Origin of the sequence: Microbacterium testaceum (assembly GCF_029761935.1) — a bacterium.
Lineage (GTDB): Bacteria > Actinomycetota > Actinomycetes > Actinomycetales > Microbacteriaceae > Microbacterium > Microbacterium testaceum_A.
In genome coordinates this window covers 456,098-511,560 of record NZ_CP121699.1, presented here as the reverse complement: position 1 = coordinate 511,560, position 55,463 = coordinate 456,098, and the positions used below count along the sequence as shown (strand labels likewise).

At 69.5% G+C, this 55,463-nt stretch carries 58 protein-coding genes, 3 tRNA genes and 1 other RNA gene (2 of these 62 running past the window's edge); 30 read left to right on the top strand and 32 right to left on the bottom strand.

Annotation, left to right across the window (positions count from 1 at the left end; genetic code table 11):
• The 4 genes from rnpB to QBE02_RS02470 form a co-directional block, all read right to left on the bottom strand.
• Positions 1-156: RNase P RNA component class A (gene rnpB / locus QBE02_RS02485), an RNA gene on the bottom strand (it extends 212 nt beyond the left edge of the window).
• A gap of 42 nt (positions 157-198) precedes the next feature.
• Positions 199-600 carry a hypothetical protein gene (locus QBE02_RS02480; protein WP_279367000.1) on the bottom strand — a complete coding sequence of 134 codons (402 nt, stop codon included), beginning with the start codon at positions 598-600 and terminating at the stop codon, positions 199-201.
• Positions 601-1,016: 416 nt separating this feature from the next.
• A complete protein-coding gene (locus QBE02_RS02475) occupies positions 1,017-2,717 on the bottom strand; it encodes a bifunctional 3'-5' exonuclease/DNA polymerase (protein ID WP_279366999.1) in 1,701 nt (566 codons plus the stop codon).
• Between the two features lie 12 nt (positions 2,718-2,729).
• Entirely contained in the window at positions 2,730-3,458 is a 729-nt protein-coding gene (locus tag QBE02_RS02470; protein ID WP_279366998.1) for a zinc ribbon domain-containing protein, read from the bottom strand.
• A gap of 232 nt (positions 3,459-3,690) precedes the next feature.
• On the opposite strand from QBE02_RS02470, the gene QBE02_RS02465 reads away from it, so the two are divergent.
• A tRNA-Val gene (locus QBE02_RS02465) sits at positions 3,691-3,763 on the top strand.
• Positions 3,764-3,809: 46 nt separating this feature from the next.
• A complete protein-coding gene (locus QBE02_RS02460; RefSeq protein WP_279366997.1) occupies positions 3,810-4,472 on the top strand; it encodes a CatA-like O-acetyltransferase in 663 nt (220 codons plus the stop codon).
• Here the strand turns inward: QBE02_RS02460 and QBE02_RS02455 are convergent.
• On the bottom strand, positions 4,469-5,164 hold the full coding sequence (locus QBE02_RS02455) for a DUF1345 domain-containing protein (protein WP_056231440.1): 696 nt from the start codon (positions 5,162-5,164) through the stop codon (positions 4,469-4,471). The two genes, QBE02_RS02460 and QBE02_RS02455, sit on opposite strands and share 4 nt — an antisense overlap.
• Before the next feature lie 251 nt (positions 5,165-5,415).
• Between QBE02_RS02455 and aceE the strand changes: the two genes are divergently transcribed.
• From aceE to QBE02_RS02425, 6 genes are all read left to right on the top strand, one after another.
• Complete coding sequence (aceE, locus tag QBE02_RS02450) at positions 5,416-8,142, top strand: pyruvate dehydrogenase (acetyl-transferring), homodimeric type (protein ID WP_074694976.1); 2,727 nt, start codon at positions 5,416-5,418, stop codon at positions 8,140-8,142.
• 40 nt (positions 8,143-8,182) lie between these two features.
• Entirely contained in the window at positions 8,183-9,439 is a 1,257-nt protein-coding gene (locus QBE02_RS02445; protein WP_279367849.1) for a PucR family transcriptional regulator, read from the top strand.
• A gap of 82 nt (positions 9,440-9,521) precedes the next feature.
• Positions 9,522-10,442: an ACP S-malonyltransferase gene (locus QBE02_RS02440; protein WP_279366996.1), complete on the top strand. Its 921-nt coding sequence runs from the start codon at positions 9,522-9,524 to the stop codon at positions 10,440-10,442.
• On the top strand, positions 10,439-11,443 hold the full coding sequence (locus QBE02_RS02435; RefSeq protein ID WP_279366995.1) for a beta-ketoacyl-ACP synthase III: 1,005 nt from the start codon (positions 10,439-10,441) through the stop codon (positions 11,441-11,443). Before QBE02_RS02440 ends, QBE02_RS02435 begins: the two co-directional genes overlap by 4 nt.
• Positions 11,444-11,510: 67 nt before the next feature.
• Positions 11,511-11,759, top strand: coding sequence for an acyl carrier protein (locus tag QBE02_RS02430; protein WP_022880558.1), 249 nt, complete (start codon positions 11,511-11,513; stop codon positions 11,757-11,759).
• A gap of 68 nt (positions 11,760-11,827) precedes the next feature.
• Complete coding sequence (locus QBE02_RS02425) at positions 11,828-13,066, top strand: beta-ketoacyl-[acyl-carrier-protein] synthase family protein (protein ID WP_279366994.1); 1,239 nt, start codon at positions 11,828-11,830, stop codon at positions 13,064-13,066.
• A gap of 155 nt (positions 13,067-13,221) precedes the next feature.
• Here QBE02_RS02425 and QBE02_RS02420 read toward each other — a convergent pair whose 3' ends face one another.
• The 3 genes from QBE02_RS02420 to QBE02_RS02410 form a co-directional block, all read right to left on the bottom strand.
• Complete coding sequence (locus QBE02_RS02420; RefSeq protein WP_056231415.1) at positions 13,222-13,725, bottom strand: DUF3145 domain-containing protein; 504 nt, start codon at positions 13,723-13,725, stop codon at positions 13,222-13,224.
• Positions 13,726-13,884: 159 nt separating this feature from the next.
• Positions 13,885-14,691 (bottom strand): hypothetical protein, encoded by an 807-nt coding sequence (locus QBE02_RS02415; RefSeq protein ID WP_279366993.1) that lies wholly within the window; start codon positions 14,689-14,691, stop codon positions 13,885-13,887.
• Between the two features lie 140 nt (positions 14,692-14,831).
• Complete coding sequence (locus tag QBE02_RS02410; RefSeq protein WP_279366992.1) at positions 14,832-15,383, bottom strand: hypothetical protein; 552 nt, start codon at positions 15,381-15,383, stop codon at positions 14,832-14,834.
• Positions 15,384-15,528: 145 nt separating this feature from the next.
• Between QBE02_RS02410 and QBE02_RS02405 the strand changes: the two genes are divergently transcribed.
• Both QBE02_RS02405 and QBE02_RS02400 read left to right on the top strand, forming a co-directional pair.
• Positions 15,529-16,203 carry a response regulator transcription factor gene (locus QBE02_RS02405; RefSeq protein WP_144785124.1) on the top strand — a complete coding sequence of 225 codons (675 nt, stop codon included), beginning with the start codon at positions 15,529-15,531 and terminating at the stop codon, positions 16,201-16,203.
• Positions 16,200-17,639: a sensor histidine kinase gene (locus QBE02_RS02400; RefSeq protein ID WP_279366991.1), complete on the top strand. Its 1,440-nt coding sequence runs from the start codon at positions 16,200-16,202 to the stop codon at positions 17,637-17,639. Before QBE02_RS02405 ends, QBE02_RS02400 begins: the two co-directional genes overlap by 4 nt.
• 9 nt (positions 17,640-17,648) lie before the next feature.
• Here the strand turns inward: QBE02_RS02400 and QBE02_RS02395 are convergent, their stop codons facing one another.
• Together QBE02_RS02395 and QBE02_RS02390 are read right to left on the bottom strand one after the other, a co-directional pair.
• On the bottom strand, positions 17,649-17,990 hold the full coding sequence (locus QBE02_RS02395) for an ATP-dependent DNA ligase (RefSeq protein WP_186316630.1): 342 nt from the start codon (positions 17,988-17,990) through the stop codon (positions 17,649-17,651).
• 135 nt (positions 17,991-18,125) lie between these two features.
• Complete coding sequence (locus QBE02_RS02390; RefSeq protein WP_279366990.1) at positions 18,126-18,740, bottom strand: TetR/AcrR family transcriptional regulator; 615 nt, start codon at positions 18,738-18,740, stop codon at positions 18,126-18,128.
• A 110-nt stretch (positions 18,741-18,850) separates the two neighbouring features.
• Between QBE02_RS02390 and QBE02_RS02385 the strand changes: the two genes are divergently transcribed.
• The 6 genes from QBE02_RS02385 to QBE02_RS02360 all read left to right on the top strand — a co-directional run bounded on the left by QBE02_RS02385 (position 18,851) and on the right by QBE02_RS02360 (position 24,238).
• A complete protein-coding gene (locus tag QBE02_RS02385; RefSeq protein WP_279366989.1) occupies positions 18,851-19,447 on the top strand; it encodes a DUF6230 family protein in 597 nt (198 codons plus the stop codon).
• Positions 19,448-19,458: 11 nt separating this feature from the next.
• A complete protein-coding gene (locus QBE02_RS02380; RefSeq protein WP_279366988.1) occupies positions 19,459-19,887 on the top strand; it encodes a DUF6114 domain-containing protein in 429 nt (142 codons plus the stop codon).
• Complete coding sequence (locus QBE02_RS02375) at positions 19,884-20,630, top strand: hypothetical protein (RefSeq protein WP_279366987.1); 747 nt, start codon at positions 19,884-19,886, stop codon at positions 20,628-20,630. The genes QBE02_RS02380 and QBE02_RS02375 overlap by 4 nt, the downstream gene beginning before the upstream one ends.
• Positions 20,631-20,800: 170 nt before the next feature.
• Positions 20,801-22,204 (top strand): hemolysin family protein, encoded by a 1,404-nt coding sequence (locus tag QBE02_RS02370; protein WP_279366986.1) that lies wholly within the window; start codon positions 20,801-20,803, stop codon positions 22,202-22,204.
• Positions 22,201-23,235 (top strand): CNNM domain-containing protein, encoded by a 1,035-nt coding sequence (locus tag QBE02_RS02365; protein ID WP_279366985.1) that lies wholly within the window; start codon positions 22,201-22,203, stop codon positions 23,233-23,235. Before QBE02_RS02370 ends, QBE02_RS02365 begins: the two co-directional genes overlap by 4 nt.
• A gap of 184 nt (positions 23,236-23,419) precedes the next feature.
• Entirely contained in the window at positions 23,420-24,238 is an 819-nt protein-coding gene (locus QBE02_RS02360) for an SDR family oxidoreductase (protein ID WP_279366984.1), read from the top strand.
• Between the two features lie 134 nt (positions 24,239-24,372).
• On the opposite strand, the gene QBE02_RS02355 is transcribed toward QBE02_RS02360, so the two are convergent.
• Positions 24,373-25,269: a zinc-ribbon domain-containing protein gene (locus QBE02_RS02355; RefSeq protein WP_431844588.1), complete on the bottom strand. Its 897-nt coding sequence runs from the start codon at positions 25,267-25,269 to the stop codon at positions 24,373-24,375.
• A gap of 50 nt (positions 25,270-25,319) precedes the next feature.
• Here QBE02_RS02355 and QBE02_RS02350 point away from each other — a divergent pair, with 50 nt between their 5' ends.
• A complete protein-coding gene (locus tag QBE02_RS02350) occupies positions 25,320-25,685 on the top strand; it encodes a hypothetical protein (protein ID WP_279366982.1) in 366 nt (121 codons plus the stop codon).
• A 250-nt stretch (positions 25,686-25,935) separates the two neighbouring features.
• On the opposite strand, the gene QBE02_RS02345 is transcribed toward QBE02_RS02350, so the two are convergent.
• From QBE02_RS02345 to QBE02_RS02335, 3 genes are read right to left on the bottom strand one after another with little or no spacing between them, the layout of a single operon-like run.
• On the bottom strand, positions 25,936-26,919 hold the full coding sequence (locus QBE02_RS02345; RefSeq protein ID WP_279366981.1) for a 3-oxoacyl-ACP synthase III family protein: 984 nt from the start codon (positions 26,917-26,919) through the stop codon (positions 25,936-25,938).
• A gap of 17 nt (positions 26,920-26,936) precedes the next feature.
• Complete coding sequence (locus tag QBE02_RS02340) at positions 26,937-27,698, bottom strand: MBL fold metallo-hydrolase (protein ID WP_279366980.1); 762 nt, start codon at positions 27,696-27,698, stop codon at positions 26,937-26,939.
• Positions 27,691-28,701, bottom strand: a complete 1,011-nt coding sequence (locus tag QBE02_RS02335) for an NAD-dependent epimerase/dehydratase family protein (protein ID WP_279366979.1) — start codon at positions 28,699-28,701, stop codon at positions 27,691-27,693. Before QBE02_RS02335 ends, QBE02_RS02340 begins: the two co-directional genes overlap by 8 nt.
• Before the next feature lie 40 nt (positions 28,702-28,741).
• On the opposite strand from QBE02_RS02335, the gene QBE02_RS02330 reads away from it, so the two are divergent.
• On the top strand, positions 28,742-29,938 hold the full coding sequence (locus QBE02_RS02330; RefSeq protein WP_279366978.1) for a glycosyltransferase: 1,197 nt from the start codon (positions 28,742-28,744) through the stop codon (positions 29,936-29,938).
• A gap of 126 nt (positions 29,939-30,064) precedes the next feature.
• Here QBE02_RS02330 and QBE02_RS02325 read toward each other — a convergent pair.
• Positions 30,065-30,138 (bottom strand) — tRNA-Ile (locus QBE02_RS02325).
• Positions 30,139-30,318: 180 nt separating this feature from the next.
• Between QBE02_RS02325 and QBE02_RS02320 the strand changes: the two genes are divergently transcribed.
• The 9 genes from QBE02_RS02320 to QBE02_RS02285 all read left to right on the top strand — a co-directional run bounded on the left by QBE02_RS02320 (position 30,319) and on the right by QBE02_RS02285 (position 35,416).
• On the top strand, positions 30,319-30,564 hold the full coding sequence (locus tag QBE02_RS02320; RefSeq protein WP_156371755.1) for a hypothetical protein: 246 nt from the start codon (positions 30,319-30,321) through the stop codon (positions 30,562-30,564).
• Entirely contained in the window at positions 30,561-32,147 is a 1,587-nt protein-coding gene (locus QBE02_RS02315; RefSeq protein ID WP_279366977.1) for a hypothetical protein, read from the top strand. Before QBE02_RS02320 ends, QBE02_RS02315 begins: the two co-directional genes overlap by 4 nt.
• Positions 32,086-32,517 (top strand): YbaB/EbfC family nucleoid-associated protein, encoded by a 432-nt coding sequence (locus tag QBE02_RS16220; RefSeq protein ID WP_431844580.1) that lies wholly within the window; start codon positions 32,086-32,088, stop codon positions 32,515-32,517. Before QBE02_RS02315 ends, QBE02_RS16220 begins: the two co-directional genes overlap by 62 nt.
• Before the next feature lie 53 nt (positions 32,518-32,570).
• Complete coding sequence (locus QBE02_RS02310) at positions 32,571-32,816, top strand: hypothetical protein (protein WP_279366976.1); 246 nt, start codon at positions 32,571-32,573, stop codon at positions 32,814-32,816.
• The gene (locus QBE02_RS02305) at positions 32,813-33,265 is read left to right on the top strand and encodes a hypothetical protein (protein ID WP_279366975.1); all 453 of its coding nucleotides are present in this window, start codon (positions 32,813-32,815) and stop codon (positions 33,263-33,265) included. Before QBE02_RS02310 ends, QBE02_RS02305 begins: the two co-directional genes overlap by 4 nt.
• A gap of 298 nt (positions 33,266-33,563) precedes the next feature.
• On the top strand, positions 33,564-33,821 hold the full coding sequence (locus tag QBE02_RS02300; RefSeq protein ID WP_279366974.1) for a hypothetical protein: 258 nt from the start codon (positions 33,564-33,566) through the stop codon (positions 33,819-33,821).
• On the top strand, positions 33,818-34,267 hold the full coding sequence (locus QBE02_RS02295) for a hypothetical protein (protein ID WP_279366973.1): 450 nt from the start codon (positions 33,818-33,820) through the stop codon (positions 34,265-34,267). Before QBE02_RS02300 ends, QBE02_RS02295 begins: the two co-directional genes overlap by 4 nt.
• Positions 34,268-34,474: 207 nt before the next feature.
• Positions 34,475-34,720 carry a hypothetical protein gene (locus QBE02_RS02290; protein WP_279366972.1) on the top strand — a complete coding sequence of 82 codons (246 nt, stop codon included), beginning with the start codon at positions 34,475-34,477 and terminating at the stop codon, positions 34,718-34,720.
• A gap of 243 nt (positions 34,721-34,963) precedes the next feature.
• Positions 34,964-35,416, top strand: coding sequence for a hypothetical protein (locus QBE02_RS02285; RefSeq protein ID WP_279366971.1), 453 nt, complete (start codon positions 34,964-34,966; stop codon positions 35,414-35,416).
• 160 nt (positions 35,417-35,576) lie between these two features.
• On the opposite strand, the gene QBE02_RS02280 is transcribed toward QBE02_RS02285, so the two are convergent.
• Positions 35,577-36,539 (bottom strand): DMT family transporter, encoded by a 963-nt coding sequence (locus QBE02_RS02280; protein ID WP_174799693.1) that lies wholly within the window; start codon positions 36,537-36,539, stop codon positions 35,577-35,579.
• 41 nt (positions 36,540-36,580) lie between these two features.
• Between QBE02_RS02280 and def the strand changes: the two genes are divergently transcribed.
• Positions 36,581-37,147: a peptide deformylase gene (gene def, locus QBE02_RS02275; protein ID WP_279366970.1), complete on the top strand. Its 567-nt coding sequence runs from the start codon at positions 36,581-36,583 to the stop codon at positions 37,145-37,147.
• 24 nt (positions 37,148-37,171) lie between these two features.
• Here the strand turns inward: def and QBE02_RS02270 are convergent, their stop codons facing one another.
• The 6 genes from QBE02_RS02270 to QBE02_RS02245 all read right to left on the bottom strand — a co-directional run bounded on the left by QBE02_RS02270 (position 37,172) and on the right by QBE02_RS02245 (position 43,572).
• Entirely contained in the window at positions 37,172-38,476 is a 1,305-nt protein-coding gene (locus QBE02_RS02270) for a glutathionylspermidine synthase family protein (protein ID WP_279366969.1), read from the bottom strand.
• Entirely contained in the window at positions 38,476-38,850 is a 375-nt protein-coding gene (locus tag QBE02_RS02265) for a tRNA-dihydrouridine synthase (protein ID WP_279366968.1), read from the bottom strand. Before QBE02_RS02265 ends, QBE02_RS02270 begins: the two co-directional genes overlap by 1 nt.
• Before the next feature lie 71 nt (positions 38,851-38,921).
• The gene (locus QBE02_RS02260; protein WP_279366967.1) at positions 38,922-39,590 is read right to left on the bottom strand and encodes a DUF4166 domain-containing protein; all 669 of its coding nucleotides are present in this window, start codon (positions 39,588-39,590) and stop codon (positions 38,922-38,924) included.
• Complete coding sequence (locus QBE02_RS02255; RefSeq protein ID WP_279366966.1) at positions 39,587-40,204, bottom strand: SRPBCC family protein; 618 nt, start codon at positions 40,202-40,204, stop codon at positions 39,587-39,589. The genes QBE02_RS02260 and QBE02_RS02255 overlap by 4 nt, the downstream gene beginning before the upstream one ends.
• Positions 40,205-40,259: 55 nt before the next feature.
• Positions 40,260-41,192, bottom strand: a complete 933-nt coding sequence (gene glsA, locus QBE02_RS02250) for a glutaminase A (RefSeq protein ID WP_279366965.1) — start codon at positions 41,190-41,192, stop codon at positions 40,260-40,262.
• Between the two features lie 43 nt (positions 41,193-41,235).
• Positions 41,236-43,572 carry an acyltransferase family protein gene (locus QBE02_RS02245; protein WP_279366964.1) on the bottom strand — a complete coding sequence of 779 codons (2,337 nt, stop codon included), beginning with the start codon at positions 43,570-43,572 and terminating at the stop codon, positions 41,236-41,238.
• A gap of 263 nt (positions 43,573-43,835) precedes the next feature.
• Between QBE02_RS02245 and QBE02_RS02240 the strand changes: the two genes are divergently transcribed.
• Positions 43,836-45,476 carry a serine/threonine-protein kinase gene (locus QBE02_RS02240; RefSeq protein ID WP_279366963.1) on the top strand — a complete coding sequence of 547 codons (1,641 nt, stop codon included), beginning with the start codon at positions 43,836-43,838 and terminating at the stop codon, positions 45,474-45,476.
• 166 nt (positions 45,477-45,642) lie between these two features.
• Here the strand turns inward: QBE02_RS02240 and QBE02_RS02235 are convergent.
• From QBE02_RS02235 to QBE02_RS02195, 9 genes are all read right to left on the bottom strand, one after another.
• Positions 45,643-45,718 (bottom strand) — tRNA-Asn (locus tag QBE02_RS02235).
• A 62-nt stretch (positions 45,719-45,780) separates the two neighbouring features.
• Positions 45,781-46,554, bottom strand: a complete 774-nt coding sequence (locus QBE02_RS02230; protein ID WP_279366962.1) for an ATP-binding cassette domain-containing protein — start codon at positions 46,552-46,554, stop codon at positions 45,781-45,783.
• A gap of 56 nt (positions 46,555-46,610) precedes the next feature.
• Positions 46,611-48,449, bottom strand: a complete 1,839-nt coding sequence (gene dnaG, locus QBE02_RS02225) for a DNA primase (protein WP_279366961.1) — start codon at positions 48,447-48,449, stop codon at positions 46,611-46,613.
• Positions 48,449-49,783 carry a deoxyguanosinetriphosphate triphosphohydrolase gene (locus QBE02_RS02220; RefSeq protein WP_251507060.1) on the bottom strand — a complete coding sequence of 445 codons (1,335 nt, stop codon included), beginning with the start codon at positions 49,781-49,783 and terminating at the stop codon, positions 48,449-48,451. The genes dnaG and QBE02_RS02220 overlap by 1 nt, the downstream gene beginning before the upstream one ends.
• On the bottom strand, positions 49,773-50,927 hold the full coding sequence (gene dusB, locus QBE02_RS02215; RefSeq protein WP_279366960.1) for a tRNA dihydrouridine synthase DusB: 1,155 nt from the start codon (positions 50,925-50,927) through the stop codon (positions 49,773-49,775). The genes QBE02_RS02220 and dusB overlap by 11 nt, the downstream gene beginning before the upstream one ends.
• Positions 50,928-51,018: 91 nt before the next feature.
• Entirely contained in the window at positions 51,019-51,702 is a 684-nt protein-coding gene (locus tag QBE02_RS02210) for a DsbA family oxidoreductase (RefSeq protein ID WP_279366959.1), read from the bottom strand.
• A 49-nt stretch (positions 51,703-51,751) separates the two neighbouring features.
• A complete protein-coding gene (locus QBE02_RS02205) occupies positions 51,752-52,555 on the bottom strand; it encodes an isoprenyl transferase (protein ID WP_279366958.1) in 804 nt (267 codons plus the stop codon).
• Positions 52,552-53,280: a DNA repair protein RecO gene (recO, locus tag QBE02_RS02200; protein ID WP_279366957.1), complete on the bottom strand. Its 729-nt coding sequence runs from the start codon at positions 53,278-53,280 to the stop codon at positions 52,552-52,554. Before recO ends, QBE02_RS02205 begins: the two co-directional genes overlap by 4 nt.
• A gap of 62 nt (positions 53,281-53,342) precedes the next feature.
• Entirely contained in the window at positions 53,343-53,918 is a 576-nt protein-coding gene (locus QBE02_RS02195; protein ID WP_279366956.1) for a hypothetical protein, read from the bottom strand.
• Positions 53,919-54,163: 245 nt separating this feature from the next.
• Here QBE02_RS02195 and QBE02_RS02190 point away from each other — a divergent pair, with 245 nt between their 5' ends.
• Positions 54,164-54,862 carry a trimeric intracellular cation channel family protein gene (locus QBE02_RS02190; RefSeq protein ID WP_279366955.1) on the top strand — a complete coding sequence of 233 codons (699 nt, stop codon included), beginning with the start codon at positions 54,164-54,166 and terminating at the stop codon, positions 54,860-54,862.
• Between the two features lie 92 nt (positions 54,863-54,954).
• On the opposite strand, the gene QBE02_RS02185 is transcribed toward QBE02_RS02190, so the two are convergent.
• Positions 54,955-55,463 carry the 3' portion of an MOSC domain-containing protein gene (locus tag QBE02_RS02185; RefSeq protein WP_279366954.1) on the bottom strand. The gene runs 274 nt beyond the window's last position, so only the last 509 of its 783 coding nucleotides appear in the window; its start codon lies beyond the right edge, outside the window — the gene reads right to left on this strand; its stop codon occupies positions 54,955-54,957.

Genomic DNA, 55,463 nt, shown 5'->3' with positions numbered 1-55,463 from the left:
ACCCTTACCCCGCACCCCGAGGGGGCGAGGCGGTCTGCTCTCTGTGGCACTGTCTCGCGGATTGCTCCGGGTGGGCGTTACCCACCGTCCTGCCCTGTGGAGCCCGGACGTTCCTCGGCACGGGCGAACCCGTGACGCGACCGTCCAGCCGACCCATTCGCGCTCGCTAGTCTACGGGGCCGTGCCGCGCCGACACCGTCACCGGGCGACGAGCAGGACGCCACCGATGATCGCCGCGGGCACTCCGACGACGAGCCCGAGCAGAATGGCGATGTCGCACCAGACCGAACGCCGCCGCAGACGTCTCCCCGCGGCGGCGACCTGCGTGCGGGGGAATACAGCGCGGGGGTCGGTGTACGGCACGACCTGCGTGCGGACTTCGGCACCCATGAGGGTCGCGAAGCGCAGCAGAGCGGGCACTTCCGTGGCATCCCGGCCCCGCCGGAATCGGGTGGATGCCACGAGCAGGAGGTCATCGACGACTTCGACGTCCCAGTTCCGTCCGTGTTCGAGGAGGCAGACGAGGACGTCGGGGGTGAGGAGTTGGAGAGCGTCGCGCGCGTAGCCGAGAGGAGCGTAGACCGCGAAGTGGCGATCCATCTCGCCTTCGAGGGACACCCGTTGCGCGCCCGGTAGCTCGGCTCGAAGGCGTCCGTTGCGCACCGAGTCGATCATGATGTGCGGCATCGGGCGGGGCAGCCGGAGAGCGAGGAAGCGAAAAGCGTGGCGCGGCCCGCCCGCGGCATCCCGTCCCCCCTCGAACGTGGCGACGCCCAGGCGAAGCGGGGCATCGTCGAAAGGTGGCCGATACAGCTCGAAGGCGCTCCCGTACGAGGTATCGGCACCGGGGGCCCGCTCGGCAAAGAAGACTCCGCCCATCTCGAGAGGTGCGCCGAATCGCGCCTACGACAACCCCACAGAACGCGCGAAGCGGTGCAGAGCGAGTTCGCGCCGCACTCCGGCCGGATAGGCGACCAGCGGCAGCTCGATCACGCCTCGAGCGTACCGAGCGCTCGTCAGCCCTTGTCTGCGGTCGTGCCGACGCGGAGGTCGAGGGGGAAGTCAATGGGGAACGCTCCGAAGAGCAAGCGCCCGGCGAACGCCGCGGCCTCCCGCACCGCGTCGGCCACGGCATCCGCGTGCGCAAGAGGGGTGTGCACCACGATTTCGTCGTGCAGGAAGAAGGCGAGGTGCGGCGCCCGGTGGAACACCGGTCCCGACGCCGGCGCCGCGTGGGCGGCATCCACCTCGGGGAACCTCGCGAGACGTGAGCGGAGGTCGGCCAGCCATGCCAGCGCCCACTCGGCTGCCGTGCCCTGGACCACGAAATTGCGTGTGAAGCGTCCGCGGTCGCGCGCGGATCGGCGCGCGCGTGTTTCGTCGATCCCGGATGCCGCAGCGTCGCTCGCCCGAGATTGCAGCGCGCGCCAGGACTCCCCCGCCGTGGGTGAGGTGCGGCCGAGCCAGGTGTGCACGACGCCGCCCTCTTCGCCGGTGCGCGCGGCGTCGTCGACGAGCTGCATCGCGCGCGGGAAGGTCCGGCGCAGCCGCGGCAGGAGGCGGCCGCTCTCGCCGGTGGTGGCGCCGTACATCGCGCCGAGCATCGCGAGCTTCGCCTCGGCGCGGCTCGCCACGGCTCCACGTTCGACGATGCCTGCGTACAGGTCGCGTCCGGCGGCCGCCTCGGCCAGGGCGGTATCGCGCGCCATCGCGGCGAGCACGCGCGGTTCGAGCTGGGCCACGTCGGCGGTGACGAGCGTCCAGCCGGGATCGGCACGCACCGCGGTCCGCAGGGCGCGTGGGATCTGCAGGGCTCCCCCGCCCGACGAGGCCCACCGCCCGGTGACGACGCCGGCCGGCACGTAGACGGGACGGAACCGACCGTCGCGCACCCACTCGGCCAGCCACGCCCAGCCGTTCGCGGTGTAGAGGCGCATCTGCTTCTTATAGGCGATCAGCGGGGCGACGGCGGGGTGGTCGTGCTCGGACAGCTCCCAGCGGCTCGTCGATTGCACGAGCAGGCCGGCGCGGTGCAGGGAGCGCAGCAGTCGCGGCTGCGAGTCGAGCGAGACTTTCGGGTCGCCGAGCGCGTCGCGGACGACGGCAGCGGTCTGCTCGATGCGCTCCGGGAGCCCGCCGCCGCGCCGCGGCCCGAGCTCGGTCTCCAGCAGGCGCTCGTGCGCCTCGACACTCCACGGCACGCCCGCCGCGTGCAGTTCGACGGCGATGAGCGCACCGGCCGACTCGGCGGCGGCCAGCAGCCGCAGGGCGCCGGGTGTCGCTGCGGCGGCGATGGCGCCATGCTGGCGCCGGTATTCGGCGACCGCTTCGTCGGCGGATTCGGGCACTCCCGATGCCGACTCCCCGAGGTCGAAGAGGGCGTCGCCCGTGTGGGGTGCGGTGGAGGCGGCATTCCACGCGGTCGCGCGACGGAGCCCGGCACCGTCGGCGACGGCGGCGGCGTCGCGCAGGATCGCGTGCACCAGCCGAAGGTCCCACGCGCGCGCGACGCGTACGCCTGCACTGAGAAGCGGTGGGTAGGCGGTGGTGGTGTCGGGCCAGACCCAGCGCACGTCGCCCGCATGCTCGCGTGCGCGGACGGCCGCGACGAGGTCGTCGACCTCGGTCGAGCGAAGCGGATTCGCGTCGGCGTCGAGCTCGACCAGGACGAGTGAACCGGATGCCGCGCGGGCGACGACGACCGTGTCAGAGGCCACGGCCGTCTCGGGTTATCGGGACTCTTCGGTGCGGACGAGGATCGCGCCGCACTCGGGGCAGAACACGACCTCGTCGGTCTGCGCGCGGCGGACGACAGCGAGATCGCTCGGCGGGAGCACCATGCGGCACGCTTCACACGCCCCGGCACGCAGGAGTCCGGCACCGTTGCCGCGCGAGGCCAGGCGCTCGTAAAGCCCGAGCAGGTCGGCGGGAACCGAAGCGGCCACGGCGTCACGGTCGCGGCGCGCGCCCTCGAGCCGCGTGGTCGCGTCGGTGACGGTGGTCTTGGCCTCGGCGCTGAGCTGAGCGCCCTGCGCGTTGGTGTCGGCGATCACGGCCTCTTGCTCGGCGACGGCGGCATCGGCTGCCTCGAGGCGCTCCATGAGGGCGATCTCCATGTCTTCGAGGTCGCTCTTGCGTCGCGTGAGCGAGGCCAGCTCGCTCTCGAAGCCCTGGGCCTGCTTGGGATTCGACGACGCGGCGAGACGCTCGGTGTCGCGGGCGATGCGGGCGTCGACCACGGCGACGTCGGACTCGAGGCGCTTCAGCTCGGCGTTGATGTCGTCGCGGGCGTTGGCGCGCGTCGAGAGCTCTTGCGTGAGCGTCGCCCGCTGCGTGATGAGCTCGCGCACGCGCTCGGCCTGCGGCGGGTTGCCGGCGACCTTCTCGTCCCGGTGGATACGCGCGTCGAGGTCGGCGAGGTCGAGCAGTTTGCGCTGGTCGGCGGGATCGGCATTCACGTCCCCCACGCTACCCCGGGCCTCGGACATCCGCGGTACGCGAGCGCCTGCTCCCGCGTTGCTGTGCGGTGGGTTGCGGCGAGTCCGCAGCATCCCGAGATGACGCGCCCTGCGCGAGAAGACCCACGGCTCCTCCGAACTGCGGGTCGTCGCGCGCAAGCCGGGTGATCTCGGCACGCGGGTCGCCCTGCCCGACGAGCGTGGCGGCCGCCGGGCTAGAATCGAGCCACCAGGGCCTTTAGCTCAGCTGGTAGAGCGCCACGTTTACACCGTGGATGTCGTCGGTTCGATCCCGGCAGGGCCCACCCCTTCGAACCGCACCGTCCTTTCGTCTCCTGTGATCATGGGCGCATGGACCAGCTCACTCCGATCGATCTCGAGACGTGGCCCCGACGTCAGCACTTCGAGCACTATCTGCGCTCGTCGCCGTGCACCTACGCGATGACCGTCGAGATCGACGTCACCGACTTCGCGGCGGCTCGGCGTGCCGCGGGGTGCCGCACCTCCATCGCGCAGATCTGGGCCATCGCGTCGATCGTGAACCGGCATCCGGAATTTCGAATGCGCGTCGACGAAGCGGGCGCTCCCGCCGTCTGGACCGTCGTGCACCCGGCCTTCACGGTCTTCCACACGGAGCGGGAGACGTTCGCCTGTCTCTGGGTGCCGTACGACTCCGACTTCGCGGCCTTCCACGCGAGCGCCGAACAGACCATCGCCGCTCACGCGAACAGTCTCGACTTCTTCCCGCAGGGTGAGCTGCCCCCCAACACCTTCGACGTATCGAGCGTGCCGTGGACGAGCTTCACGGGCTTCACCCTCAACATCGAGAACGGCGCGTCGCATCTCGCCCCCATCGTCACCATCGGAAAGTACGTCGAGCGCGGCGAGCGCCTGTTCATGCCCCTCGCCCTGCAGCTCCACCACGCGGTCGTAGACGGGTTCCACGCGGCCCGACTGGTCACCGAGCTCGAGGACCTGATGGGCGCCCCGACCTGGCTGACGGCGTCGCGTTAGTTCAAGATGTTCACGCTGCGCGAGATCACCAGCGCGAGAAGGATGAACCCCGACACCGCCTGCACCATCATGAACAGCTTCGCGCGCGTGCTGAGGGGCATGACGTCGGTGGGGCTGAAGGCCATGGCGTTGGATGCCGAGAAGTACAGGTAGTCGACGTACCCGGGCGCCCAGTCCTCGGTGTCGGACGAACGGCGGGCCACCTCGCTCACCGCGTCGCGGTCCGAATCCTGCGGGAATTGGAAGTCCGCGGGCGGAAGCTCGTCGCGTGCGTCGCGACGGCGAGCGATGGGCCCTCCGCGGTCCATCTCCCAGTAGACGACGGCGTAGCCGATGACGTTGATCGCCCATACCTGCGCAGCCCCCAGCAGGGTGCCGGCCCCGCTTCCTTCCCCGCGCAGCAGCTGCTGGATGAGCAGGAAGAACGCGACCTGGTTCGCCACGAGCAGCACGGCGGTGAACGCCAGCGCGAACCCGCGACCGACCGCCGACTCGCGCGACAGTCGGGAGGGGTTGGTCACCACCATGGGGATGGCGCACAGCACGCCGGCGATGACGACGACGTAGCGGAGCACGCCGGACGCCTCATTCGGCAGCACCGCGTACAGCCCCGTACCGACGGCCAGGGCGATCAGGACCGGCCAGCGATGCTCCGGCCGGGTGCGGAAGCCCTCGCGCTCATGGGTGCTCACGGGCTCAGGGTAGACCTGCGTCCTCAGCGCCCTGTCGCGGCGCGGGGGCTGCAGGCGTTCTCGACGGGCATCCACTCGTCTCGACATCGAACCGTCTGCGCGCAGGGCGAGGATCGCCCGCGCCCCCCGCGCATCCGATCCCGTTCCGACTCGCTAGGCTGGACGCTGGTTGATTGTGCGGAGCGAACAAGGGTTGCCGCACTCGTATGGCGATTCTCTGGCATGACCTGCCAGACGACGAAAGGTCTTCCGTGACTGTTCACGACCAGGATCCGTATTCGCAGGGGCCGCAGGACAGCGACCCGGAAGAGACCGGGGAGTGGCAGGAATCCCTGCGCCAGCTGGTCCAGGCGAAGGGTCCGGCTCGCGCTCGCGAGATCATGCTGAGCCTGCTCAAGGGCTCGAAAGAACTGCACCTGAACGTGCCGATGGTTCCGACCACCGACTACATCAACACGATCTCGCAGAAGAACGAGCCCGAGTTCCCCGGTGACGAGGAGCTCGAGCGCCGCTACCGCAAGTGGATCCGCTGGAACGCCGCGGTCACCGTGCACCGCGCCCAGCGTCCCGGCATCGGCGTCGGCGGCCACATCTCCACCTACGCCTCGTCGGCGGCGCTCTACGAAGTGGGCTTCAACCACTTCTTCCGCGGCCTCGACGACCCGTCGGGTGGCGACCAGATCTTCATCCAGGGCCACGCCTCCCCCGGCGCCTACGCCCGTGCCTACCTCGAGGGCCGTCTCACCGAGGCGCAGCTCGACGGGTTCCGTCAGGAGAAGTCGCAGGCGCCCAACGGCATCCCGTCGTACCCGCACCCGCGCCTCATGCCGGAGTTCTGGCAGTTCCCGACCGTGTCGATGGGCCTCGGCCCGATCAACGCGATCTACCAGGCGATGTCGAACAAGTACCTGTCGAACCGCGGCATCAAAGACGTCAGCGACTCGCACGTCTGGGCCTACCTCGGCGACGGCGAGATGGACGAGGTCGAGAGCCGCGGACAGCTGCAGGTCGCGGCGAACGAGGGTCTCGACAACCTGACCTTCATCGTCAACTGCAATCTCCAGCGCCTCGACGGCCCGGTGCGCGGTAACGGCAAGATCATCCAGGAGCTCGAGAGCTTCTTCCGCGGTGCCGGCTGGAACGTCATCAAGGTCGTCTGGGGCCGCGAGTGGGACGACCTGCTCGCCCGCGACACCGAGGGCGCGCTGCTCAACCTCATGAACAGCACCCCCGACGGCGACTACCAGACCTACAAGGCCGAGAACGGCGCCTACGTGCGCGAGAACTTCTTCGGTCGCGACCCCCGTGCCCTCGAGCTCGTCAAGGACTACACCGACGAGCAGGTCTGGGGCCTCAAGCGCGGTGGCCACGACTACCGCAAGGTGTTCGCGGCGTTCAAGGCGGCCAAGGAGCACAAGGGTCAGCCCACCGTCATCCTGGCGAAGACGATCAAGGGCTACGGCCTCGGTCCGCACTTCGAGGGTCGCAACGCGACCCACCAGATGAAGAAGCTGACGCTCGACGACCTCAAGTCGTTCCGCGACGCGATGGACATTCCCGTCACCGACGCGCAGCTCGACGAGAACCCGTACCAGCCGCCGTACTACAACCCCGGTGAGCAGGACGAGACGATCAAGTACATGCTCGAGCGTCGTCGCGCGCTCGGGGGATTCCTGCCCGAGCGCCGCACCACGCACGTCGGTTTCGAGCTGCCCGGTGACGCCGCGTACGCGCTACCCAAGAAGGGATCGGGGACGCAGGAGATCGCCACGACCATGGCGTTCGTGCGTCTGCTGAAGGACCTGCTGCGGGTCAAGGACTTCGGTCACCGCATCGTGCCGATCATCCCCGACGAGGCGCGCACGTTCGGTATGGACGCGTACTTCCCGACGGCGAAGATCTACAACCCCAAGGGCCAGCACTACACCTCCGTCGACCGCGAGCTCCTGCTGGCGTACAAGGAGAGCCCGCAGGGCCAGATCATCCACGTCGGCATCAACGAGGCGGGCGCCCTCGCGGCGTTCACCGCGGCGGGCACGGCGTACTCGACCCACGGCGAGCCGCTGATCCCGGTCTACGTCTTCTACTCGATGTTCGGCTTCCAGCGCACGGGCGACGCTCAGTGGGCTGCCGGCGACCAGATGGCACGCGGCTTCATCATCGGCGCCACGGCCGGTCGCACCACCCTGACCGGTGAGGGCCTGCAGCACGCCGACGGCCACTCGCAGCTGCTCGCCTCGACGAACCCGGCGACGGTGTCGTACGACCCGGCCTACGGCTACGAGATCTCGCACATCGTGCGCTCGGGCATCGAGCGCATGTACGGCGGCAACCACCCCGACCCCAACGTCATGTACTACATGACGGTCTACAACGAGCCGTACGTGCAGCCGGCCGAGCCCGAGGGGGTCGACGTCGACGGCATCGTCCGCGGCATCCACCACATCTCGGCGGGCGAGGGCGATGGCCCCCGGACGCAGCTGCTCGCCTCGGGCGTCGGTGTGCCGTGGGCCTTCGAGGCCCAGCGTCTGCTGAAGGACGACTGGGGCGTGACGGCCGACGTCTGGTCGGTCACCTCATGGAGCGAGCTGCGTCGCGACGGTCTCGCTGCCGACGAGCACAACTTCCTGCACCCCGAGGAAGAGCCCCGCGTGGCCTACCTCACCGACAAGCTGAAGGAAGCCGACGGCCCCGTGGTCGCCGTCAGCGACTGGATGCACGCGGTGCAGGACCAGATCCGCCAGTGGGTCCCCCAGAACTACTGGACCCTCGGCGCCGACGGCTTCGGCTTCTCGGACACGCGTGCCGCGGCCCGTCGTTTCTTCAAGATCGATGGTCCGTCGCTCGCCGTCCGTGCCCTGCAGGCGCTGGCCGCCGAGGGCAAGGTCGACGGCGCGGTCGTGGGTCAGGCCATCGAGAAGTACCGCCTGCACGACGTCAACGCCGGTACCAGCGGCAACGCGGGTGGCGAGGCCTGAGCGCGTGACGAGCACCACCGACGGGTCCGGTTCCGCCTCCATGGGCGGGGCCGGGCCCGACCGGTCTGCGGGGGCGGTCGCGGCCGCCGCGCAGGAGAAGGCCGACACCCTCACCTGGCTGCGGCGCATCTCGGGCGATCTCGCGACGGCGACCATCCAGCGCCTCGAAGAAACGCTTCCCTGGTACGCCGAGATGCCGCCGGCCCGGCGGTCCGCCGTCGGGCTCGTCGCCCAGGCCGGCATCACCTCGTTCCTGCAGTGGTTCGAGGAGCCGGCATCCACTCCGGCGATCGCCGCCGACATCTTCGCCGCGGCCCCTCGTGAGCTGCTGCGCAGCGTCAGCCTGACGCAGACCCTGCAGCTCGTGCGCGTCACCGTCGAGGTGATGGAAGAGCGCGTCGCCGGACGCAGCGAGAAGGTGCGCGAGGCGATGCTGTCGTACTCGCGCGAAGTCGCTTTCGCCGCGGCCGACGTCTACGCACGCGCCGCCGAGGCCCGGGGCCTCTGGGACGCTCGCCTCGAAGCGCTCGTGGTCGACTCGATCCTCACCGGCGAGGCCGACGATGAACTCCCCAGCCGCATCGCCGCGCTCGGCTGGCACGGCCACGGAGAGGTCGCGGTGCTCGTGGGCACCACTCCCCCGCAACTCGACGTCGACCAGGTGCGTCGCACCGCGCGCAAGCTCGGCGTCGACGTACTCATCGGCGTGCAGGGCTCGCGCCTGGTGCTGGTGGTCGGTCGTGCCGACCTGCCGGCGCGCGGTGGAGAGGATTCCGCCGAACTGCCCTTCCCCGAGATCGCCAAGCGTCTCGAGCCCGGTTTCGGGTCGGGCCATCTCGTCCTCGGACCGCCGGTCCCCGCGTTGGTCGACGCCGGGCAGAGCGCTCGTGCCGCCCTCGCCGGCTTCGCCGTCGCCCGCGCGTGGCGTCATGCCCCGCGGCCGGTGGAGGCCGATGATCTTCTGCCCGAGCGCGCGCTCGCTGGCGACGCCGTTGCGAAGCAGACGCTGGTGGATCGCGTCTACCAGCCGCTGCAGGCGCACAGCGCCGATCTGGTGGCGACGCTGTGGAGCTACCTCGACAACGGGCGCTCGCTCGAGGCGACGGCGCGCGAGTTGTACGTGCACCCCAACACGGTCCGCTATCGCCTGAAGCGCGTGTCGGAGGTCATCGGATGGGATGCCACGGGGCCCCGCGAGGCCCTCATCCTGCAGACCGCGCTGATCCTGGGATCGATCGGAACGGATGCCACGCGCCGTCGCGGACCCGTGGGTCGACGGTCGCCCCTGGCGCGCTGATGCACGGCGCGCACAAAGACACGCCGTATATCTGTGTCGATATCTCCATAAGCGCGGGCTCGATCGTTGGCAGGATGGAACGGTGATCATCGCCGTCTTCCCCGGGCAGGGCTCTCAGACCCCCGGGTTCCTCTCGCCGTGGCTCGAACTCGACGGAGCGCGTGAGCGTCTCGAGGCCTTCTCGGAGCAGGCGGGCGTCGACCTCGTCGCCGCCGGCACCGAATGGGATGCCGATCAGATCCGCGACACCGCCGTCGCCCAGCCGCTGATCGTCGCGGCGAGCCTGCTGTCGTGGACTGCGCTGAACGATCGCGCCACGACCTCCGTCGCCGGTGTCGCGGGGCACTCGGTGGGCGAGATCGCTGCGCTGGCGGCATCCGGAGTGCTCACCGATGAGGACGCGCTGCGCCTGGTCGGACTGCGCGGCCGCGCGATGGCCGAGGCCGCCGCCACCGTCGAGACCGGCATGAGCGCCGTCGTCGGGGGCGACGAGACCGCTGTGCTCGAACGCCTCGAGGCACTCGGACTCACCCCCGCCAACTACAACGGCGGCGGACAGATCGTGGCCGCCGGCGAACTCCCCGCCCTGGCCGAGCTCGCCGCCGAGGCCCCGCGCGGCACTCGCGTCATCCCGCTGCAGGTCGCGGGCGCCTTCCACACCCGCTTCATGGAGCCCGCCGTCGAGACGCTGCGCGCCGCGGCCGCCGACGTGCAGGTGCGCGACCCCGCCACGACGCTGTGGACCAACTCCGACGGCTCCGTCGTGACCGAGGGCCGCCGCGCTCTCGACCTCGTGGTGGCCCAGGTCTCGTCGCCCGTGCGCTGGGACCGCTGCATGGCCTCGTTCGCCGAGCAGGGCGTGACCGGCATCATCGAACTCTCGCCCGCCGGTGCCCTCACGGGCCTCGCGAAGCGAGCACTGCGCGGCACCCCCACCGTGGCAGTCAAGTCCCCCGACGACCTCGACGCGGCCGTCTCACTCCTGAAAGAAGACCAGGCATGAGCACCCCCACCCTCCGTCAGCTGCAGGGAGCCGCTCACACGCGCATCTACGCCTACGGTGCCGCGCGCGGTGAGAACTTCGTGCCCAACGACGACCTCGTGGGGCCCATCGACTCCAGCGACGAGTGGATCCGTCAGCGCACCGGGATCGTCACGCGCGTCCGCGCGAATAAGGACACGGATGCCATCGATCTGGCCACCGAGGCCGCGCGCGAAGCCGTCGAGAAGTCGGGCATCGCCCCCGACCAGATCGACGCCGTGATCGTCGCGACGATCAGCAATCCCAAGCAGACCCCCTCGGCCTCGGCCATCGTCGCCGACCGCATCGGGGCGAACCCCGCGGCCGCCTACGACCTGAACGCCGCGTGCGCCGGCTTCGCCTACGGCGTCGGTCAGGCCGACGCCCTCGTGCGGGCGGGCCTGGCGAAGCATGTCGTCGTCGTCGGCGCCGAGAAGCTCAGCGACGTCGTCGACCCCACCGACCGCAGCATCTCGTTCCTGCTCGGCGACGGCGCGGGCGCCGTCGTGGTCGGACCGAGCGAGACCCCCGGCATCGGCCCCACCATCTGGGGCTCGGACGGGTCGAAGGCGGACGCCGTGGGCATGAACGCCACGCTCACCGACTTCCGCGACGGCGTCGCCCCGTGGCCGACCCTGCGCCAGGAGGGCCCCACCGTCTTCCGCTGGGCCGTCTGGGAGATGGTCAAGGTCGCCCGTCAGGCGATCGAGGCCGCGGGCATCGAGCCCGCCGACCTCGCCGCCTTCGTGCCGCACCAGGCGAACATGCGCATCATCGACGAGTTCGCCAAGCAGCTGGGCCTGCCCGAGACCGTCGTCATCGGTCGCGACATCGAGACGACCGGCAACACCTCGGCGGCATCCATCCCCCTCGCCACCCACCGCTTGCTCGAGGAGCACCCCGAGCTGAGCGGCGGCCTCGCGCTGCAGATCGGCTTCGGTGCCGGACTGGTGTTCGGCGCGCAGGTCGTCGTGCTTCCCTGACGCGCCAGCGTCGAACCCTAGACTGATCGGGGCCTGACAGGCCCGCCCCCAAGAAACAGGAGACATCATGGCATTCACCAACGACGAGGTTCTCGCCGGCCTTGCCGAGCTCATCACCGACGAGACGGGTATCTCGGCCGACGAGGTCGCGCTCGAGAAGTCGTTCACCGACGACCTCGACATCGACTCCATCTCGATGATGACGATCGTCGTCAACGCCGAGGAGAAGTTCGGCGTCACCATCCCCGACGACGAGGTCAAGAACCTCAAGACCGTCGGCGACGCCGTGACCTTCATCACGTCGAACCAGTCCTGACACCTCCCGGTGGGGGCTTCGGCCCCCACCGGTCACGACCTGTCGGCCGCACCAAGGATTCTTCGCTCATGAGCACACCCCGCATCGTCGTCACCGGCATCGGAGCCACCTCGCCCATCGGCGGCACGGCACCCGAGAGCTGGTCCGCCCTGCTCGCCGGAACCTCCGGCGCCCGTTCCCTCGAGCACGAGTGGGTCGAGCAGTACAACCTGCCCGTCACCTTCGCGGCCGAGGCGCTCGTGCGTCCCGAGACCGTGCTCGAGCGACCCGTCGCCAAGCGGCTCGACCCCTCGTCGCAGCTCGCCATGGTCGCGGCCAAAGAGGCATGGGAAGACGCCGGGGCTCCCGACATCGACCCCGACCGTCTCGGCGTCGACTTCGCCACCGGCATCGGCGGCGTCTGGACCCTGCTCGACGCGTGGGACACCCTGCGCGAGAAGGGCCCGCGTCGGGTCATGCCGATGACGGTTCCGATGCTCATGCCGAACGCGGCGGCCGGAAACCTCTCCCTCCACTTCAACGCCCGCGCCTTCGCGCGCACCGTGGCATCGGCGTGCGCCTCGAGCACCGAGTCGATCGTCAACGCGGTGCAGCACATCCGCGACGGCCTCGCCGACGTCGTCATCGCGGGTGGAACCGAATCGGCCATTCACCCGATCACGATCGCCTCGTTCGCGTCGATGCAGGCGCTGTCGAAGCGCAACGACTCGCCCGAGACCGCTTCGCGTCCGGCCAGCATCGACCGCGACGGCTTCGTCATGGGCGAGGGCGCCGGTGTGCTGATCCTCGAGACCGAGGAGCATGCCAAGGCCCGCGGCGCCAAGATTTACGCGTCGATCGTGGGCGGTGGCGTCACCGCCGACTCGTATCACATCACCGCGAACGACCCCGAAGGTCTCGGCGCCGCTCGCGCCGTGCACATGGCGCTCGAGATGGCGGGCGCGTCGGTCGACGACGTCACGCACATCAACGCGCACGCCACATCGACTCCGGTCGGCGACCCGAACGAGTACAAGGCGCTGCGCGCCGTCTTCGGCGATCGCGTCGACGAGATCCCCGTCTCGGCCACGAAGGCGTCCACCGGCCACCTTCTGGGCGGCACCGGAGCCCTCGAGGCGATCTTCACGGTTCTCGCTCTGCAGAACCGCGTCGCGCCCCCCACGATCAACCTGACCGAGCAGGACCCCGAGGTTCCGTTCGCGCTCTCGGGCTCGCCCGTCGAGCTCGGCGCGGGAGACCAGCTCGCGATCAGCAACTCCTTCGGCTTCGGCGGGCATAACGCCGTTGTCGCCATCGCCTCGGTCTGAGCGCGTTCCCCGTCACGACGAGAGCCCCCTGGCATCCCCCCGACTGCGATCGGGGATGCCAGGGGGCTCTCGTTTCGTCAAGCAAGGGATACGCGGTCCCGGTGCCGGGTGTGTTCACCGACCTCCGGTAGTGGCGCCTCCCCCACTCGACGGGCTCACCCGACCTTGTGCAGCCACACGATCTGCTGGTCGTCTCCGGCGTGGCGGAAGGGCTCGAGCTCCTCGTCCCAGGCCGAGCCCAGGGCGACGTCGAGTTCGCGCTGCAGCTCGAAGGGGTCGCCGGCCGCGACCTCCATCGCGTAGCGCACGCGATCCTCGGCGATGACGACGTTGCCGGCCGAATCGGTTTGAGCGAAGTGGATGCCGAGACCCGGCGTGTGCATCCAGCGTCCGCCGTCGCTGCGGGGCGTGGGATCCTCGCTCACCTCGAAGCGCAGGTGTTCCCACCCACGGATGGCGCTCGCGAGCGCTGCGCCGGAACCGACGGGGCCCTCCCAGTAGAACTCCGCGCGACGGCTGCCCGTCAACACGGGCTGTTCGGCCCAGTCGAAGTTGACGGCGCGGCCGAGAGCGCGTCCCACCGCCCACTCGAGGTGGGGGCACAACGCGCGGGGCGCGGAGTGGATCAGGATCACTCCGCGCGAAGACGTGATCGCCATGGTTTCTCCTTCGTCAGGTACGTCTTCCCCTACGACCTGTGATGGAGTGCCGGCGATTGTTCGGTTGTCCGGCCATTATCGCCCGTGCATAACGAAATCACAACACTGTGATTTCCTCCGCGCGTCCCGCCGGGCGATCGCGCGATCGCCCGAGGTGTGTCAGCCGAACCACAGCGCCCAGTAGAGCGCGAAGTTGCGGTTGCCGTACGCCGAGCAGGCGTCGCCCGTCCCCCACCGCGCGGCGAGGGCCGCCGGGTTCGGCTGATACGGCGTGTAGTTGTACAGCGCCGCGGTCGCCGCGTTCGCGATCGTCACGTCCGAACCCCCACACGACGGATCCGGTGAATAGGCGAGGTAGTGCGTGCCGGGCTGCCGCATGAAGTCCGAGGCGCTGTACGACTTCAGATCGGTGGCGGCCTGGGCGACCTGGGCGCTGAATCCGGCGGCACCGGCGTCGCACGGGGCGGTGTCGGGGCATCTCGCCCCCATTGCCGCACCGAGCTGCTCGGGTGACGGGGCGCGCGCCGTTCGGCCCGACACGAGGCTCTGCTCCTTCTGGAGGGTGACGAGCAGCACCCTGGCCGAGATCCCGCACGCGCGTTGCAGGCGGTCGATGATCTGGGCGGCGGTGAGCTGTCCCCCGTCGTAGCCCTCGCAGATCGTGCGGCCCGTGGCATCCGAGACGATCGGCCCCCGCGCGGGCAGGTCGGACCGCAGAACCGAGAGACAGGAGTCGTTGCGGCACTCCCCCACCTCGTCGTCGAGGAAGGACTGGATCTGGTCGGCCGTCATGGCGTCGCCGTCGTAGAACTGCTCGTCGTCGATGAGGTGGCCGGGATCGAAGGAGGTGAGGTCGATAGCCTCGCGCCGTGCCTCCGTGTTCCACGCGGCGGTGAGGGAGACGAGGGGGATGACCGCCAGAGCGATCAGGCCCACGAGGACCACGGCGACGGCGGCGAATGTCATGCGTCGTCGCCGGATCAGCCGTTGCCGGGGCGTCCGCCGTCGGCGCGTCCGAGTTCTCGCCACCGAACGATCGTGCCCCACCGCGCTGACCGCTCGCTGCACGCGCCGGGCGTGGCGCGGCGGTCCGCGCGGGGCACTGCTCAACTGCCCGGCGTTGCGGGAGGAGTCGGAGCGGTCCCCTCCGCGGGCGGGGTCGGAGCGGTGCCATCGGCCGGAGGCGCGGGCGGCGTGGGCTTCTGCCCGTCGGCGGGAGGGGTGGGCGCCGTGCCGTCGGCGGGTGGTGCGGGCTTGGCGGCGTCGCCCTTCGGGGCGCCGGGCCCACCGGGGCCGGCGGGTCCGCACGCGCCGGGTCCCTTGCCGTCGGCGGGTGCCGCCGAAGCGGTTCCGTCCGCGGGAGGCGTCGGAGCCGTGCCGTCGGCCGGGGTCGTGGGCGAGGCTCCCGGCGTCGGGGCGGTACCGGGGGTGCTGCCGGGTCCCGTGGAGCCGCCGTCGGCGCTGGGCGCCGAGGTCGATGAGGCGGCGAGGGGTCCCGCGCCGCCGCTCTGCGCCGCGAGGGCGGCGGTTCCGCCGGTGAGGCCGGCGGCCACGATGACGGCGCCGGCGATCAGCGCCGGTCCACGCCACGAGCGGTGGCGGGGTTCGGGGGTCTCGTCCTGTCGCGGCAGCGGCAGGGTGGGGTTGTCGTCGTTCATGATTCTCTTCCCGTCCGGTGTCGGTCACCGGCTCTGAGACCAGACTTCGAGCCGGGACTGAAGCGAACCTGAAGCCCGCGCACCCGCCCGCTTCGCATAAGCAAGCCATAACCGGCGTTCAGCCCGCGTCCGTATCGTCGCCCGAATGTCCTTCGCTGCCCGCGTGCTCGTCCTCGACGACGACGAGACCATCCGCACCGCCGTCACCACGGCCCTGCGCGCCGACGGTTTCCTCACGGAGGCGGCGCCCGACGGGACCGATCTCGGCGACCGTCTCGCCTCGTTCCGCCCCGACCTCGTGATCATCGACTGGATGATGCCCGGGCCGAGTGGCATCCGTCTGCTGCCGCTCGTGAGGGCTTCCGGTGACACGGCGGTGATCATGCTGACCGCACGGGACGAGGTCGACGATCGCCTGCGCGGGTTCGCGGAAGGGGCCGACGACTACGTCGTCAAGCCGTTCACGATGGCCGAGCTCGTCGCGCGCAGCGGCGCTGTCCTCCGCCGTCGCGGGCGGTTGCCGCAGACCGTGTCGGTGGGCGATCTCGTCGTCGATCCCGACGCGGCGACCGCTCATCGCGGCGGGGTGTCGCTCGAGCTGACGGCCACCGAGTTCCGGCTGCTGCAGCTTCTCGCCGAGAGCCGCGGACGCACGCTCTCGAAAGCGCAGATCCTCACGCAAGTGTGGGGCTACGAGGACTACGACCCGAATCTCGTCGAGGTGCACCTGAGCGCCCTCCGGCGCAAGATGGAGCAGCGCGGCCCCCGGCTGATCCACACCGTCCGCGGGCTCGGCTATCGCTTGAGCGAGGAACGATGAGCACCTCTCCCCCGCTCAGATCGGGGTCCCTGCGTCGCCGCACGATCGTCGCGGTGGTCGCCCTGGTCGCGCTCCTTCTCGTCGTGCTCGTGATCGTCGTCGACGTGGCATTGGGCGCACGCCTGCGCGGTCAGATCGAGGACCGTCTTCGCGATCGCGCCGCCGCAGCGGCATCCCTCGTGGGCACCGTCGACGACTCCGACCTCGCCGAACGACTGTCCGACCAGGGACTCGCCGTGCGCATCGACGGCGCGAGCGGGGACTCCGTCGTCGCCGGACCCAGCCCCGAGCAGTTGCGCGACGGACCTCCGGGCGGCCCCGGCGGTCCGGGCGGAGGGCCGGGTGCCCGGTCCACTCCGCAGCCCACCGGCTCGAGCGACGTCAGCGTCGTCGCCTCGGAGGTGACGGGAGACAGCGACCTGGTCACGCTCCGCTCGACCCTCAGCGACGGCTCGACGCTGACGCTGACGGCATCGGCGGCGGGAATCGACGACACGCTCGTGCAGGTGCGGTGGATCATGGCCCTGTCGTCCATCGGGGTTCTCGTTCTCGCCGCGGGGGCCGTCACCCTGGTGGTGCGCCGGAGCCTGCGGCCCCTCGACCAGGTGTTGCGGGTGGCGCGCGCCATCGGTTCCGGAGAGCGCGAGAGGCGCTTGCACCCCACGCGACCCGACACCGAGATCGGACGCGTCGCGACTGCCCTCGACGACATGCTCGACGACGTCGTGGGGGCCGAGCAGGCGGCCGTCGACGCGGAGCAGCGGTTGCGCGCCTTCCTCTCCGACGCCGCGCACGAACTGCGCACGCCGGTCGCCGGCATCCGTGCCGCCGCCGACACCCTCGTCCGCGCCGACCTCGCCGGCCCCGAACGCGAGGTGCTCGCCGCGCACGTCGCCCGCGAGGCCGCCCGTGCGTCGCGTCTCGTCGACGACCTGCTCACCATGGCGCGCGTCGACCGTGGCCTCGAGCTCTCGCGCACCGACCTCGATCTGCGTTCCCTCGTCACCGCCGAGGCGGAGCGCGTTCCTCTCGTGCACCCCTCGTTGCGCATCCGGACGGAGATCCCGGATGCCGCGGTGCCCGTCCACGCGGACCCCGACCGCGTCGCTCAGGTGCTCTCGAACCTCATCGAGAACGCCGCTCGTGCCACGGGTCGCACCGGACGGGTCACGGTCTCCGTCGAACGGCGGGGGTCCACCGCGGCCGTGGTCGTCACCGATGACGGGCCGGGCGTGCCATTGGCGGACCGCGAGCGCATCTTCGAGCGTCTCGTCCGCCTCGACGATGCGCGCGCGGCCTCCGGAGGGGTGGGCCTGGGGCTTCCGATCGCGCGCGGTATCGCGCGGGCGCACGGCGGCGACGTGCGGTGCGTCGACAGCGATCGCGGTGCGCGCTTCGAGGTCACCCTGCCGCTCGCGCAGCGAACAGCAGGGTGACTCCGGCTCTCAGGCCGAGCGACCACCCACCGGCTGCCGCGGCGGCGCCGTGGTCGCCGGGGCGATTCCCGCGGCGGTGAGGGTGAGCCCGTCGGCGCCACTGGCGTCGTGCATCATCTGGTCGACGAGGGCGCGGTCGATCGCGGGCTCCCGGCCACCGTAGAACTGCATGACCAGGGCGTTCGAGGCGTGGATCCACAGGCTGGCCTGGCGCACGCCTTCGTTGACGGGCAGCTGCAGCATGAACCCCTCGTTGCGCCGGAGCTTGTTCATCACGACGATGCGGAGGTGGGCGAGGATGCGGTCGTCGATGTCGAACGACGCGCGGTCACGATAGATGAGACGTCCCATCACAGGTCCTTTTCTGGCTCGACGAATCGAACCTTGTTTCGTGGGGACCGCGCTGGTGCGCAGCAATGGGGGCCTCTCCATTGTGCCACCCGGCCCCGCCTCGGGGGCGGTTTCCGGGAGGACGTGAACGGGCGTTCAGGTGCGGGGAGCCTGCGCGGCATCCGCTCCGACCGAGTCGACGACGCCGAAGGCCGAGCGCGAGAGGAACGAGACGATGTCGACCGCGGGCATCTCGGTGCCGAGGGCGAGTTCGACGAGCACCTCTTCGGCGAAGTTCACCCAGGATCGCAGCGCGACGCGCAACAGGGGCGAGTCCTCGGCGCCGAGCTCGAGGAATCCGTCGGTGACCCATCCGGCGGTCACGTCGCGCGCGCGATCCACCTCGTGCCGCACCTCGGTGTCGCCCGACGCGACGCCGCGCACGAGCGAGAAGAACGTGCCGCGGTGCTCGCGGACGAAGCTCACGATGCGCGCCAGCGTGTCGTCGAGCCGCTCCCGGGCAGCGAGATCCTCACGCGGGACGGATGCCGCGAGCAACGCCGCCGCGGCGGTGCTCACCACCTCGCGATGGAGTCCTTGACGTGATCCGAAGTAGTGGAAGAGCAGGCCCCGCGAGACTCCGACGCGCTCGGACAGCACCTCCATCGTGAGGTCGTCGAGCGGCTTCTCGGCGAGGAATGCCACGCCCGAGGCGACGAGCTGGGCGCGCCGCTGATCGGGAGTGAGGCGCGTTCGTCGGTCGCTCGACATGAGGGAACTCTAACGAAGCGATGAGCCCGCGATCTATTGACACTCTGTCAATGAGGCGTAGCCTGAGGTCGCTCGGCGCCGTCGCCGGGCCCGCTTCCGCAGGAGGATCGATGAAGTTCCGTGACCTGACCCGCTCCCGTACCGGCCGTGTGGCCCTCGCCACCGTCCCCGTCGCCGCCGTAGCGAGCCTTCTCCTCACCGGTGTCGCCCAGGGTGCCGTTCCCGTGTCGTTCTCCGTCTCGGGCAGCCAATTCCAGATCAGTGCCTCTCAGCTCGAGGGCACCGGCTTCTCGCAGTACGCCGGGGTGACAAACGACACCGCCGGCGGCGAGCACAATGTCGCCATCGCGAACATAAAATCGGCGACGCTCGCCGACCTCTGCCAATCGGTCGTCAGCGAGACCCCGCTCGGCAAGGTCGGCGTCCTCATCACCGCGGGCGGCGGGGGCTCCCCCGCGTCGGCCTCCGACCTGCAGATCGGCATGACGGGCCTGCAGGGCGATTCCTCGTTCGGCAACATCCGCATCGGCGTGGACGCCTCGACCGTCAACACGTCCGCGAAGGGCACCGCGGGGGACTTCGCTCAGGATGCCGACACCATATCGATCGCGAACCTCAAGCAGACCGCGTGGAGCACGCAGGCGTCGGTCTTCACCCTCACCGGCATGAAGCTCGAGCTGACCGACGGCTCGAAGACGTGCTTCTGATCGGAGCCGCCATGACCTCCCCCGACCTCACCGCGCGGGCGCGCTTTCGCGCGTGGCGCCGCCGTCGGCCCCTCGTGGGCGGCCTGCTCGTCGCCCTCGGCGGCATCGAGATGTTCTTCTCGGGCCAACTCGACATCGGTCAGCTGCACATCCAGCTCGGAATCGAGGGCCTCCAGGCGACGGTGATCCCCCTCGTCCTGGTGCTCCTCGGCATCCTGCTCATCTCGATGCCCGCGCACCGCATCTTCTACGGGGTCATCGCCCTCGCCGTGGCCGTCTACTCGCTCGTCGGGGTGAACCTCGGAGGTTTCCTGCTCGGGATGCTGTTGAGCACGGTGGGTGGCATCATCGCGGTGTCGTGGGCGCCGCCCCGCTCACAGGACGAGCCGGCGCCGACGGCCGAGGAGGCGGAGAGCGCGATCACGGGAGCCGGGCGATGAAGCGCGCGCGAGCCGCGGCCGCGCTGACCGCGGCGATGCTTCTGCTGGGCGGCGCGACAGGGGCCGGAGCCGCGCGGGCGGACGACGGCACGCAGCCGGCACGACTGTGCATCCCGATCCTGCTCCCGTGCAACGACCCGTCTCCGTCGCCCACTCCCAGCCCCACGCCCACGTCGGGATCCGTCCTGCCAACGCTGCCAGGCGTCCCGGTGGTCCCGGCGCCGGACCCGACGACGCCCGCCACCCCGACGTCGCCGGCGCCCACCCCGCCTCCGCAGGACTCCACCACCCCGCCGGCGCAGGCCGCCGTGGTCGACGAGAATGCGCCGGTCTTCACGCAACCGTCGGCCCAGTTGGGCGCCCAGTCCCTGTCGTTCCGGGGGATCCCTCTCGTCAGGGTGGTCACCGTGCCGCTCGCCGACGGCACGCGCATCACCGTGTTGAAGATGACGGCCGATGAGATCACCATCGACGGGTTCGCCCTCACCGTGCGGCGGGCGACGGGTCCCGCCCTCGTCACGACAGCCGACCGCATGACGCTGTCGGGGCACGTCTCGGTCTACGTGAACTCGCTGTCGGCGACCACCGCCGACGGCAAGACCCTCACCCTCGGGGCCGACACTCCCCCACCGGCCGACGGGATCGCCCCCGGTCTCGCGCGCGTGACCCTTGGCTTGGTCGGCACCACGGCCGACTCGATCGTGTACACGAACACCGACCAGAAGATCACCCAGCCGGGGTGAGCGCACGGTCGGGGTGAATCCCCAGCCTGGGCCGGATCTCGCTGGATACAGTCGAAGGGATCAGTGATCACCGACCCACGAGAGAGAAAACCCGTGAGCCATCACCGCACCTCCACCGACCAGGAGGGCCGATCTTCGAGCCCCCTCTTTCCGAGAGGGGGTGAGATCTGATGCTGGTTGCGGTCCTCACACTGCTGTTGGGGATCATCGTGACTCTGGCGATCATCGCGGCCTGCGGATTCTTCGTCGCGCAGGAGTTCGCTTACATGTCGGTCGATCGCTCGCGCATGGCGGCGAAGGCCGAGAAGGGCGACGCGCAGGCCAAGCGGGTGCTGGCGATCACCAAGCGGACGTCGTTCATGCTGTCGGGCGCCCAACTGGGAATCACCGTGACGGGCCTTCTGATCGGATACGTCGCCGAACCGCTCATCGGTGAGTCGCTGGGGACCCTCCTCGGCGGCGTCGGCATCGACCCGACCGTCTCGGTGCTGATCGGCACCATCGGCGCGTTGCTGCTGGCGACCATCGTCACGATGATCTTCGGTGAGCTGTACCCGAAGAATCTCGCGATCGCGAGTCCCGAGCCCCTCGCCCGTGCTCTCGCTGTTCCGACACGGATCTACCTGCTGCTGTTCGGGTGGCTCATCACCGTGTTCGACGTAGCGGCGAACGCGCTGTTGCGACTGCTGCGGATCGAGCCCCTCGAGGACGTCGACGAGAGCGCCACCGCGCGTGATCTGGAGGCGATCATCGAGGAGTCGCGCGTGAGCGGAGACCTCCCGAACGATCTGTCGATGATCATCGACCGCATCCTGGACTTCCCGCAGCGCGATGTCGAACACGCGATGATCCCCCGGTCGCAGATCGACTCGGTCACCCCGGACACCACGGTCGGCGAGGTTCGCGCGCTCATGGCCACCGGCCATACCCGCTACCCCGTGATCGGTGACGAGGACTCCCCCGTCGGTGTCGTCGAACTGATCGACGTGCTGCGCGAGCGGCCCGCGGACGATGCGCCCGTCGCATCCGTCATGCGCGCCGCCGTGGTCATCCCGACCTCGATGCTCTTGCCCGTCGCCCTCGACCGCATGCGTCGCTCGCGCAACGAGCTCGCGTGCGTGGTCGACGAGTACGGCAACTTCGACGGCATTCTGACGATCGAAGACCTGACCGAGGAGGTCATCGGCGAGCTGTCCGACGAGCACGACGTCGAGGTCGCCGAGGTCTCCGCGGACGGAGACGACGCCTGGACCGTGCCCGGCGACCTGCACCTCGACGAGCTCGAGCGCCTGATCGGGTACGACCTCGCCGAGAGCGACGTCGAAACCGTCGCGGGTCTCGTCATCGAGACCCACGGTGACCTGCCCGCCATCGGCAGTGTCGTGCGCGTCGACCTTCCCGAGCGCGCGTCCGAGACCGTGCAGGGCCTCGACATCGAGCGCTGGCTCGCCATCGAGGTCATCGAGGTCGATCGGCACGTGCCGTCCCAGCTGGCTGTGCATCTGCACGAGGTGGACCGGGACGCCGAGCCTGCCGACGGGGTCTCGACGATCGACGAGGAGGTGGCCCGATGAACGGCTGGACCGTCGCCCTGATCACCACGGCGCTCATCATCGCGAGCGCGTTCTTCGTCATCGTGGAGTTCGCTCTGCTTGCCGCGCGCCGCCACCGGCTCGAGGAGCAGGCCGCCACGAGCGCCTCGGCGCGTGCGGCCCTGCGCGGTGCGAACGAGCTCACCGTCATGCTGGCGTTCGCTCAGCTCGGCATCACCGCGTGCACCTTCCTGCTCGGCGCCATCACCAAGCCCGCGATCGACTACGCGCTCGCTCCCGTGTTCGAGGCGTGGGGTCTGCCCTACGTGCTCGCCGACATCATCGCGTTCATGCTCGCCCTGATCGTGGTGACGTTCCTGCACCTCGTGATCGGCGAGATGGCCCCGAAGTCCTGGGCGATCGCTCATCCCGAGACGGCGGCGAAGGCCACCGGCATCCTGGCTCGTGCCCTCACCTGGCCGCTGCGACCGTTCCTGCTGTGGATCAACCACATCGCGAACCGGCTCGTGAAGGCGTCGGGTGTCGAGCCCGTCGAAAAGGCAGCGGCAGGCGGGCAAGACGCCGACACGATCCGCGAGCTCGTCGCGCACTCGCGCCAGGCGGGCACGCTCGAGAAGCAGTACTCGGAGCCGATTGCCCAGGCGATCGCCCTGGGCACGCTCACGGTGGGAGACATCGTGCGAACGGATCGCTCCCCGACGTCTGTGCCGAGGGATGCCACGGTCGCCGAGATCCAGGCTGTCGCCGCCTCGTCGACGCACCTGCGCATCCTCGTGGGCTCGGGCACGGACTCTCGCGTCGCGCACGTGCGTGACACGTTGACCGTCGCCCCCGACACCCCGGCGCTCGAGATCGCACGCGAACCGCTCGTGCTCGAGCCGGGTGCCTCGGCCTACGACGCGCTCGCTCGCATGCGTCGCGGACGCGTGCAGTTGGCCACCGTGGTGGCGGGCGAGCAGTTGCTCGGTGTCGTAACTCTCGACGACCTGCTGCGCGAGATTCTGCCGGGCCCGGGCGAGCTGGCCGCGGCACAGGGTGGGTCTGCCGCCTGACCTGATCTCGCGATGAACGCCTGCCGCGTTCGGGAGCGCTCCTCGCGAGCGTGCCTCGATGCGGCAGGCGTTCGTCACGGGTGAGCTGTGGCGCGGCGGGTTCGAGTGTCAAGCCGTCGAACGGGCCGAGGAGCGCGGCGTACCGTCGCTCGCGTTCACCCCCACATCTCTTCGGAGGACACCCATGAGCAAGACCTGGTTCATCACCGGCGCGTCGAAGGGCTTCGGCCGCGAGTGGGCCGAGGCGGCCCTCGAACGCGGCGACAACGTCGCCGGCACAGCCCGCAACATCGACGACGTCTCGGAGCTCGTCGAGAACTACCCCGACACGTTCTTTCCCCTCAGCCTCGACGTGACCGACCGCTCGGCCGACTTCGAGGCCGTCGCGAAGGCGCGCGAGAAGTTCGGACGACTCGATGTGGTCGTCAACAACGCCGGCTACGGACACTTCGGCACGGTCGAAGAACTCACCGAGGACGAGGCCCGCGCTCAGCTCGAGACCAACTTCTTCGGGGCGCTCTGGGTGACGCAGGCAGCTCTTCCGATCCTGCGCGCGCAGGGCTCGGGCCACATCATCCAGGTGTCGAGCATCGGCGGTATCAGCGCCTTTCCCACGGTCGGTGCCTATCACGCGTCGAAGTGGGCCCTGGAGGGCCTGTCGCAGTCGCTCGCGCAGGAGGTCGCCGGGTTCGGCATCCACGTCACTCTCATCGAGCCGGGCGGGTACTCGACGGACTGGTCGGGCCCTTCGGCGCAGCGCAGCGACGAGATCGAGGCCTACGCCGACGTGCGCGAGCAGGCGGCGAAGCGCCCCTCCGCCGCCGACCCCGGCAAGCCTGAAGCCACTCGCGCGGCAATCTTGAAGGTGGTGGATGCCGCGAACCCGCCGTTGCGCATCTTCTTCGGCAAGGCGCCCCTCGGCATCGCCGAGCGCGACTACGAGTCGCGCTTGCAGACATGGCGCGAGTGGCAGCCCGTGTCGGAGGAGGCGCACGGCTCGTAGCCCGCGCGGCGTCGATCTCGGAGGTCGTTCCGGGGCGCGAACCGTCCACGGGGTCGCTTTTCGATGGACCCGGTGCATGGATCGCGCCCCGTTGTCGTCGGCTTCCGAGAAGGAGCCGGCGCCAGGCGCGCGGCTCATCGCAGGTACGAGTCAACGAGCAGAGATCCCCGGATGCCGCGGAAGACCTCGACCAGCCGGTCCAGGGCAGCCGGGTTCCATGCCGCGAGTTGGAAGTCGTGCGGGCCGAGAGGTTCGAGCTTGCCCGTGCGCAACCGCACCACTTCCCATCCGGCTGTGCGCAGAGCCCTGTCCTTCCGGCGGTCGGCCGCCTCACGCTTTCCCACGTGTTCGAGGCCATGACGGCCGATCGAGTCGTATTCGACGGCGATGCGCAGCTCGGGAAACACGATGTCGGGCCATACCTCGACGTGGTGGAAGAACGGTTTGGCAATCCGAATGGCGTTGCATCCGTCGCTCAGCAGGAGGCGTTGCCGCAGGTCGGCGCGAACGCGGTCCTCCACGGCCGAGGCGGGCTGCGGCGCGCACGGGGAGAGGAAGGCCGCGCCGACGGGGACGTCCGGGGTCTTCTGGCAGATCGGGGTGCGTGCGGCACCTCGGCGGGGCCGCAGTACCGCGTTCCCGGCGACGGGCGGCGCCGCGATCGATTCGCGCATAGGCAGAGCGATCGCGCGTTTCGGGTTGGCCTGCTCGCTGCACTCCGGGCACCAGGCGCTGCGCCGGCGCTCCCTCCCGGGGCGCTGTCGCTGCTCTTCGGGCGTGGCCGCGAACCGGTGACCTGAATCGCACTGCCAGAGCAGGAGGACGTCAGCGGCCGGCGGCACCTGACTGAGTGCGATCCCCGCGTTCAGATCGGGGTGGTACTGACGGATGAGGGCCGGAAAGGCGGCCCACGAGTCTCGGTACGCACCGACGGCGTAGGGCACCTCCCGCCCCTTCGACCACTGTCGCCGGGCCCACCATGCCTGCACTCTCTCCGCCACGCCAGCGACCGTAGACGGCACCTCCGACATCGGCATCCGATGGGCTTTTGGGGAAGCGTCGTGCCACTAGGGTCGGGGGCATGACGATGCCCGCCGTGCCGCCGCACCAGCCGCCGTTCGCTCCGCCGTCGCCGCCGCGAGCGGACCCGACCGCCAACGGCACAGCGATCGCCTCCGTGATCGTGGGACCGATCGCACTCTTCAACTCGGCCTTCGTACCGCTGCCGTTCATCGGCTTCGTCGCCGTGTTCGCCGCGTTCCCTCTCGCCGTGGCGGCGATCATTCTCGGGCACCTCGGACTGCGCGCCGCCCTGCGTTACGGAGTCGGTCGCGTGATGGCGGTCATCGGACTCGTCCTCGGCTACCTCGCAATCGGAGTCATCCTCGCGACGGCGACCCTGTTCTTCTCGCAGTTCCTGTTCATCCGGACGCCGATCGCCGGCTGAGCTGGCCCGCCGCATGCAGAGGACCCCCGACCAGGCGGAGCCGTTCGGGGGTCTCGCCGAGAGCGGGTGAGAGGTGAACCCACGGTCGTCGAGTTTCGAGCCCGCCGCCTGACCGGCGTGGCCGCCTCATCCGTGGGGTGAAGACGCTCCACGCGCGGAGGGCCAACCGCGACATTGCCGCGACGGGGAACCGGCTTCGACGGTGGGGCCGCGGCATCCCTCCGATGCACACCGCTCCCAGCGTGGCTCGCTAGAGCCTGAGCGCGAGGGCGTTCGCGGTCAAGCCCGCGGCGGTGCCACACAGGACGACGGTGTCTCCGGGTCCGATCCGCCCCTCGTCGAGACTGGTCGCCAGCATGAACGGCACCGACGACGACACCATGTTGCCGAACTCGGCGACGCGGTCGATGTACGCGTCCCTCGGGATGCCGATCCGACGCATCGCAATGCTGAGTGCCCTGCTCGCCTGATGCGGCACGACCAGGTCGATCTGGTCGAGACGGAGGTTCACTCGGTCGAAGAACCGGGCGAAGAAGTCCGGCAGCACAGCCAACATGCCGAGGAGTGCCCGCCGCCCGTCCATGGCGAACACGTAGTCGGAGGGGTCGCCGTCGGCGTAGGACTGGGCCGGGTGCAGCGACAACCCGCCGCGAAGCTCCGTGTCGTGCGCGTGCTCGGGCCACGTCTGCTGCAGGCTACCGAGCACTCCCGGCGCAGGGGCGTCGCTCTTTCCGTCAGCTCCACGCGTCAGCACCACAGCGGCGGCCGCATCGGAGAAGAGCTCGAAGCTCTCTCGCTGGCCGGCGTCGAGGAAGCGGGTCCCGACGTCGCCCGACACGATGAGCACTCGCTCGTAGTCGCCGGCGGCGAGGTACCGCGAAGCGATGTCCACCGCCGTGATGAAGCTCGTGCAGGTCGAATTGACATCGAAGGCGGCGGCGGCGGCGTGAGGGGCGACACGCTCCATCACGAGCGCGGCCGTGCAGGGGATCGGCTGCACGCCCGCCGCGCAGGCCGCGATGATGCAGTCGATGTCGTCAGCATGAAGCCCGGCTCGTCGGAGGGCGTCCTCGGCTGCCGCGGCGAGCATGTCGAGCTGCGACATGCCGTCGGGGATGCGGTGACGCGTCTGTTCGCCGAACGTAACCACCCGATCCGGGAGGTACGTTCCCCATCCCGCCAGCCGGCACGGCCGAAGCTGAGGGCTCTGCCCGGTAGGTCGATGTTGCGGCATCCCTGTCCTCCTCGTGGTCACAGCAGGTTCTGCCCGGTCGGATGGTGATCATGGCTGAAGAGGAGTCGCAGGCCGTCCTGCTCCGCCGCCAGAAGCATCCGCGCGGTGTGGCGCTGGCGGGTCATGTCGTGACTGACCAGTCGCGGGAGGCGCCGGATACGGTGCTCCGCGCCGAGCAGATCGCGCCCCCAGGCGGCGTCTCCGGCGAGGAGCACCTTCTGTTCGACGAGGGCACCGAGGTGACCTCGGGCGTGACCCGGCAGGTCGACGAGGAGGTAGGACCCGTCGCCGAACAGGTCCGCGGTACGCAACCCGTGCGGACCGGACGTGAACACGGGAGAGGGCAGCACCGTCGCCGCTCGGAACCACGTCGGCAGCAGTCTGCGGAGCAGCCCGTCGCGGAGTCGCGATCGCTCGAGGGTGCGACGCGCCCCGTCGCTGAGGACGAAAGCGGCGTTCGGGAAGAACCGGACGCCGCCGATGTGGTCCGGGTGCAGGTGGGAGAGGACGACGTGCGTGATCGTGGCGGGGTCGACCTGCTCGGCGATCGTGTCACCCGGTTCGACGCGAGGGGGAAGCATCCTCCGGTACGCCCATGCCGCGAGTCCGGCGCGCCACGGCTCGGGAGCGTAGCCGGTGTCGAAGAGCACGCGGCGAGCGCCCGAGCGGTACAGGAACGCGCCGGCCGGGAAGAGACGCCGCTCCCGAGCGGTCCCGCGCAGCAACCGGCTCATCTCGTGGGACGTCGCGCCGCACGCGAAGGAGGTGAGCTCAGACACGCGCGTAACTCGCGAGACTCTGGTCGAGCGAGATCACGGGCCGATAGCCGAGCAGGTCCCGGGCGCGTGAGATGTCGAGCGTCTGCGAATGAGCGATCGTCGTCACGGTGTACCGGGTGACGGGTGGCTCGGGATGTCGGGGCAGAACTCCGCACACCGCCTCGAGCAGCGCCGCGACCCGATATGCGACCGCGGTCGGCACCCGTCGGTACCGCGGCTCGAGCCCGAGCCCCTCGAGCAGTTGTTCGAGCACCGCGCGGAACGGACGAGGATCCCCGTTCGTGATGTTGAACGCCTGGCCGTGCACGTCGGGCGCCTCGGCCGCGAGCCGCACGGCCAGAGCGACGTTCTCGACCGCGGTGAGGTCGACGAGGGTTCGGCCGCCGCGCATCAGAGGAATGCCGAACCGCTCGCGCACGCGGAGGATTCGGGGTACGAGGCTGGGGTCGCCGTGACCGATGATTCCGCGCGGTCGGAGGATGACGATGTCCGGCGCCGACCCCTCCGCGGCCGCGCGCTGCAGAAGCGCCTCCGCCTCGAGCTTCGACCGGATGTAGCCGTTCATCGGATGCCGCGGATCGACGTCGCCCTCGCGGATGCCGATCCGGTCGCGGGGGGCGGCGTAGATTCCTGGGGACGAGATGTGGACGAGCCGGCGTGCTCCGGCGCGTCGCGCGAACTCCAGCACTCGCGCGGTGCCGGTCACGTTGGCGTGCTCGAACTCGGCCCAGCGACCCCACGGCGAGGACAGCGCCGCGCAGTGCACGACCACGCCCACCGTCCGGCCGAGGTCGACCCGCGCGAGCTCGTCGAGGTCGCCGACGAAGGTCTCCCCCGCGGGCAGAGCGGCCGCGTTCCGACCCGACGCGATCACGTCGTACCCGTGGGCGCGCAAGTCGCGGACGACGTACCCGCCCAGGAACCCGCTCGCGCCGGTAACGAGCGCCGTTTCCCCGCGGGGCGCGACGCCGGGAGTGCCGCCCTCCGTTGCCCGTTCCCTCATCCGGCCGAGTCTAGAGCCGCCGGTCCCTATGCTTCGGGATATGCGCATCGCCTTGGTGACGGACTACTACCTGCCCACGCTCGGCGGCGTGCAGACCGCGGTCAAGTCGCTCCGCGAAGCGCTTACCCGAGCGGGGCACGAGGTGGCAGTGTTCTGTCCCCTGGCTCAGCCGAGTGCTGATCCGTCGATCGTCGCGCTGCCCATCTCCCGGGCGTTTCGTCCCGACGGCTATCCTTTCGCCTGGCCACCGCGAGACGCAGCGGCGCTGATGCGTCGAGAGTTCGCCGAGCGCCGAATCGACGTGGCGCACACGCATTCCGAGATGTTCGCCGCCCTCGCGGGAGTGCGTGCGGCGCGCGATCTAGGTCTGCCGATCGTTCACACCATGCACGGAAGGGTGGACGTGTACACGACGAGTGTCCTCCCTCTTCCCCGCGTCACCGTTCCCCTGCTGGCCGCCCTGCACGCCCGCCACATCAGCCACCGCGGCCTGCGCGTGCGCCCCGACTCCCCCTATACCGCCACCCCGGCGGCAAGGAGCATGTGGCGACTCATGCTCGCTCAGTCCCGCGCGAGCGACCATGTGATCGTCCCGTCGACGCATTTCGCCCGCAAGCTCACCCAGCAGGGGGTTCAGACGCCCATCTCGGTCGTGCCGAACGGACTCGAATCGAGCGTGCTCGACCGCATCGGCGCACCACTCGAGCGTCGACTCTCCCCCGAAGAGACCCTCCGTCTCATGTGGGTCGGGCGACTGTCGCCAGAGAAACGTCCCACGGTGCTCGCCGACGCCGCGCGCACCTTCGCGCGCGACGTCGCGGTGGACGTCTACGGCGACGGTCTCTCGCGGCGGTCGATCGAGAGAAGGGGTAGCCGGCTGGCCCTGCACGGGTCGGTTTCTCAGCAGGAGGTGCTCGATGCGATGCGGGCGAGCCACCTGCTGGTGTCGAGCTCGTACGACTTCGACAACCAGCCCATGGTGATGCTCGAGGCAGCGGCATCCGGTCTTCCCGTGCTGTTCTGTGACCCGGATCTCGGCGAGGTGGTGCCGCCGGGCGGTGGCTTTCTCACCGATACACCGGATGCCGCGGGGATCAGCGCTCTCGTGGCGAGAATCCGGAGGGAACCCCACATGATCACGGCGGCAAGCGCGGCCATGATCCGGGGACGCGCTCAGATCGAGCAACGGGTCGACCCGATGATCGCGGTCTACGAATCCGCGATGAGCACCCGCTGATCCGGCCACGAAGCGAGGGGAGCGTCGACCGGCCCTCCCGCTCGTTCCGCCGATCTTACGAGGGTGGTGGGGGCTGCGCGGGCCCGGCGTCTGCGAGCACGGCGCCGCCGCAATACTTGTCTGTTGTAGGGCGGGTGGGACTTGAACCCACGATCGTCGGGTTATGAGCCCGCTGCCTTCACCAGCTTGGCCACCGCCCCCAGCGACATCGAGCCTACCGGCATCCGGTTATCCACAATCCGTAGGGGGCCGTGCGTGGCCGCGAGGGCTTTCGCTATGGTGTGAGAAAAGCTGACACGAGCGGGGGCCACGTGGCGGGAAGAACGCACATCATCATGGACACCGACGTCCTGGCGGAACAGGCGTCGACACTGGGACGCGTGAGCGATTCCCTGGATGCCGCGGCTGCCGCCGCCGGCGCACCACTTCCCGGGTCGGCGTTCGGCGTCCTGGCGTCGGGAATCGTCGTGGGAGCCGCGAACGGCCTCGCGAGCAACACCGCGCAACTTCTGTCGAGCGCGCGTGAACTCGTCGCCACGATGCAGAAGGGCGTCCAGGTCGCGCGCGAATCCTTCGACGACGTCGAAGAGCAGGCCGTCGCGGTCATGCAGGAGTTCGAGTCATGAGCGGCGCTGCCGCCGTCGCTGCCCAGTTGCGCAGCGAGTCGTGGGCTGCGGGCGCATCTCGCTCTTCCGGCGGGGGTTGCGATGGCATCCCCGGGTTCGTCGGCTGGTTGATCACCTACGTGCAGCCGCTGCCGCAGTGGATGGACGAGTTGCAGGGCGACCCGGGCGCCGTCGCGATGCGTTCGTCGGAATGGCGCACGGTCGAGTCGTCGGTAACGGAGTTGACGCTCGACCTGGCGTCCGCCGCGCGGGCTCTCGACGACCTCGATGGCCGGACGGTGCGGGCCCTTCGCCAGCGGTACGAAGACGTCTCGAGGGTGTTGACGGACGTGCAGGACTGGGCGGGTGCCGCGTCGTCCGCGCTGGCCCTCGCGTCGACTCTCGTCACCGCCTGCCGCGACGCGATCTGCGGCCTGCTGAACGCCCTGGCGCGTTTGGCGGACTCGTTGACCAGCTTCACCCTGAACCCGTTCGACAAGCTCGACGCCATCCGCGAGTTCGCGGACGCGGCGTGGGACATCATCGTGTTGGCGCGGGATCTGATCGAGCAGCTGCTCACGGCGCTCGGGCAGTTGGGGCGTCTTCTCGGGGAGCTGGGGCCCATCGTCGGTGATGGCTTGGTCGTCCTTCAGGATCTGCTAGGTCGCATGTTGCCCGGCATCGCGGCACGCGGAGGCGGCGTATTTGGGTACTTCCTGGGAACGGGGCTCGGAGATCTGTTGAAGTCCGCACCGCGCGTGACTGAATTCGACCCGAGGGACGCCGTAGGTGCAGAGGACTATCAGAAGCTCATGGACCAGGGCGAGATATCCTCGCCTCGCGATCTCCTCACCAGGAATAAGCTCGTTGACGGCATCGGCGGCACCGAATCTACGGCAATCAGCGTGTCAACGATCCGCCGTCCAGACGGGTCGACCTATAGCCTCGTGAACCTCCCCTCGACGCTTGACTGGGGCGCGCTAAAGGCCGTTCTGGGCGACGGCGAGTGGGCCGATACATTCAAGGACGCTGGGCCATTGAATGATCTGGACAGCAATATCGCCCTTACGCTTATGGACAACCCAATCTTCCGAACGCAGTACGAGCGTGCTGTTATGCAGGCGCTATCGGACGCCGGAGTGCCGCCTGGCTCAGACGTCGTGTGGTCAGGGTTTAGCCAGGGCGGGATTATGGCCGGCAATCTTGGCGCGGATTCATCCCTTCCGTATAACACTGTGGGCGTAGTCACCAACGGTGCGCCTATCGACAACTTCAAGATCCCATCGAGCGTCCCCGTTCTCCAGGTGGAACATGTTTCAGATCCTGTCGCAAAGCTGGACAAGACTCCGTACGATTTCCGACCGCATGTCGAGGGCAGTCCGTGGGGGCCCGCGGTCGGAATTTCGGCGACGGTTCCCGCCAATGTCGATTGGGTCATGCTCGCCGATCCGGGTGGCAGTACCGATGTGAATGAGACGCACAACGCCGCAACGTACGAGGACGACTTTGGAAAGTATCTGGATTCAGGCGGTAGTCTGAAGAATGATTGGGGTTTCTTGGACGGTCAAGTTGAAAATGTATACGTGGCAAGAGCGGGGGAATGAAGCCGTGACTCGCGAATTAGAAGATCGTTTAGAGGCCGTTAGGGCACGCCTCGATTCCCAAATCGAAGCTGCGAGAGCGACCAGGGACGCATTCGCCGATAATGCGGAAGACCTGCGTTCTGTTCAATCGACTTATCGGAGTGATTTTGGAGACTGCGAGGTCACCGCTAATGCGGAGGGCGCTATTTTGCGAGTCAAGCTCCCCCCTCGAGCCGGCGACGCGCAGGCGCTCGAGGCCATCCTCGTCGATACGATTACCAGAGCCCAGAGATCTGCGCGCGAGGCGGCAGCGCAGCGAGCAGCGTCCCTTCTTGGGGAATCATCGCCCCTTGTCGCGCATCTGCGCTCGACTCACCGGACGGGGGCCTGACTTCAGTGGCCCCCCGACTTGACGTCCGCGTTGGCCCCCTCCTTGACCACGCGGTGGCATTGGAGGCTCGGGTTGCCGATCTTGACGAAAACCTCAAGCAGCTAACAGTGGCAACAGAAGCGCTTCGCTCTATGACGAGCGGGGCCGCGTCTGAGGCGGCGGTGGCCGCCAACGAACGCGCGATCGCCGAAGCCGAGCAGCGCAAGGATCGGCTAAATAGGAACGCCCAAGTCATTCGTAATCTTTGCAAGGTTTACGACGAATGTGACCTTGCCGGCGCGCGGGCACTAGGAGAATGATGCGCCCCACTGCTCGTACGATCAAAGCCGCAGTCTTCCTGGCAGCCGCGACCTGGCTTCTTGCGGGCTGCGCTGGTTTCGGACCGACTGGGCAGGAACGAGCGGACCAGCTCGTCACACAACTCGAGTCGGACAACCTCGGCATTCGCGAGGCGACCGCCGATTACACCGGGTCGATCTCGAGCACGATGGTTCTGCGCGTTACCCTTGACGATTCAGTTGTGGAATACGGATCTGTATCTTCGGACACTCTTCGTCCGATCCTCGCAACAATTGGTCGCGGTACGGAGCAGATGCGGCTCGGATCAATGGATCTATATGCAAAGGACTCAGAAGGTCAGGCCGTTTCGCTCGCGTCCGCAGCAGGCGATCTCGGATTGACTGACGCGGTCGATGGGAAGTCCCTTACCTTGTTGCAATCTGATTTGCGAGCTATCAGGAAATGGTGACCCGACATAAATGGGTTTCGATCAGGTGCGAAATCCCTCTTCCTAAGCTTGCTGATGTGTATGACAACTGTGGTCTGGTAGCTGCGCGGGCGTCGGGATCATGATGGGTGCCTTCACACGTGGAGCAGGGCGGGCGGTGGCGGGGTTTGTCCTCGCTGCAGCGCTCGGCGGTTGTGCGATAGGCGGACCAACGGGGCAAGATCGTGCCGATGAGCTCGCGAGTCAGCTGGAGGATCCGGGGCTCGGCGTGCGGAGCGCGAAGGCGATCTTTCAATCCTCGTTCTCGGGCGATCTTTCCGTGACGGTGGTACTCAGCTCTGACGTGGTGCAGCCTGCAGAGTCGGTCACAGCGGAGACTCTCGGTCGTGTCTTGGGGATCGTTTCGCGAAGCGCCGAAGAGATGAATGTCGGCGGAGTTGTTTTCTACGTAGAAGATGAGGAAGGAACCGACGTTTCTACGGTGCGGGCGACGGAGGACCTCGGCATCGCTGAGGCCCTCGACGGAAGTGCACTCCTTCTCACCCCCGAACGACTCGAAAGGCTTGCGAGACGATGATCCGTTCTCTTCGTCCAGGCCTCACCGTCTTGGCTGTTGCGCTCTTGTTCGGGCTGACCGCCTGCTTCGGCGGGCCCAGCACCGGCGAGAAGGAGGCGCGGCTGACAGCGGCGCTCGAATCCGCGGGCAGCGGTGTCGTGGGCGCGAAAGTGGTTACGACTCCCTCTGCCGCGGGCGGGTTGACCGTCACAGTGAAGCTCTCCTCCGATGGTTTGGAGCCGGGCGGCCGCGAGGTCGCCGCCGCGACCCTGACACGCATCCTCATGGTCACGGCAGACAACGCTGCAGACATGAAAGTGACAAGCCTGTATCTCTACGCGGATGACGAATCGGGGAAAGACCTGTCGTTCCGAGATGCCGCGACCGAGCTGGGGCTTCAGAAGTCACTCAACGGCGATTCGCTGACGCTTGTCGCGGAGGAATGGACCTCCTACGCCGGGAAGTGACCGCGAGCCGAGAAAAATGATGCGATTACGAGCACGTGGACTGGCTGTGGTGGCGGTGGCCACTACGCGGGGTCTGGCACTGAAGTCAGGTCAGAACACATCGGATCAAATTGCCCGCCGAGGTCTTCGCTTGCGCCGGGCCGCTGAAACACTTCGCATACTGGCTGAGGCGCGTAGCGCCCGTGGCGTGCGGGCCTTGGGCGTTCGATGAACGGCGGCAAGCGCAGAGTAAGTACGGCAATTGCTGGCTTCTTCTTCGCAACTTTGCTCGGTGGTTGTTCCATCGGCGGGCAAACGGGACAGGATCGTGCTGTTTTTTTCTCCGCTGAAGAAGAGGGCGGGATCGACGTTTCAATGGTCGGGGCGGCGCGCGAGCTCGGCATCAGTGAGGCAATCAACGGGAGCTCGCTCCACCTAACCGGAGAGCGGCTTGATTCTCTTGCTAAACAGTGATCCGCGCTCGTCCCTGTGGAGCGCACCAGTGCCGTTCAAACTGCGGCGCGTGATCAATGAACAAGGCCGGCGCTGCCATGGTGTTATCCACACCGATCGCCCCGCAGTCAGCGTGTTGCGGCGCTTCGAGCATGCCGGCGCCAGAAGCCACCACAACGGATTCCCTCGACGTGTGCCGAGAGTGGTGACAAGTACTGCATCGCTCAGGCATGACCCGGCAGTCCAGCGGGCGGTGGGGTCACGATGAACATCCGAGAACGTGGGGCGGCGCTGGCGGTGTCGAGCCTTGTCCTTGCCACCGCGCTTGGCAGTTGCTCCATAGGTGGACCGACCGGGCAAGAGCGTGCCGATGACCTTGCGAGGCAGCTCAAGAACGGAGGACTCGGCGTTCACAGCGCGGAAGCCATCTATCTGTCGTCGTTCTCGGGCGACCTTACTGTGTCGGTGATCCTGGAGCCAGACGCGCTGCAGCCCGGCTACTCGGTGTCGGCCGAGACTCTCGGCCCGATCCTGGGCGTTGTCGCCCGAAGCGCAGAAGACATGAGAGTCGGCGGAGTCGGCTTTTACGCGAAGGAAGAAGGGGGAATCCGGATCTCGCTGAAAACGGCGGCGGAGGACCTCGGCATCGCTGAAGCCGTCAACGGCCAGTCACTCTCTCTCACCGGCGAACGACTCGAATCTCTGGTGAATCGGTGATCTGCATCGGCCTCTCGAGGCGCCGCCGTTGGATCCAGAGGTCGCCGAGGCGGTCCAATGGGGGCGATAGAGGCATCGAGACCTTCACCGGCTGCCCGGGCGGTGCGGCGGATCCTCCGCGACAGGTATTCGCTGTCACCGGAGCCACCAGAAGAACGGCCTACTTCACCCGAGGCTTCGCCGGCTTTCCGTCCGCGGTGACCTGAGGGTGATGCTTGGTCAGCTGGATCACGCCCCAGGTGGCGATCGCGCCCGCGATGACGAAGCCGATGAGCGCCCACGCGGGGGCCGTCGACGCCTCGCCGAGGACGAGAAGACCGATCAACACCGCGACGATCGGGTCGATCACGGTGAGCCCCGCGATGACGAGGTCGGGCGGACCGACCGAGTACGCGGTCTGCACGAAGTACGCGCCCACGGCCACCGCGGCCAGCAGAGCGACGAGGCACAGCATCGTCAGCCACTCGAAGTTGCCGGCCTGCGCGCGGCTGATGACGACCTTCGCGAGGGTCGCGACGAAGCCGTAGATCACCCCCGCGGCCATGATGTAGAAGAGTGCCTGCGCCCGGCGACGCACGAGCACCCAGAACACGCCGAAGACGATGACCACGACGGCGAGGATGCCGAGGATGATCCACAGTTCGCGCTCGGTGACCACGTGCTCGGTGGCGAAGAACGCTGCGATCGTCACGAAGATGAAGATGCCGCCCACGCACAGGGCGATCGCGATCAGGGATTGCCGCGTCGGCTTCTGGCCAGAGACGCGGGCGTTCAACACCGTCGTGATCACGAGCGCGATCGCACCGAGAGGCTGAACGAGAATGAGCGGTGCGACCGACAGCGCCGAGAGCTGGCACACGATCGCCAGTCCGAGCATGACGGTGCCCGCGACCCACGAGGGACGTGTCAGCAGAGACGTGAGCTGCTTGCGCGAGAGGCCGCCGGTGGTCTTGCCCGAGAGGCGCTCGACCTTCTGCACCCCGCGGTGCTGGTACTGCGCGCCGAACGACATGAACACCGCTCCGAGGAGCGCCAACGGGATGCCGAGGAGGATACGGGGATCGCGGAAGACACCGACGAGTTGGTCGATTCCGTCGCTGAGGGTGGCATCGAGCGGGATCACCCTCCGACGATAGCCCGCCGTCCGCTGGTTAGGCTGGTGACGTGGCCGTACTCCCGATTCGCATCATGGGTGATCCCGTGCTGCACGCTCCCGCTTCCCGTGTCGACGAGATCACCGATGAGGTGCGCACGCTCGTCGCCGACATGTTCGAGACGATGGACACCGCCCCCGGCGTGGGTCTCGCCGCCCCGCAGGTGGGAGTTGGCCTGCGCATCTTCACCTACACGTACGAGGACGACGAGGGTCGACCCTGGCGCGGCGTGGTGATCAACCCCGACTTGTGGATCCGTCCGATGGAGCCCGGCTACCCCGACCCCGACGAAGAGAGCGAGGGATGTCTCTCGTTCCCCGGCGAACGCTTCCCGTTGCGGCGGTCGGAGGCGGCGCTGCTCACCGGCACCGATCTCGACGGTCACGCGGTCCGTATCGAGGTCACGGGCTGGCGCGCGCGCATCCTCCAGCACGAGTTCGATCACCTCGACGGCATCCTGTATGTGGATCGTCTCGACGAGGAGGACAGCCGGGTGGCGGCCAAGATCGCGAAGAAGCGCAAGTGGGGCAAGCCGGGCATCTCGTGGATGCCGGGCGTCGACGACATCGACGCGTGAAGGGCGAGCCGCGGGGCGGCGCCGTCAGTTCTCGATGATGTTCGGCGCGAACCGGCAGAAATAGTCGGTGATCGGTCCGTCGGATTCGCGGATGCCGACGCCGAACGCTTCCTGGTTGATCACCCACGACCCGAGCACGGGGTGATTGCTCCCCTGCGATCCCGGGAAGTCGGGCAACTCGTGGTACTGCTGCCAGACGCGCTCGCGACCCGTCCCCTCGCGGCGGTACTCCTGCCCGTTCGAGGTCACGCTGCCGTCACGGCGATGCACCTGGATGCCGTCGCCCTCTCGACCGAAGACAGGTTTGACGACGAAGTCGGTCATGCCGTTGGGGCCGTCGGCATAGGCCGGCAGCAGGTTCGGGTGGCCGGGGAACAATCGCCAGAGGGCCACGAGGAGGAGCTTGTTCGAGAGGAACATCTTCCACGCCGGCTCGTACCACCGGCCGAAGAGTCCGCGACCGGCGATGAGCAGGGCCCCGAACTCCTGGTCGCCGACGACGCGGTCCTCGCCCGAGACGAGGTCCTCCCACGGGTAGAGCTTGAAGAGATTGCGGATCACGGGGTACTGCGTGCCCGGGGTGTCTCCGGGCAGCGCCGCGATGCTCCGCGACGAGCCCCAGGGCTCCGGGACGCCCACGAACTGCCGCGCGCCGTGGTGCCAGCCGATCTCCTTCATCTCGATGCCGGTGTGTTCCCACCCGGCCTCGCCGGCGACGTCGCGCATGTAGGCGACGGTGTCCCAGTCTTCGCCGTAGGTGTCGGCATCCGAGTGAGCGACGAACAGTCGCCCGCCCTCCCCCTCGTTCAACGAGCGGTGCAACAGGGTTCGCCAGCGCTCCACCAGGGCCTCGTGCAGCCCGTTCCATTGGTCGGTGTCGGCGGGCAGCGCTCCGCTCTTGATCCTGTCCTGCAACCAGAACCACTGCGTGACCGACGCCTCGATGAGACCGGTGGGGGTGTCGCCGTTGTACTCGAGCATCTTGGCGGGTGAGCCGTCGCCGGCGTAGGCGAGGTCGAAGCGGGCGTAGACGTCGGGTTCGTCCTGCTCGAGCGACCATTGCGCGAGCTCGAACGCCTTCGGGCTGAGCCCGAGATGACCGAGTGCCCCGGATGCCATGTATGTGGCCGCCTCGAGGCTCATGCGGTGCAGTTCCTCGGTCTGCTTCTCGAGCTCTTCGACCTCGGGGAGGGTGAACACGTAGGCGGCGCCGTCGTTCCAGTACTCCACCGCCGTCCCGTCGTCGCGGACGGAGTGCGAATAGATCAGGCCGGACTGCTTGATGGTGCGCTCCCAGTCGGGACGCGGGTCGAGCTCGATGCGCCGCATCAGCTGCCGTGGCTTCCGTCGGAGCCCGAGCCGCCGAAGCCGCCGCGCGAGACGCTGTCTCCGTCGCTCGAGATGCCGCGGGCAGCGGTCTTGCCCGAAGGAAGGCTGTCGGAACCACCGGTGGCCGGCTGCCCCACCGCGGGAACCGTCCGGCTGCTGGAGCCGAGCGGCAGGTAGTACCAGTGCGCACTGCCGCCGTGGTTGTTGCAATCGTCGTCGGGAAGTCGCTTCTGGGTGGAATTGTCCCGGCAGATCTGGGCGTAGTCGTCCGAGACGTTCGTCCCCTGCCCGCACCCGGTGAGGGTGGCAGCGAGGGCGGCGACGACGCCGACGGTGACGGTGCGCGACGCGCGACGACGCACGACTGGCTGCATGAGGGGACTCCTTCGGAGATGTCGATCCGGCGACACTGCGCCGATGTTCTCACACCCGCGTGCGGGCGATGTCAGACGCGGGATTCGTGGCGCCGCGGGAAGACGTGGGGCGGGGCGCCGGAGGCCGGCATCCATTCGCAGGTGAAGCTGCCGCGGTAGCCGAAGAGGAAACCGAAGCGGTCGTTGTCGACCCGCATGTCGACGTGGAACCGGCCGTCGGTGTCGTCGAAACGTTCGCGGAGGGTGGCGCGGCCGCTGAAGAGCATCGGGAACCGGAAGCCGACCGGCCCCTCGTAGAAGCGCTGCTCCCCCGATCGGAGGAGCAGTCCGCCGTCGTCGTCCACTTTCAGGTCGAGGTCGACGGCGAGATGCTGATGCGTGCCGAGGTAGTCGATGACCCGTCCGTCGTGCAGGATCATCGTCGCGTCGAACCGCGCGGAGCGCCCACCCACCTCGTACTCGCGGACGAAGGTCACGGTCTCACGACCGAAGGGGTCGAGGTATGGACTGTTCCAGATGGTGAAGGGCACGTCCTCGCCGACCGCCGGGACGAGGATGTTCCGCAGTTTTCCGAACTGCAGGAACGGGACCGTCCACCAGGGTCCGCGCCGGATCTCGCTCATGACGCCGCGGCCGACGCACGCCTGATCGTCGTCGAGGCCGACGCCGAAGCGTCGCTGCATCATCGGGTGCAGGCGGTCGAAATCGGAGCCCATCGCCCGCGCGAAGATCGAGGTCATCGTTGGCCTCCCGGCGCGGGCAGTGCGGCGAGCGTGGCGGGTGCGTCGTCGAGCGCACGCCGTCGGTGCGGGGGGACCCTCTCGCAGCGCGACGCGCGGGGGCGATCTCTCCGCCAGAAGGCGACGGCATGCACGAGCGACCAACGCTCCGGTTCGACACCCGCTTCGAGCCACAGGCGCAGTCGGTCGAAGCTCCACGCGGTGGCCCAACCCACGAGGGGACGCACGATCACGTCGAGCGGGCCCCACCCCGCCGCGTAGTCGTAGCCCGTGGAGAACCGGATGCCGTCGTCCACCGGCTCGTACCGCCAGTAGCCGCGACCGTCGCGCAAGGGCGATAGGCGGTCGGCCGTGGTGAACCGCAGAGCGGAGGTACGGCTGCCGTCGGGGCGTGAGCTCTCGCCGATGCTGATGCCATCGCCGCGGACGGTGTGGACGGGTGTGCGTCTCTCGTAGACGAAGCGCGCGGCGCCGTCCGCGTCGCTCGTGGTGGGTGTGATGCGCGAGAAGCGCACGTCCCACCGCACGTGCTGCGACGGGTCCTGCGTCGCCGTCCACACCTGGTCGAGCGTCGCGCGGATGGTCGTCGCGACATAGATCCCCCGTGCCCCCATAGCGTCAGCCTAGGCGTGAGGGGGTCGCGGTCGACACATCCCTCGGCGGGTGTCGTCAGCCCGCCCCGAAGGAGTGCAGCGCGAGGTCGTCGCTGAGGGCTTCGCTCGCGAGACGCCCCCGCACACTCGTGCCCTGCTCGTCGAGCGGCGGGCTCACGACGGCGCCGCCGAGACGCCCGGGAACCGAGAGCACGATCGCACCCGAGACGCTCGACTTGGCCGGGATGCCGACCGCTCGCATCCACCGTCCTGATCCGTCGTAGACGCCGCAGGTCGCCATGACCGATATGACGTCGCGCGCGACGCGCTCAGGCACGGCGCGCTCCCCCGTTCGGGGATTGACTCCGCCGAGCGCGAGAGTGGCGCCCATGACAGCGAGGGTCTCGGCATCCACCAGGGTCGCGCAGGCGCGGGCGTACACGGCGACAGCGTCGTCGGCCGTCGGTTCGAGGGTGCCCTCCGCGCGCATGAGGTGGGCGAGGGCGTGGTTGCGATCGCCGAGGAGATGTTCGTTGTGCGCCACGTCCTCATCGACGTCGAGCTCGCGTCCGGCGAAGGCGGCGAGCCCGCGCGCGATGCGGACCATGCGCGCCTCGGCATCGGCACCCTCGACCAGCGAGGCCGTGAGCAGCGCCCCGGCGTTGACCATGGGGTTCGGCGGCCGGCCGGTGCCGCTTTCGAGTTTGAGGGCGTCGAACGACTCGCCGGTCGGTTCGATGCCCACGCGATCCAGCGCCGCGCCGTCGGTGTCGAGCAGCGCCAGCGCGAACAGGAACGGCTTGACCGCGGACTGCACGCTGAACGAGACGTCCGCTTGTCGACTCGATTGCACCGAGCCGTCGGGCAGGACGAGGGCGAGGGCGCAGAAGTCGGGGTCGGCGTCCGCCAGCTGCGGGATGCTGTCGTCGACCTGTCCCCCGCGCTCCGGGAGCAGGCACGACCGCAACGCGTCGAGGTCGGGGGTCGGGGCGTCGGGAGGCGAGATCACGCCCCCAGCCTCGCAGCTACGCGCGGGACCGGGGCCGCTTTCATCAGTACAGTCCGCGCGCCGCGAGCTCGCCCCGCAGAATCGGCGTCAATCGTTCCGCGAACGCCGGGGTCAGGTGGGTGTCGTCGTACCGCACGGGGGTGTCGCCCGCGAACGCGGGGCAGATGTCCTGCCAGCAGCTGAAGGGAAGCGAGCTGATCGCCGCGTCACCCGTGGTCGCGGCATGGGCCTCGGTCGCGGCCTCCATCTGCGTCCACACATCGTCCACGCCCGCAAGGCACGCCGACGGGCCGGTGAGCGGAGAGACGCAGCGGCCGAGGTCGACGCCATGGGGCGGAGGCGCGAGGTAGACGGTGTGGCCCGCGGGCGCCCATCCCGTGACCTCGGAGGCGATGGCGGATGCCAGATCACCGGCGCTCAGGTCGCGTCCATCGACCGAACGCCCCAGCGTGAACGCGTTGGACACCACGAGCAGGTCGGCGGGCGAGGCGCCGATCATCGCCGCGACGTCGGCCTTGCGCTGGGCGCAGCCGGCCATGACCGACGGATCGCGGCTCTCGACGAGCACATCGGTGAAACGGCATCCGTACATTCCGACCGTCGTGACGCGCCACGCTCCCCCGCTGTCATCGGCGAGCTTCGCGAACGCGGGCGCGTACGCCATCGCGCTCGAGTCGCCCACGAGGTACAGATGTCGCGGGGCGTCGGCGGAGCCCCACGTGCACCGGCCGGCGTCGAGAGCGACCCCCGGGGTGAAGCAGTCGTGCGCGCGGTTCGCCGATGATGAAGAGCGCTGCACCTCGTCGAGCGAGGGGTGCAGGTCGGGCCACGAGGTGGCGGTGGTCGCGGCCGCGAGTTCCGCCTGCAGCGCGCTGAGGGCGTCACCGGCCTGGGCCGCGACGTCGACCGCGGCGGGGGCTGCCGCCGGCAGTCCCGGGAGTGTCGGGGCTCCGTACGCCAACATCACGGCGAGGGCGGTGGCGCCGGAGCCGATCGCGAGGGTGGCGCCGGCCATCGCCACGCGCGGGGCGAAGCGCGCGCGCCAAGCGGCCCACGCGGGTGCGGCGTCGGTGGGGAGCGATGCCGCGGGTGCAGGCATCCGCTCTTCTTCCGGTGTCGGGAGCGGTGCAGGGGCGACGACCGCTGCGGCGGCGGGGGCGACCGCGGCGACCGCGGCGCGGGACCCGGGGTAGTACCGCTGACCGGGAACGTACCCGGCGGGTCGCGAGGCGAGCGCGCGCGGAGGGCGCGACGCCGGGCGCGCTTCGGGGACCGCCGGGGCAGGAGACGTCGGCTCCGCCGCGCGAGGCGCGGCCCACGGCGAACGGTGGAACGGCTGCTCGACGCCGAGGGAGGTCGCGACCGTCAGGACGAGCAGGGCCAGGATCGTGATCACCGTCGCGGCGGGCCCGGGCGCGAGCAGGACGCCGGCGAAGACGATCACCGGCAGATGCCAGAGGTAGAGCGAATACGAGACATCACCGAGGGTGACGGCGAGGGGGTTCGTGAGCACGAAAAGGTGCCGGTGGCGGGGATCGCCGCCGATCCCCCCGCCGATCACGAGCGCCGCACCGATCACCGGGAGCGCGGCCGCGGGCGCCGGGAAGGGGCCCGCGGGGTCGATCACGAAGAACGCCGCGAGGATCACGGCCACCCCGGCCCAGGCGAGCATGCCGCGGGCCGCCGCCGGGATGCGCGCGAGCACGGGAGCGGCGGACGCGATCACGGCACCCGTGGCGAGTTCACCCGCCCGCGTGAGCGTGGAGAAGTAGGCCAGGCTCGGATCGGCCGGTGTCTGGACGACGGCGACGATCCCGGATGCCACGACCACCGCCCCGGCGAGGAGTCCCACCGCCACGCGTCCCCCTCGTGCGCGGCGCGCGGCGGCCGGAAGAGCGGCGACGGCGAGGAGGACGAGCAAGGGCCAGACCACAGAGAACTGCTCTTCGACCGACAGCGACCAGAAATGCTGGAGGGGCGAGACACCCGTTGAGGCGAAGTAGTCGCGGCCCTCGAGGCCGAAGTGCCAGTTGGAGACGAGACCCGCCGCAGACAGGGCATCGGTCAGGGTACTTTCAGCCCGCACGGGCGAGAAGACCAGGAAGGCGGAGCCGACAACGGCCGTGAGGACGACCAGCGCGGCGGGGAGCAGCCGCTTCACCCGTCGCGCGAAGAAGGCTCCGAGTCGAACCGTGCCCTCGCGGTCCAGGTCGGAGAGGAGGATTCCCGTGACGAGGAACCCCGAGAGGACGAAGAACACGTCGACGCCCACGAAACCACCACGGGGCCACCCCGTCAGGTGCGTGGCGACGACAGCGACGACGGCGATGGCGCGAAGCCCCTGCAGGTCGCGACGCACACGAGAGGCGGGGGCGGGCACGTCGGATCCTCTCGGGCCGGCGTCGGCGGCCGCAAAGAGCTTAGTGGAACCGCTCCCATGAGGCCGAAGCACAGCCCCCTCACGCACTCGCATGGGACGGGGAACGCAGAGCCTGCCCCCGAATCGAGCCACCATTATGCGCGTCGGAGCAGGCCCCCGCCACCCCCGGTTGCCAGGGGCCGCGCGGGCATAGTGTCCCACTCGACGGATGCGTCCCGGCATCCCTCCCCCTCGCCGTCAGGCGGTCCTGCTCGAAGGAATCGATGAGCCTCTCGTCCGACCACGCGATGCCCCACGCGGGCGACATCCTCGGCGGCCGTTACATCTTGCGCGAGCGGATCGGCGCCGGCGGGATGGGGCGCGTCTTCCGCGCGCGCGACGAGGTGCTCGCGCGCGACGTGGCCATCAAGATCTTCTACGCCGACGCCGCCGACGAACCCGAACCCGTTCGCCGGATGTCGGAGGCGCGAGCCCTCGCGGCCCTCGCGCACCCCTCGCTCGTCACCCTGTACGACGCTCGCCTCACTGGCGACGATCACGTGTACCTCGTGATGGAGCTCGTCGACGGCCCGTCGCTGCAGCGGCGCATCGAGCAGGGCCCTCTCGCACCCGCCGAGGTCGCGGGGATCGTCGCCGACCTGGCGGGGGCGCTCACCGTGGTCCACGACGCGGGGATCGTGCACCGGGACGTGAAGCCGTCCAACGTGCTCCTGCGGCCCGTGCGAGGCGGGGTGCGTTCGCACGAGGCCGTGCTCGCGGACTTCGGCGTCGCCCGTCTGATCGGGGCGACACGCCTGACCACCCCCGGAACCGTCATCGGGACGGCCGCCTATCTCGCCCCGGAGCAGGTGCGCGGGGAGGCGCCCCGTGCCGCGTCGGACGTCTACGCACTCGGGCTCCTCGCCATCGAGGCGCTCACGCGCTTGCACCCCTTCGGCGGAGGAACGCTACAGGAGACGCTGTTGGCTCGCCTCGCTCGTCAGCCCGAGATCCCGGGATCGTACGGCTTCGAGTGGCAGTCCCTGCTGACGTCCATGACCGCTTTCGATCCCGACGAACGGCCCACAGCGGCGAACGTCGTCGAGCGCGCCGAGGCCCTGGCCCTCGAGACGGGTGCGACCCCGGCGGCTGCGCCGGCGGCGTCATGGGCGATGCCGACCGCGTTGATGACCGCCCCCGTCACTCCGCCTGCCGCGCGCGCCGAGCCGGTGGCGCCGGTGGGCGCGGCTGCGGTGCCGAGGACTCTCCCGCGCTCCCGTGCTGAGACGACCGCACCGGTGTCGGCCGCCGCGTCGGTGGGAGCCGGCAGTGTCCCCTCGACATCGGCGCGCGACCCGCGTTCGCGGCGACGCCGCGTGCTGTGGGCCGGAGCCGCCGCCGGCGCTGCCCTCGTCATCGGCGGGCACGTCATGGCCTTCTCGCTCGGCGCCGGGTCCGACATGGCCACGGACCGCGCCTCGACCCCGGCTCCCTCGTCGACGCCGGGCCCCGTCGTGGCCGAGGACGTCCCCTCATCCGTCGAGCCGGTGTCGAACACGGATGCCGAGACCCCGCCGCCGGCGAAAGACCCCGGCAGCTCGCAGCCCACGCAGCCCTCCCCCGCCCCGCCCGTCATCGAGGCGCCGGGTGGCGGGGTCTCGCAGCCCGGTCAGGGCTCGCCCGGCTCCGGTGGCTCCGCCGTCGTCGAGCCGGCGCCCAACACCCCTGAACCGGGCGGCGACAGCGCGGTCCCGACGCCGAGCACCTCCCCCTCCCCCGGAGCGAGCACCGGCACGGCGCCGGGTGCGGGCTCGCCGGGCAACGGGAACGGCAGCGGCAAGGGGAACGGCAACGGCAAGGGGAACGGCGCGAACAACGGCAAGGGGCCGGGCGCAGGGCAGATCGCAGACGTCCCGGCGAACTAGCGGATCCGCGGGTCCGGTCGAGGGCGCACCTTCCGCTCACGCCGTGATGCGACTCTCGTGGCGAGCCTCGCACGGCGGTGATCCCTATGCTGTCCAGAGCTCATCGCCGTTTCGAAAGGCCCCGCGCAACGACGAAGGCCCGACGCTGATGCGTCGGGCCTTCGGTTGGCTCCCCGGCTTGGACTCGAACCAAGAACCTATCGGTTAACAGCCGATTGCTCTGCCAATTGAGCTACCGAGGATCATGCTCACCTTGCGGCGGGCAACCCCACGATACTAACAGCACGCGGGGGCGGCGGAAAAATCAACCGGCCGAAATCCGCCTCTCGGGCGTGCCGTCGGGTGTCCACTGCACGGCCTGGTCGCCATGACTGAGTCCGACGGTATGACCGGCGTGCAGCACCAGGACATCGGCATCCAGGTCTTTCGGCGCTTCTGCGTCGTTCGTCACGATGAGCGATGCCATGCCGCGCTCGTCGCGACGCCGCGTGATCGACGCGCGAGCCGCGGCGCGCACCTCGAGGTCGAGGTTGGCGTACAGGTCGTCGGCGACGAACAGACGCGGCTCGAGCACGAGGGCGCGAGCGAGAGCGACGCGCTGACGCATGCCGGCGCTGAGCTCGTAGGGATACTTCGGCGCGGTGCCGAGCGGCAGTTCCATCTCGTCCAGCAGCGTGGCCACGCGCACCGCGAGAGCCCGCGAGTTGACCTTGCGGTCGCGGCTCGTGATGGGCTCGGCGATCACGTCCTGCACGGTCAGGCGCGAGGGAAGCGCGGCTCCGGCCCCCTGCGGCAGGTAGCCGGTGTGGAAGACCCACTCGCGGCGGGAGCGTCCGGGTCTGCGGGCCGAGATGCCGTGCACGCGCGCGTCTCCCCCGACGACCGCCAGCCCGTCGTCGGGGTGGCCCGCGAGGAGCGAGACGAGCGAGGTCTTGCCCGATCCCGTCGCTCCCTGCACGATCATCGTGCGCGCGGCGGGCAGGGTGAAGGTGATCCCGTCGATCACGCGCACGCCGCTACGCGCCAGAGACAGGTCGTCGGCTCGAAGGGCGACGTCGGTGTCGAGGGTCCGGGGCATTCCCTCATCCTCCCCGACGAGCACGAGCGATGCCAGCGGCGCGCGGCAGCGAGCCCTCAGGTCGCGACGAGTCGCTGACGATCGGCGTCCAGCTCGCGCAGGCGGAAGCGCAGTCTCTTGCCCTCATCGGAATCGGCAGGAACCCGCTGGATGCCGCGGAGCAATTCGTTCTTCTCGCGCTCGAGCTCGCGCACGAGCAGGCCCCGCGCGAGGTCGTTCGCCGAGGCGACAGCTCCCTCTTCGGTGCGCGCCGGGAACTCGGCGGTCAGCAACTCCGCCGCGAGCGACCGGAAGGGCTCGCGGACGGCCTCGACCGCGGCGACGGCCCAGCCGGGTTGGGACAGATCGGTGGATGCCAGGGCACTGCGAACGGCCTCGAGCGCGGGATAGCTGAACGGCGTCTGCAGCGCCCGCAGGAACACGTCCGGCTCGATGCGGTGGCCGTACTGGAGGAACGCCATCATCGCGCCGCGTTCGAGGGCGACATCGCGATTGTTCGGGAGCGATGCCATCGTGACCGAGATCGCGATCGGTGCGGGTTCACTGTCTTTGCGCGTCTCGCGCTTCTCGGCGCGGTCGGCGCCGCGGGCCGCGCGCTCGACGGCCGACTGCACCTCGGGCATGTCGAGACCGAGGCGGCGCGCGAGCACGCGGACGTACCCCGGGCGGAGCGCGGGGTCGCGGATGTCGGCCACGATGGGCGCCGCCGCGCGCAGGGCGCCGGCCCGACCCTCGACGCTGGAGAGGTCGAAGTCCTTGAGGCGCTGATCGATGACGAACTCGAACATGGGCGCCTTGTTCTCCATCAACGCGCGCACGGCTCCGTCGCCGCGTTGCAGGCGCAGGTCGCACGGATCGAGGCCCTCGGGGGCGACGGCGACGTACGTCTGCGCGGCGAAGCGCTTCTCATCGGCGAAGGCGCGCAGCGCCGCCTTCTGCCCCGCGGCATCCGGATCGAAGGTGAAGACGACCTCGCCCGACGAGCTGTCATCGCCCATCACCCGGCGAAGAACCGTGATGTGGTCGCTGCCGAAGGCGGTACCGCACGACGCGATCGCGGTGGTGATGCCCGCGAGATGGCACGCCATGACGTCGGTGTAGCCCTCGACCACGACGACCCGGTGCGAACGCGAGATGTCGCGCTTGGCGAGGTCGAGGCCGTAGAGCACCTGCGCCTTCTTGTAGATCGGCGTCTCGGGGGTGTTCAGGTACTTGGGGCCCTGGTCATCGTCGTAGAGCTTTCGCGCGCCGAAACCGATCACCTGCCCCGTGACGTCGCGGATGGGCCAGACGAGCCGCCCGCGGAAGCGGTCGTAGACGCCACGCTGCCCCTGCGAGACGAGCCCCGCCTGCAGCAGCTCGTCGCGGGTGAACTTCTGCGCGAGCAGGTGGTCCATGAGGTGCGACCAGCCCTTCGGGGCGTAGCCGACGCCGAAGTGAGCGGCCGCGCCCGCGTCGAACCCGCGATCGCCGAGGAAGCGGCGGCCGGTGTCAGCCTCGGGCGTCATGAGCTGCGCGCGGAAGTACTCCGCCGCCGCGGCGTTCGCGGCGTACAGGCGCGAGCGGCCGGTCGTTTCGGGCGCGGGCCCGCCGTCTTCGTAGTGCAGCGTGAAGCCGACGCGCGCGGCCATGCGTTCGACGGCCTCGGTGAACGAGACGTGGTCCATGGCGCGCAGGAACGAGTACACGTCGCCCGATTCGCCGCAGCCGAAGCAGTGGTAGTACCCGACCTGTGGGCGCACGTGAAAGCTGGGGCTCCGCTCGTCGTGGAAGGGGCACAGGCCCTTCATCGACCCGACGCCCGCCGATTTCAGCGCGACGCGCTCACCGACGACATCAGCGATGTTGACCCGCGCCTTGACCTCGTCGACGTCGGACTGGCGGATGCGGGGCATCAGGCATCCGCTCCCCGGGCGGCGCGGGCGCCGGGAGCCCAGACGCCGAGCTCGGCGGCATCCACCTCTCCGACGAGCCGGCCGTGCCACGCGATCGCGAGCTGGTCGGTGAGGCTCGCGACCTGGTCGACAACGACGCGGCGGCGCGCGGCGTCATCGGTGGCCGCGGCGAAGTCGGGGGCGTGCAGGGCGTCGAGGGCGCCGGGGTTCTCCCAGAGGGCGGATGCCAGGCGCTTGAGCACGTGGCGCTGCTCGCGGTACAGCACCTTGCGGCCGTCGATCGAGACGACGGTGGCGCCGATGATGCCCTTGAGCACCGCCATCTCGACCTCGACCTCGGCCGGCACGATGACGTGGGCGCGGTAGCGGGTCAGCTCGTCGGCGGGATACGCCTCGCGCGTGGCCGCGGTGGCGGCGCGTGCGAAGCGGCCGATCAAGTCGGACGTGAGGTTCTTCAGCCGCGCGAGCGCAGGGCGCGTGCCGTCGAACGAGGTGATCCATTCGGGCATGGCCATGAGGCGCTCGAGGCCCGCGGCGAGGTCGTCGCGCACGAAGTCGTAGCCCACCCAGCGCTGGATCGCGTCGAGCAGCCCCTCGCGACCGACGCGCGAGGCGAGGCGGGCCGGGTCGACGTAACGGTTGACCATCGCGTCTTCGAAGTCGTGCACCGAGTAGGCGATGTCGTCCGAGAGGTCCATGACCTCGGCCTCGATACAGCGCTGGCGGGCGGGGGCTCCGCCGCGCATCCAGTGGAACACCGGCTCGTCGTCGGGGTACACGCCGAACTTCAAGCGTCCGCCCGGGTCGGGCACCGGCTCGTCGACCGTCCACGGGTACTTGCACGTGGCGTCGAGGCTCGCGCGGGTGAGGTTGAGGCCGTACGGCTCGCCGTCGGCGCCGAACGACTTCGGCTCGAGGCGGGTGAGGATGCGCAGGGTCTGCGCGTTGCCCTCGAACCCGCCGATGTCTTCGGCCCATTCGTTGAGCGCACGCTCGCCGTTGTGGCCGAACGGCGGGTGGCCGAGGTCGTGACTCAGGCACGCGGTGTCGACGACGTCGGGCGACAGCTGCAGGGCCGTCGCGAGCTCACGCCCCACCTGCGCGACCTCGAGCGAGTGCGTGAGGCGGTTGCGGGCGAAGTCGGCGGGGCTCGCGGGGCTCAGCACCTGGGTTTTGGCCGCGAGTCGGCGCAGCGCCGCCGAGTGCAGCACGCGCGCACGGTCGCGCGCGAAGTCGTCGCGCTGGGAGCGGTGGTTCTCGACGTGGAAGCGCGCCGCGTCGACGTCGTCGTAGCCGAGCGGTCGGGCGACCGTCGGCGACGCCTCAACCGCCACTGTGGTGCAACTCCGCGTCGGAGAGGGCGCGACCGGCATCGTGACCGATCTCGCGGGAGTCGAGCCAGCCGTCGGGAAGGGCCGGGCGCTTGGGCGTGCCCGCGCGACCGCGCTGCCCCTCGGCCGCGGCACCCGGGTACGGGGCGTCGAGTTCCATCGTGGCCAGCAGCTCGTCGATCTCGTCGAGGGTCGACGCGGTCGCGAGGCTCGCGCGCAGCTCGCCGCCGACGGGGTAGCCCTTGAAGTACCAGGCGACGTGCTTGCGGATGTCACGGCATCCGCGCCCCTCGTCTTCGAAGAACTCCACGAGCAGCTCGGCGTGGCGGCGGAAGGCTTTCGCGACGAAACCGAGCGTGGCGTCGACGGGCTCGCCGTGCGCGGCTCCCGGTCCCCCCAGCGCGCGTGCCAGGTCGCCGAACAGCCACGGGCGGCCGAGGCAGCCGCGGCCGACGACGACGCCGTCGCAGCCGGTCTCGTCCATCATGCGCACGGCGTCGTCAGCCGACCAGATGTCGCCGTTGCCGAGGACGGGAACGCTCGTGACCGTCTCTTTGAGCTTCGTGATCGCGGCCCAGTCGGCCTGGCCGGAGTAGAACTCGGATGCCGTGCGGGCGTGCAGCGCGATCGAGGCGACGCCCGCGCCCTCGGCGATGCGCCCGGCCTCGAGGTAGGTGAGGTGGTCGGCGTCGATGCCCTTGCGCATCTTGATGGTCAGCGGCTTGTCGCCCGCGGCCTTGACGGCGCGTTCGACGATCTCGCGGAACAGCGAGGTCTTCCACGGCAGGGCCGCTCCCCCGCCGCGTCGCGTGACCTTGGGCACGGGGCAGCCGAAGTTGAGGTCGATGTGGTCGGCGTGGTCTTCGGCGACGATCATCTGCACCGCGGCCTCGACGGTGGCCGGGTCGACGCCGTAGAGCTGGATCGAGCGGGGGGTCTCGGACTCGTGATGCTGGATGAGTCGCATCGTCGTTTCGTTGCGCTCGACCAGCGCGCGGGTCGTGATCATCTCGCTCACGTAGAGCCCGGCACCGTACTCGCGACACAGGCGACGGAACGCCGTGTTCGTGATGCCGGCCATCGGGGCGAGCACGACGGGAGCGTCGAGTTCGATGTTGCCGATGCGGAGGGACCGCGTCGGTGCCATTGCCGTATTCACTTCACCATTCTCCCAGACGGATAACGACAGCGGTGCCCGCCCCCGACGAATCGGAAACGAGCACCGCTGTGGAGGAGCCTCACGCGTCGGCGGTCTCCGTGGCCTCGCGACGCTCGCCCCACACCTGGCGGGCGATCTGGCTGAAGGCCTCGACCGGCTGCGCGCCGCTCACGCCGTATTTGCCGTCGATGACGAAGAAGGGCACACCGGTGATGCCGAACTGGCGGGCCTGCTCCTGGTCGGCGCGGACGGCCGCGCGGAAGCGTTGCGAGGCGAGGGCCTCGCGGGCCTCCGCCTCGTCGAGACCGACCTCGACGGCGAGGGCGATCAGGTCGTCGTCGCGACCCACGTGCTTGCCCTCGAGGAAGTACGCCGACATGAGCACCTCGGCGAGCTCGAGCTGCTTGCCGTTCTCCTTCGCGAAGTGCAGCAGTTCGTGCGCCTTCACGGTGTTGGTGTGCTTGAGGATGTCGAAGCGGTACGCGAGTCCCGCATCGGCGGCGACGCCGGTCACGCGGTCGAGCATCTCGCGAGCGGACTCGGGCGAGATGCCCTTGTGCTGCGAGAGGTAGTCGACCTCTCCCCCGTCGAAGTCCTCGGGGGTGTCGGGCGAGAGCTCGAACGAGTGGTACTCGATCTCGACGACCGGCGCGTCGTCGTCAGCGGCCGTGGCGGCCAGGCCGTTCTCGAGGTTCCGCTTGCCGATGTAGCACCAGGGGCAGGCGATGTCACTCCACACGTCGATCTTGATGGCATCCGTCATATCGCGTGCAACCTCTCGAATCGTCGATCTATTCCGTCAACGGCATCGATCACGCCGTCGGCTTGTCCACAGCCCCTCCGAACCGGCGATCGCGCGACTGGTAGTGCTCGATGGCCTCCCACAGGTGCGTGCGACGGAAGTCGGGCCACAGGGTGTCGAGGAACACCATCTCGGCGTACGCCGACTCCCAGAGCAGGAAGTTCGAGGTGCGCTGCTCGCCGCTCGAGCGCACGAAAAGGTCGACGTCAGGCATGTCGGGCTGGTACAGGTTCTTGCGGATGAGCTTCTCGGTCACGGCCGAGGGCTTGAGCTTGCCGGACGCGATGTCGTCGCCGATGCGGCGCACGGCATCCACGATTTCGACTCGGCCGCCGTAGTTGACGCACATCGTCAGGGTCAGTGTGGAGTTGCCCTCGGTCAGGCGCTCCGCGTGCTGCAGCTCTTTGATGACCGAGCCCCACAGGCGCGGCTTGCGACCCGACCAGCGGATGCGCACGCCCCACTCGTTGAGCTGATCGCGGCGGCGGTGCAGCACCTCGCGGTTGAATCCCATGAGGAAGCGCACCTCGTCGGGTGAGCGCGACCAGTTCTCGGTCGAGAAGGCGTAGACCGACAGGTGCTTCACGCCCGCCTGAATGGCACCCGCCACGACGTCGAGCAGGGCCGCCTCACCCGCGCGGTGGCCCTCGACGCGGGTCAGGCCCTGCCGGTTGGCCCAGCGGCCGTTGCCGTCCATCACGATCGCGACGTGCTCGGGAACCGCGCCCTTCGGGAAGGCCGGCGGGTACTCGCCCGTCCAGTCGAGGGGGCGGTACGGCACGGCGTCGCGGTGCGTGAACGGCTTGGGTGTCATCGATGCGACTCCAGGTGCGAGAGGGAGCGGATGCCGCGCTCCAGATGGAACTGCGCGTACGCCGCCACGAGGCCCGAGGCCGCAGCGATCGTGCGTCCGGGGGCGGCGTCGATCGTCTTCCACTCCCCGGCCATGAGGGCGCGGAGCATGTCGACCGTGTCGCGAGCGACGCGCGGCGAACCCGCGGGGGCGCAGGTCGAGCAGACGACGCCGCCGAGTTGCGGCAGGAAGTAGTCGTGGTCGCCGATGGTGCCGCAGCGCGCGCACTCGGTCAGGCCGGGCGCCCACCCCGACAGGGCCATCGCGCGCAGAAGGTACGAGTCGAGCACGCTGCGCTCGGAGTGCTCACCGCGCGCAAGCGAGCGCAGCCCACCGACCAGCAGCAGGTACTGCTGGGGCGTCGCCTCGGCCTCGTTGAGGCGGTCGGCGGTCTCGACCATCGCGCTGGCGGTGGTGTACACGTCGTAGTCCGCCACGATCTCGGCCCCGTACGACCCGAGCGATTCGGCCTGCTGCACGATATCGAGGTTGCGACCCTTGAACAGCTGCACGTCGGCCACCATGAACGGTTCGAGACGCGAGCCGAACTTCGACGAGGTGCGACGTACGCCCTTCGCGACCGCGCGGATCTTGCCGTTGCGGCGGCTGAGCAGGGTGAGGATGCGGTCCGCCTCCCCGAGCTTGTGGGTACGCAGGACCACGACCTCGTCGCGGTAGGTGGGCACAATCCATTATCCGCCCGCTCCCCCGTCAAGCGGCCCCGAGTTGCCGTGGCGCGCCGCTCGGATCAGCGCGAGGTCGCCGCTCTCTGCTGAAGGGGCCATGATCCGTCGGGGATCGGCAGGTCGGGGCGGGTGTGCTGGAGGAAGTCGATGAGCTGGGGGTAGCCCAGCATGAGACGGGTCGCGCCGAATCGGGTCGTGCCCTCCGTCTTCGCGAGGATGCCGCCGAACCGGTCGCCCGGATTGGGCTCCAACCGGGTGATCTCGGCTAGCGGCACCGCGTTCGGTCCGCGCACCAGACCGAACGACCACACCAGGTCGGGAGTGACTTCCAGTCGCATGCGCTTCATCCCCCGCGCCAGGAGCACGAAGAGGAATCCGCCGACGAACATCGCCGCCCCGGCGATGACCATGCTCGTCTCGGGATCCTTCACGCCCGCCGCGGCCAGGAGCAGGAGGCTGCCGAGCACGATGACCGAGATGCCGACCGTGCGGATGAGGACGCGTTGCCATTTCCGCGTCGACACGACGAACAGCACGCCCTCGCGCGTCGCTCGAGCCGTCGCCGCCGACGGTGAACGTCGGATGATCGCCGTCACGATCGTGGTGATCGCCCCCGCGACGAGCACGGCCACCGCCACGCTCGAATTCGCCCCCCAATGCATCTGCAGTCCCCTCCGGCGACTCGTGGTCGCATCGACGTTCCGGGCGCACCGAACTGGCCCCCCTGCCCTCGATGAAATCGCATCCGAGCTGCTTGAGCTCACCCTGGACGGCGACCCGCCCCGGGTGCTACGCATCGCGGGCGCCGCGGTGACGCGCGTATCTCCGACTCCGCGCACGCGCCTCCGCACGCCGATCGCGCGCGTCCCGGAGAATGGATGCCGTGAACGCCTCGGTCTTCGTCATCCCCCTGTGGGCGGATCTCACCGCCGTCGCCCTGGGTGGTGTGCAGGGCGCGCTGTTCGCGTCCGGCTTCCAGGGGCAGCGACGCCTCGATCTGCTCGGGGTGGCGATCATCGGCATCCTGCTCGGGATGGGCGGCGGTCTCATCCGAGACCTGCTGCTCGGGCTCACCCCCGCCACGCTGCAGAGCAACTGGTATCTGATCACCGCGACCCTCGCGTCGATCGTCGGGATGCTCCTGTCGGGTATCTTCCAGCGGCTGAACCGTGCGATCGTCATGCTCGACGCCGTCGTCATCGGTCTGTTCGGAGCCTTCGGGACCTCGAAGGCGCTGGCACTCGGCATGCCGGCAGTGCCCGCGGTGTTCGTGGGCGTCCTGGCGGCCGCCGGCGGCAGCGTGCTGCGCGACGTGCTCATGGGCCTGCCGGTCGCGATCATGCATGTCGGCTCGCTCTACGCGGTGGCCGCCGGCGGCGGGTGCGTCGTGCTCGCCGCGACGGCGGCGTTCGGCGTGCCGCTTCCGATCGCGGCGGTGATCGGCGTGATCGTGACGACGATAATCCGCGTCCTCGCCGTGATCTTCGACCTCTCGCTGCCCGAGCAGCGCAAGATCTACCGCCGCAAGGTCGCGGTGGAGACCACCGGCATCCCGATCATCCGTTCCGACGGCGGCGAGTGAGGCGGTCCCCGCGCGCGTGAGTCGCCAAGATCCGTCGCTCGAGCACCTGCTGAGGCGACAAAATTTGGCGACTCGCGCGAGACGGTTCGCCGTCAGGCGAGGGGCGTGACCTCGTCGCCGACGCGGATCGTGCCACCGTCGGCGACCGGCAGCAGCAGAATGCCCAGCGTCGGCTCGGACTGGCCGAACTCACTCGTCAGCACCCGCAGCAGCCGGGCGTCGCGCACCCCCGTGTCGGGGTTCGCGGTGATCGCGGCGCAGCGCTCGATCGGCTTCTGCACCTCGAACTCGACCTCGCCGATCCGCACGCGTCCCTGCCACTCGAGCTCGGCCCACGGCGCGGTGCCGCCGACGACGATGTTCGAGCGGAACCGGCGATCGTCGACGGGCGCCGGCACCGCGGCATCCACCTCTTCGACCGAGGCGGAGCCGTGCAGCGAGATGAATCCGCGCGGGCGGTCCTGGAAGCGTGCGGTGCGACCGTCACCGAGAAGACCCAGGGGCAGGATGCCGTCGGCCTCGAGCAGCTTCTCATCGCTCGTCGTGCGCAGGTAGGCGGTGACCGCCTCACTGAGTCGGGCGCGGCCCGCGTCGCTGAGAT

Bases quoted from the DNA above. Each gene is read 5' to 3' on its own strand.
- QBE02_RS02260 (WP_279366967.1), bottom strand. From the start codon at position 39,590: ATGACCTCGATCTTCGCGCGGGCGATGGGCTCCGATTTCGACCGCCTG.
- QBE02_RS02445 (WP_279367849.1), top strand. From the start codon at position 8,183: ATGGGCGGGGCCGGGCCCGACCGGTCTGCGGGGGCGGTCGCGGCCGCC.
- QBE02_RS02290 (WP_279366972.1), top strand. From the start codon at position 34,475: ATGAACGGCGGCAAGCGCAGAGTAAGTACGGCAATTGCTGGCTTCTTC.
- QBE02_RS02395 (WP_186316630.1), bottom strand. From the start codon at position 17,990: ATGGGACGTCTCATCTATCGTGACCGCGCGTCGTTCGACATCGACGAC.
- QBE02_RS02240 (WP_279366963.1), top strand. From the start codon at position 43,836: ATGAGCCTCTCGTCCGACCACGCGATGCCCCACGCGGGCGACATCCTC.
- dnaG (WP_279366961.1), bottom strand. From the start codon at position 48,449: ATGCCCCGCATCCGCCAGTCCGACGTCGACGAGGTCAAGGCGCGGGTC.
- QBE02_RS02385 (WP_279366989.1), top strand. From the start codon at position 18,851: ATGAAGTTCCGTGACCTGACCCGCTCCCGTACCGGCCGTGTGGCCCTC.
- QBE02_RS02285 (WP_279366971.1), top strand. From the start codon at position 34,964: ATGAACATCCGAGAACGTGGGGCGGCGCTGGCGGTGTCGAGCCTTGTC.
- QBE02_RS02360 (WP_279366984.1), top strand. From the start codon at position 23,420: ATGAGCAAGACCTGGTTCATCACCGGCGCGTCGAAGGGCTTCGGCCGC.
- QBE02_RS02305 (WP_279366975.1), top strand. From the start codon at position 32,813: ATGATGCGCCCCACTGCTCGTACGATCAAAGCCGCAGTCTTCCTGGCA.
- QBE02_RS02355 (WP_431844588.1), bottom strand. From the start codon at position 25,269: ATGTCGGAGGTGCCGTCTACGGTCGCTGGCGTGGCGGAGAGAGTGCAG.
- QBE02_RS02375 (WP_279366987.1), top strand. From the start codon at position 19,884: ATGAAGCGCGCGCGAGCCGCGGCCGCGCTGACCGCGGCGATGCTTCTG.
- QBE02_RS02380 (WP_279366988.1), top strand. From the start codon at position 19,459: ATGACCTCCCCCGACCTCACCGCGCGGGCGCGCTTTCGCGCGTGGCGC.
- QBE02_RS02420 (WP_056231415.1), bottom strand. From the start codon at position 13,725: ATGGCGATCACGTCTTCGCGCGGAGTGATCCTGATCCACTCCGCGCCC.
- QBE02_RS02270 (WP_279366969.1), bottom strand. From the start codon at position 38,476: ATGCGGCGCATCGAGCTCGACCCGCGTCCCGACTGGGAGCGCACCATC.
- QBE02_RS02330 (WP_279366978.1), top strand. From the start codon at position 28,742: ATGCGCATCGCCTTGGTGACGGACTACTACCTGCCCACGCTCGGCGGC.
- dusB (WP_279366960.1), bottom strand. From the start codon at position 50,927: ATGGCACCGACGCGGTCCCTCCGCATCGGCAACATCGAACTCGACGCT.
- QBE02_RS02295 (WP_279366973.1), top strand. From the start codon at position 33,818: ATGATCCGTTCTCTTCGTCCAGGCCTCACCGTCTTGGCTGTTGCGCTC.
- QBE02_RS02350 (WP_279366982.1), top strand. From the start codon at position 25,320: ATGACGATGCCCGCCGTGCCGCCGCACCAGCCGCCGTTCGCTCCGCCG.
- QBE02_RS02255 (WP_279366966.1), bottom strand. From the start codon at position 40,204: ATGGGGGCACGGGGGATCTATGTCGCGACGACCATCCGCGCGACGCTC.
- QBE02_RS02400 (WP_279366991.1), top strand. From the start codon at position 16,200: ATGAGCACCTCTCCCCCGCTCAGATCGGGGTCCCTGCGTCGCCGCACG.
- QBE02_RS02430 (WP_022880558.1), top strand. From the start codon at position 11,511: ATGGCATTCACCAACGACGAGGTTCTCGCCGGCCTTGCCGAGCTCATC.
- QBE02_RS02315 (WP_279366977.1), top strand. From the start codon at position 30,561: ATGAGCGGCGCTGCCGCCGTCGCTGCCCAGTTGCGCAGCGAGTCGTGG.
- QBE02_RS02415 (WP_279366993.1), bottom strand. From the start codon at position 14,691: ATGACATTCGCCGCCGTCGCCGTGGTCCTCGTGGGCCTGATCGCTCTG.
- QBE02_RS02480 (WP_279367000.1), bottom strand. From the start codon at position 600: ATGGATCGCCACTTCGCGGTCTACGCTCCTCTCGGCTACGCGCGCGAC.
- QBE02_RS02205 (WP_279366958.1), bottom strand. From the start codon at position 52,555: ATGACACCCAAGCCGTTCACGCACCGCGACGCCGTGCCGTACCGCCCC.
- QBE02_RS02435 (WP_279366995.1), top strand. From the start codon at position 10,439: ATGAGCACCCCCACCCTCCGTCAGCTGCAGGGAGCCGCTCACACGCGC.
- QBE02_RS02210 (WP_279366959.1), bottom strand. From the start codon at position 51,702: ATGACGGATGCCATCAAGATCGACGTGTGGAGTGACATCGCCTGCCCC.
- QBE02_RS02410 (WP_279366992.1), bottom strand. From the start codon at position 15,383: ATGAACGACGACAACCCCACCCTGCCGCTGCCGCGACAGGACGAGACC.
- QBE02_RS02230 (WP_279366962.1), bottom strand. From the start codon at position 46,554: ATGCCCCGGACCCTCGACACCGACGTCGCCCTTCGAGCCGACGACCTG.
- QBE02_RS02390 (WP_279366990.1), bottom strand. From the start codon at position 18,740: ATGTCGAGCGACCGACGAACGCGCCTCACTCCCGATCAGCGGCGCGCC.
- QBE02_RS02365 (WP_279366985.1), top strand. From the start codon at position 22,201: ATGAACGGCTGGACCGTCGCCCTGATCACCACGGCGCTCATCATCGCG.
- QBE02_RS02460 (WP_279366997.1), top strand. From the start codon at position 3,810: ATGGACCAGCTCACTCCGATCGATCTCGAGACGTGGCCCCGACGTCAG.
- QBE02_RS02335 (WP_279366979.1), bottom strand. From the start codon at position 28,701: ATGAGGGAACGGGCAACGGAGGGCGGCACTCCCGGCGTCGCGCCCCGC.
- QBE02_RS02265 (WP_279366968.1), bottom strand. From the start codon at position 38,850: ATGCAGCCAGTCGTGCGTCGTCGCGCGTCGCGCACCGTCACCGTCGGC.
- QBE02_RS02425 (WP_279366994.1), top strand. From the start codon at position 11,828: ATGAGCACACCCCGCATCGTCGTCACCGGCATCGGAGCCACCTCGCCC.
- QBE02_RS16220 (WP_431844580.1), top strand. From the start codon at position 32,086: ATGATTGGGGTTTCTTGGACGGTCAAGTTGAAAATGTATACGTGGCAA.
- QBE02_RS02405 (WP_144785124.1), top strand. From the start codon at position 15,529: ATGTCCTTCGCTGCCCGCGTGCTCGTCCTCGACGACGACGAGACCATC.
- QBE02_RS02370 (WP_279366986.1), top strand. From the start codon at position 20,801: ATGCTGGTTGCGGTCCTCACACTGCTGTTGGGGATCATCGTGACTCTG.
- QBE02_RS02345 (WP_279366981.1), bottom strand. From the start codon at position 26,919: ATGCCGCAACATCGACCTACCGGGCAGAGCCCTCAGCTTCGGCCGTGC.